Origin of the sequence: Sphaerisporangium sp. NPDC051011 (assembly GCF_040653595.1) — a bacterium.
Taxonomy (GTDB): domain Bacteria; phylum Actinomycetota; class Actinomycetes; order Streptosporangiales; family Streptosporangiaceae; genus Sphaerisporangium.
Genome location: NZ_JBFAGG010000016.1, coordinates 1 through 55,902, shown reverse-complemented (window position 1 = coordinate 55,902; position 55,902 = coordinate 1). Strand labels below are relative to the sequence as shown.

General features: G+C 70.2%; 54 protein-coding genes, 2 tRNA genes, 1 pseudogene and 1 riboswitch. Of the genes and pseudogenes, 26 read left to right on the top strand and 31 right to left on the bottom strand.

From position 1 onward, the window contains the following. Positions 1–390 precede the first annotated feature (390 nt). The 3 genes from AB0H21_RS31380 to AB0H21_RS31370 all read left to right on the top strand — a co-directional run bounded on the left by AB0H21_RS31380 (position 391) and on the right by AB0H21_RS31370 (position 4,395). Entirely contained in the window at positions 391–1,689 is a 1,299-nt protein-coding gene (locus AB0H21_RS31380) for an XRE family transcriptional regulator (RefSeq protein WP_358523846.1), read from the top strand. Further along, positions 1,686–2,183 carry a GNAT family N-acetyltransferase gene (locus AB0H21_RS31375; RefSeq protein ID WP_358523843.1) on the top strand — a complete coding sequence of 166 codons (498 nt, stop codon included), beginning with the start codon at positions 1,686–1,688 and terminating at the stop codon, positions 2,181–2,183. Before AB0H21_RS31380 ends, AB0H21_RS31375 begins: the two co-directional genes overlap by 4 nt. Positions 2,184–2,361: 178 nt before the next feature. Further along, a complete protein-coding gene (locus AB0H21_RS31370) occupies positions 2,362–4,395 on the top strand; it encodes a tetratricopeptide repeat protein (protein WP_358523841.1) in 2,034 nt (677 codons plus the stop codon). 22 nt (positions 4,396–4,417) lie between these two features. Here the strand turns inward: AB0H21_RS31370 and AB0H21_RS31365 are convergent, their stop codons facing one another. The 3 genes from AB0H21_RS31365 to AB0H21_RS31355 all read right to left on the bottom strand — a co-directional run bounded on the left by AB0H21_RS31365 (position 4,418) and on the right by AB0H21_RS31355 (position 5,706). Then, positions 4,418–4,945 (bottom strand): NUDIX domain-containing protein, encoded by a 528-nt coding sequence (locus AB0H21_RS31365; RefSeq protein ID WP_358523839.1) that lies wholly within the window; start codon positions 4,943–4,945, stop codon positions 4,418–4,420. 42 nt (positions 4,946–4,987) lie between these two features. Next, entirely contained in the window at positions 4,988–5,443 is a 456-nt protein-coding gene (locus AB0H21_RS31360) for a hypothetical protein (protein ID WP_358523836.1), read from the bottom strand. 101 nt (positions 5,444–5,544) lie between these two features. Further along, positions 5,545–5,706: a hypothetical protein gene (locus AB0H21_RS31355; protein ID WP_358523834.1), complete on the bottom strand. Its 162-nt coding sequence runs from the start codon at positions 5,704–5,706 to the stop codon at positions 5,545–5,547. Positions 5,707–5,916: 210 nt separating this feature from the next. Here AB0H21_RS31355 and purU point away from each other — a divergent pair, with 210 nt between their 5' ends. Further along, a complete protein-coding gene (gene purU / locus AB0H21_RS31350; RefSeq protein ID WP_358523831.1) occupies positions 5,917–6,765 on the top strand; it encodes a formyltetrahydrofolate deformylase in 849 nt (282 codons plus the stop codon). Positions 6,766–6,804: 39 nt separating this feature from the next. Here purU and AB0H21_RS31345 read toward each other — a convergent pair whose 3' ends face one another. Further along, positions 6,805–8,877: a prolyl oligopeptidase family serine peptidase gene (locus AB0H21_RS31345; protein ID WP_358523828.1), complete on the bottom strand. Its 2,073-nt coding sequence runs from the start codon at positions 8,875–8,877 to the stop codon at positions 6,805–6,807. A 367-nt stretch (positions 8,878–9,244) separates the two neighbouring features. Between AB0H21_RS31345 and AB0H21_RS31340 the strand changes: the two genes are divergently transcribed. Then, the gene (locus AB0H21_RS31340; protein ID WP_358523825.1) at positions 9,245–9,754 is read left to right on the top strand and encodes an HNH endonuclease; all 510 of its coding nucleotides are present in this window, start codon (positions 9,245–9,247) and stop codon (positions 9,752–9,754) included. Between the two features lie 107 nt (positions 9,755–9,861). Further along, positions 9,862–10,068 (top strand): zinc ribbon domain-containing protein, encoded by a 207-nt coding sequence (locus AB0H21_RS31335; protein WP_358523822.1) that lies wholly within the window; start codon positions 9,862–9,864, stop codon positions 10,066–10,068. 105 nt (positions 10,069–10,173) lie between these two features. Here the strand turns inward: AB0H21_RS31335 and AB0H21_RS31330 are convergent, their stop codons facing one another. From AB0H21_RS31330 to AB0H21_RS31320, 3 genes are all read right to left on the bottom strand, one after another. After that, positions 10,174–10,650: a WYL domain-containing protein gene (locus tag AB0H21_RS31330; RefSeq protein WP_358523820.1), complete on the bottom strand. Its 477-nt coding sequence runs from the start codon at positions 10,648–10,650 to the stop codon at positions 10,174–10,176. Positions 10,651–10,798: 148 nt separating this feature from the next. Next, on the bottom strand, positions 10,799–12,637 hold the full coding sequence (gene ilvD / locus AB0H21_RS31325) for a dihydroxy-acid dehydratase (protein ID WP_358523817.1): 1,839 nt from the start codon (positions 12,635–12,637) through the stop codon (positions 10,799–10,801). Between the two features lie 200 nt (positions 12,638–12,837). Beyond that, positions 12,838–13,605 (bottom strand): nuclease-related domain-containing protein, encoded by a 768-nt coding sequence (locus tag AB0H21_RS31320; protein WP_358523814.1) that lies wholly within the window; start codon positions 13,603–13,605, stop codon positions 12,838–12,840. A 205-nt stretch (positions 13,606–13,810) separates the two neighbouring features. Between AB0H21_RS31320 and AB0H21_RS31315 the strand changes: the two genes are divergently transcribed. Next, complete coding sequence (locus tag AB0H21_RS31315) at positions 13,811–15,229, top strand: amidase (RefSeq protein WP_358523811.1); 1,419 nt, start codon at positions 13,811–13,813, stop codon at positions 15,227–15,229. Between the two features lie 24 nt (positions 15,230–15,253). On the opposite strand, the gene AB0H21_RS31310 is transcribed toward AB0H21_RS31315, so the two are convergent. The 4 genes from AB0H21_RS31310 to pepN all read right to left on the bottom strand — a co-directional run bounded on the left by AB0H21_RS31310 (position 15,254) and on the right by pepN (position 21,519). After that, entirely contained in the window at positions 15,254–16,246 is a 993-nt protein-coding gene (locus AB0H21_RS31310; protein ID WP_358523809.1) for a hypothetical protein, read from the bottom strand. Positions 16,247–16,258: 12 nt separating this feature from the next. After that, the gene (locus tag AB0H21_RS31305; RefSeq protein ID WP_358523807.1) at positions 16,259–18,127 is read right to left on the bottom strand and encodes a hypothetical protein; all 1,869 of its coding nucleotides are present in this window, start codon (positions 18,125–18,127) and stop codon (positions 16,259–16,261) included. Between the two features lie 10 nt (positions 18,128–18,137). Next, positions 18,138–18,689, bottom strand: a complete 552-nt coding sequence (locus tag AB0H21_RS31300) for a LemA family protein (RefSeq protein WP_358523804.1) — start codon at positions 18,687–18,689, stop codon at positions 18,138–18,140. Between the two features lie 262 nt (positions 18,690–18,951). After that, the gene (gene pepN / locus AB0H21_RS31295; protein ID WP_358523802.1) at positions 18,952–21,519 is read right to left on the bottom strand and encodes an aminopeptidase N; all 2,568 of its coding nucleotides are present in this window, start codon (positions 21,517–21,519) and stop codon (positions 18,952–18,954) included. A gap of 354 nt (positions 21,520–21,873) precedes the next feature. On the opposite strand from pepN, the gene AB0H21_RS31290 reads away from it, so the two are divergent. From AB0H21_RS31290 to AB0H21_RS31280, 3 genes are all read left to right on the top strand, one after another. Further along, on the top strand, positions 21,874–22,524 hold the full coding sequence (locus AB0H21_RS31290; protein WP_358523799.1) for a disulfide bond formation protein DsbA: 651 nt from the start codon (positions 21,874–21,876) through the stop codon (positions 22,522–22,524). A 92-nt stretch (positions 22,525–22,616) separates the two neighbouring features. Next, positions 22,617–24,020: an aldehyde dehydrogenase family protein gene (locus AB0H21_RS31285; protein ID WP_358523796.1), complete on the top strand. Its 1,404-nt coding sequence runs from the start codon at positions 22,617–22,619 to the stop codon at positions 24,018–24,020. Beyond that, positions 24,017–24,484, top strand: a complete 468-nt coding sequence (locus AB0H21_RS31280; protein ID WP_358523793.1) for a hypothetical protein — start codon at positions 24,017–24,019, stop codon at positions 24,482–24,484. The genes AB0H21_RS31285 and AB0H21_RS31280 overlap by 4 nt, the downstream gene beginning before the upstream one ends. Positions 24,485–24,491: 7 nt before the next feature. Here AB0H21_RS31280 and def read toward each other — a convergent pair whose 3' ends face one another. Next, positions 24,492–24,980, bottom strand: coding sequence for a peptide deformylase (gene def / locus AB0H21_RS31275; protein ID WP_358523790.1), 489 nt, complete (start codon positions 24,978–24,980; stop codon positions 24,492–24,494). 131 nt (positions 24,981–25,111) lie between these two features. Here def and AB0H21_RS31270 point away from each other — a divergent pair, with 131 nt between their 5' ends. Beyond that, positions 25,112–25,579: a ribose-5-phosphate isomerase gene (locus AB0H21_RS31270; protein ID WP_358523787.1), complete on the top strand. Its 468-nt coding sequence runs from the start codon at positions 25,112–25,114 to the stop codon at positions 25,577–25,579. A gap of 161 nt (positions 25,580–25,740) precedes the next feature. On the opposite strand, the gene AB0H21_RS31265 is transcribed toward AB0H21_RS31270, so the two are convergent. Both AB0H21_RS31265 and AB0H21_RS31260 read right to left on the bottom strand, forming a co-directional pair. Beyond that, on the bottom strand, positions 25,741–25,953 hold the full coding sequence (locus tag AB0H21_RS31265) for a hypothetical protein (RefSeq protein ID WP_358523784.1): 213 nt from the start codon (positions 25,951–25,953) through the stop codon (positions 25,741–25,743). Between the two features lie 123 nt (positions 25,954–26,076). After that, positions 26,077–27,330 (bottom strand): GNAT family N-acetyltransferase, encoded by a 1,254-nt coding sequence (locus AB0H21_RS31260; protein WP_358523781.1) that lies wholly within the window; start codon positions 27,328–27,330, stop codon positions 26,077–26,079. Positions 27,331–27,449: 119 nt separating this feature from the next. Between AB0H21_RS31260 and AB0H21_RS31255 the strand changes: the two genes are divergently transcribed. Beyond that, a complete protein-coding gene (locus AB0H21_RS31255) occupies positions 27,450–28,565 on the top strand; it encodes a PP2C family protein-serine/threonine phosphatase (RefSeq protein WP_358523778.1) in 1,116 nt (371 codons plus the stop codon). An 11-nt stretch (positions 28,566–28,576) separates the two neighbouring features. Here AB0H21_RS31255 and AB0H21_RS31250 read toward each other — a convergent pair whose 3' ends face one another. Continuing rightward, entirely contained in the window at positions 28,577–29,182 is a 606-nt protein-coding gene (locus tag AB0H21_RS31250) for a response regulator transcription factor (RefSeq protein ID WP_358523775.1), read from the bottom strand. 250 nt (positions 29,183–29,432) lie between these two features. Between AB0H21_RS31250 and AB0H21_RS31245 the strand changes: the two genes are divergently transcribed. Continuing rightward, the gene (locus tag AB0H21_RS31245; RefSeq protein ID WP_358523773.1) at positions 29,433–30,737 is read left to right on the top strand and encodes a site-2 protease family protein; all 1,305 of its coding nucleotides are present in this window, start codon (positions 29,433–29,435) and stop codon (positions 30,735–30,737) included. Positions 30,738–30,786: 49 nt separating this feature from the next. Here AB0H21_RS31245 and AB0H21_RS31240 read toward each other — a convergent pair whose 3' ends face one another. The 7 genes from AB0H21_RS31240 to AB0H21_RS31210 form a co-directional block, all read right to left on the bottom strand. Beyond that, positions 30,787–31,728 (bottom strand): hypothetical protein, encoded by a 942-nt coding sequence (locus tag AB0H21_RS31240; RefSeq protein WP_358523770.1) that lies wholly within the window; start codon positions 31,726–31,728, stop codon positions 30,787–30,789. Between the two features lie 49 nt (positions 31,729–31,777). Beyond that, positions 31,778–31,912, bottom strand: a riboswitch (cyclic di-AMP (ydaO/yuaA leader). A 66-nt stretch (positions 31,913–31,978) separates the two neighbouring features. Further along, entirely contained in the window at positions 31,979–33,058 is a 1,080-nt protein-coding gene (gene galT / locus AB0H21_RS31235) for a galactose-1-phosphate uridylyltransferase (RefSeq protein ID WP_358523768.1), read from the bottom strand. After that, entirely contained in the window at positions 33,055–33,855 is an 801-nt protein-coding gene (locus tag AB0H21_RS31230; protein WP_358523765.1) for a DeoR/GlpR family DNA-binding transcription regulator, read from the bottom strand. Before AB0H21_RS31230 ends, galT begins: the two co-directional genes overlap by 4 nt. A 323-nt stretch (positions 33,856–34,178) precedes the next feature. Further along, complete coding sequence (locus AB0H21_RS31225; protein ID WP_358523762.1) at positions 34,179–34,784, bottom strand: TIGR03086 family metal-binding protein; 606 nt, start codon at positions 34,782–34,784, stop codon at positions 34,179–34,181. Between the two features lie 107 nt (positions 34,785–34,891). After that, positions 34,892–36,241, bottom strand: a complete 1,350-nt coding sequence (locus AB0H21_RS31220) for an NAD(P)/FAD-dependent oxidoreductase (protein WP_358523760.1) — start codon at positions 36,239–36,241, stop codon at positions 34,892–34,894. Between the two features lie 89 nt (positions 36,242–36,330). Beyond that, positions 36,331–36,612: a hypothetical protein gene (locus AB0H21_RS31215; protein ID WP_358523757.1), complete on the bottom strand. Its 282-nt coding sequence runs from the start codon at positions 36,610–36,612 to the stop codon at positions 36,331–36,333. A gap of 95 nt (positions 36,613–36,707) precedes the next feature. Then, a tRNA-Gly gene (locus AB0H21_RS31210) sits at positions 36,708–36,778 on the bottom strand. Positions 36,779–36,868: 90 nt separating this feature from the next. On the opposite strand from AB0H21_RS31210, the gene AB0H21_RS31205 reads away from it, so the two are divergent. After that, positions 36,869–36,937 (top strand) — tRNA-Pro (locus AB0H21_RS31205). Positions 36,938–37,125: 188 nt separating this feature from the next. On the opposite strand, the gene AB0H21_RS31200 is transcribed toward AB0H21_RS31205, so the two are convergent. Beyond that, positions 37,126–37,767, bottom strand: a complete 642-nt coding sequence (locus AB0H21_RS31200) for an HNH endonuclease family protein (protein WP_358523754.1) — start codon at positions 37,765–37,767, stop codon at positions 37,126–37,128. A gap of 327 nt (positions 37,768–38,094) precedes the next feature. Then, a complete protein-coding gene (locus AB0H21_RS31195; protein WP_358523752.1) occupies positions 38,095–38,274 on the bottom strand; it encodes a hypothetical protein in 180 nt (59 codons plus the stop codon). Between the two features lie 488 nt (positions 38,275–38,762). On the opposite strand from AB0H21_RS31195, the pseudogene AB0H21_RS31190 reads away from it, so the two are divergent. Continuing rightward, a pseudogene (locus AB0H21_RS31190) lies at positions 38,763–38,972 on the top strand (transposase); the annotation flags it as partial. Positions 38,973–39,080: 108 nt separating this feature from the next. On the opposite strand, the gene AB0H21_RS31185 reads toward AB0H21_RS31190, so the two are convergent. From AB0H21_RS31185 to AB0H21_RS31155, 7 genes are all read right to left on the bottom strand, one after another. Then, on the bottom strand, positions 39,081–39,284 hold the full coding sequence (locus tag AB0H21_RS31185) for a helix-turn-helix domain-containing protein (RefSeq protein WP_358523751.1): 204 nt from the start codon (positions 39,282–39,284) through the stop codon (positions 39,081–39,083). Between the two features lie 215 nt (positions 39,285–39,499). Continuing rightward, positions 39,500–39,955 (bottom strand): helix-turn-helix domain-containing protein, encoded by a 456-nt coding sequence (locus AB0H21_RS31180; protein WP_358523750.1) that lies wholly within the window; start codon positions 39,953–39,955, stop codon positions 39,500–39,502. A 104-nt stretch (positions 39,956–40,059) separates the two neighbouring features. Further along, complete coding sequence (locus AB0H21_RS31175) at positions 40,060–41,088, bottom strand: C40 family peptidase (protein ID WP_358523748.1); 1,029 nt, start codon at positions 41,086–41,088, stop codon at positions 40,060–40,062. A 230-nt stretch (positions 41,089–41,318) separates the two neighbouring features. Then, the gene (locus AB0H21_RS31170) at positions 41,319–41,471 is read right to left on the bottom strand and encodes a hypothetical protein (protein ID WP_358523747.1); all 153 of its coding nucleotides are present in this window, start codon (positions 41,469–41,471) and stop codon (positions 41,319–41,321) included. Further along, the gene (locus AB0H21_RS31165) at positions 41,468–42,037 is read right to left on the bottom strand and encodes a DUF6545 domain-containing protein (RefSeq protein ID WP_358523745.1); all 570 of its coding nucleotides are present in this window, start codon (positions 42,035–42,037) and stop codon (positions 41,468–41,470) included. The genes AB0H21_RS31170 and AB0H21_RS31165 overlap by 4 nt, the downstream gene beginning before the upstream one ends. A 1-nt stretch (position 42,038) precedes the next feature. Next, the gene (locus AB0H21_RS31160; RefSeq protein WP_358523744.1) at positions 42,039–42,557 is read right to left on the bottom strand and encodes a hypothetical protein; all 519 of its coding nucleotides are present in this window, start codon (positions 42,555–42,557) and stop codon (positions 42,039–42,041) included. Positions 42,558–42,717: 160 nt separating this feature from the next. Then, on the bottom strand, positions 42,718–43,149 hold the full coding sequence (locus tag AB0H21_RS31155; RefSeq protein WP_358523742.1) for a helix-turn-helix transcriptional regulator: 432 nt from the start codon (positions 43,147–43,149) through the stop codon (positions 42,718–42,720). Positions 43,150–43,405: 256 nt separating this feature from the next. Between AB0H21_RS31155 and AB0H21_RS31150 the strand changes: the two genes are divergently transcribed. The 11 genes from AB0H21_RS31150 to AB0H21_RS31100 all read left to right on the top strand — a co-directional run. Continuing rightward, positions 43,406–43,729, top strand: coding sequence for a hypothetical protein (locus AB0H21_RS31150; protein WP_358523739.1), 324 nt, complete (start codon positions 43,406–43,408; stop codon positions 43,727–43,729). Positions 43,730–43,748: 19 nt separating this feature from the next. Then, positions 43,749–44,498, top strand: coding sequence for a hypothetical protein (locus AB0H21_RS31145; protein WP_358523736.1), 750 nt, complete (start codon positions 43,749–43,751; stop codon positions 44,496–44,498). A gap of 50 nt (positions 44,499–44,548) precedes the next feature. After that, a complete protein-coding gene (locus AB0H21_RS31140) occupies positions 44,549–46,051 on the top strand; it encodes a conjugal transfer protein TrbL family protein (protein WP_358523733.1) in 1,503 nt (500 codons plus the stop codon). Further along, positions 46,048–47,604 (top strand): SCO6880 family protein, encoded by a 1,557-nt coding sequence (locus AB0H21_RS31135; protein ID WP_358523730.1) that lies wholly within the window; start codon positions 46,048–46,050, stop codon positions 47,602–47,604. The genes AB0H21_RS31140 and AB0H21_RS31135 overlap by 4 nt, the downstream gene beginning before the upstream one ends. A 2-nt stretch (positions 47,605–47,606) precedes the next feature. After that, positions 47,607–49,112 (top strand): type VI secretion protein, encoded by a 1,506-nt coding sequence (locus AB0H21_RS31130; protein WP_358523727.1) that lies wholly within the window; start codon positions 47,607–47,609, stop codon positions 49,110–49,112. A gap of 1 nt (position 49,113) precedes the next feature. Then, positions 49,114–50,973 (top strand): TraM recognition domain-containing protein, encoded by a 1,860-nt coding sequence (locus AB0H21_RS31125; RefSeq protein ID WP_358523725.1) that lies wholly within the window; start codon positions 49,114–49,116, stop codon positions 50,971–50,973. Continuing rightward, complete coding sequence (locus AB0H21_RS31120; RefSeq protein ID WP_358523722.1) at positions 50,957–51,781, top strand: hypothetical protein; 825 nt, start codon at positions 50,957–50,959, stop codon at positions 51,779–51,781. Before AB0H21_RS31125 ends, AB0H21_RS31120 begins: the two co-directional genes overlap by 17 nt. A gap of 113 nt (positions 51,782–51,894) precedes the next feature. After that, a complete protein-coding gene (locus AB0H21_RS31115) occupies positions 51,895–52,920 on the top strand; it encodes a DnaB-like helicase N-terminal domain-containing protein (RefSeq protein WP_358523719.1) in 1,026 nt (341 codons plus the stop codon). A 17-nt stretch (positions 52,921–52,937) separates the two neighbouring features. Then, positions 52,938–53,264: a hypothetical protein gene (locus tag AB0H21_RS31110; RefSeq protein WP_358523716.1), complete on the top strand. Its 327-nt coding sequence runs from the start codon at positions 52,938–52,940 to the stop codon at positions 53,262–53,264. Positions 53,265–53,318: 54 nt separating this feature from the next. Beyond that, positions 53,319–55,019 carry an RNA polymerase sigma factor gene (locus tag AB0H21_RS31105; RefSeq protein ID WP_358523714.1) on the top strand — a complete coding sequence of 567 codons (1,701 nt, stop codon included), beginning with the start codon at positions 53,319–53,321 and terminating at the stop codon, positions 55,017–55,019. Between the two features lie 18 nt (positions 55,020–55,037). Beyond that, the coding region (locus AB0H21_RS31100) for a hypothetical protein (protein ID WP_358523711.1) at positions 55,038–55,902 on the top strand (865 nt) is incomplete at its 3' end.

The window sequence follows — 55,902 nt, the reverse complement described above, 5'->3', positions numbered from 1 at the left end:
ATAACTGGTCCATCATTCTCAATAGACGCAGCGTAACCCGGGCGTGATGCTGCGTCATCGTAGGTGATGAACCGGTCGGCGACGTGGCCAGCATGAGCGGCTGGCCGCAAGGGAGGGGCCGGGATGTCCGGCAGACAGCACAAGGAAACGGAGTTGGCCCGGCGAACCCGGGCGCGAGGCCTGGCGGCCGGGCGTAGTTCCGCCCGAATCGCCGAGGAGATTTATGAAGAGTGCTCCCCTCATTTCGGGACAACTCGAATCAAATCACACCGCCTCGCTCATGGGGTCGCCCTTGCCGACGTGATCGAACAGGTGCGTGCTCTGTTCGAACGCGACGGCAAACCGGTACCCGGCATAGGGGAAACGCTTCTCAGTGCATACGAAAGCGGGTTGAAACGCCCTGGCCCCGAGTACCTCCACTATCTGTGTTCCGTCTACCGGGTCGAGCCGGCCGCCCTCGGCTACGACGGCCCGTGCATCTGTGGCCACGGCCATCGCATGCCCGGCATCGTGCGGGGCGGCCTCAAGGAGGTCAAACCCGAGAGTTCCCCCGAATCGCGCGAGCTGTGGGTCAAGCCGCTCAGCGACTCCACCGCAGACGGGGGTGAGGAGGACGAGAACGTGTTACGTAGGACGCTGCTGGCGATGATCGCGGGCACCGCGGTGCCGCTGAACGACTCCGTGCTCGGCGCGGCCGACAACATCCGCAGGCGCATGGACGAGACCCTGGTGTCGACCACCGTGTCCCCCGCCATGCTCGATCACTGGGAAGAGGCGGCGACCTCTTTCGGCCGGCAGTACATGAACACCCCACCGTTGCAGCAGCTCTGCGACGTGCTCCTTGAGTTCAGCACGGTCCGGCAGGCGATGGAGCGCCACCAGCCGATCGACCTCCAGGAGCGCCTCTGCGCGCTGGCCGCCCGCCTCTCGGGCCTGGCCGGCATCATCATGATCGACCTCGGCGACCAGCGCCTCGCCCGGTCGTTCTTCCGCACCTCGCGCGCCGCCGCGGACGAGACCGGGGACCGCGCGCTGCGGGCCTGGGTCACCGCGCGCGAGGCCCTGGTGCCCCTCTTCTACGGAGATCCACGCGAGGCCCTCAACCTCGCCAAGAAGAGCCGCGACCTCGCCGGGCAGACCCCGTGCGCGGCCAAGGCCATGGCCCCCGTCGTGGAGGCCAGGGCACTGTCGATGCTCGCCAACGCGGGAGGCAAGAAGGAAGTCGTCGACCAGGCCAAGCGTGCGCTGGCCCGCGCCAGGGCCGCGTTCGCCCAGATGAGCCCCGCCCAGCAGGAGGACACCGTCTTCGGCTACACCGAGCGCCAGCTCTACTTCCACCAGGGCGACGCTCTGACCCGGCTCGGGCAGACGGTCGAGGCCGACCTGATCCTGGAGCAGGCGCTGGAGAAGTACGACGGCGACCTGCTCGACCAGACGCTCATCAGATTCGACCAGGCGCAGTGCAGGCTGCTCGAAGGCGACGGCCACGAGGCGCTGCGGCTCGGGAGGGACGCGGTGGGCCGGGTCGGCGACGGCTTCCGGACGGACATCATCGTGCGCCGGGCCGCGGACCTCGCCAAGGCGATCCAGGTCAAATGTGGCGACAACATCGAAGGGCTCCAGGACTTCATCGAGCACCTCGCGACGATGGGCCCGGCGCCCGAGACACCGGCGGAGCCCGCTGTATGACGCTTGTGCTCAGGCGGTATCGCTGGTCGGATCGGGAAGCCGTCTGGGACCTGCACCGCACCTGTCTCGCCCAGGTCGGCATCACCATGGGAGACGGGGTCTACTACGACGATGACATCCCGCGCATCAACGAGGTCTACCTGGCCGACCGGGGCGAGTTCCTGGTCGGCCAGGTGGAGGGCGCCGGCATCGTGGCCATGGGCGGCCTGCGGCGCGTCGACGACGACTGCGCCGAGCTGTGCCGCCTGCGGGTCCGTCCGGACTTCCAGCGGCGCGGGTTCGGCACGCTCGTCATCGACGCGCTGGAGGAGGCCGCGCGGCGGCTCGGCTACAGCAGGCTGCGCGGGGACACGACGCTGCGGCAGGGCGCGGCGCTGGAGCTCTACCGGAAGTACGGCTGGCGGGAAGTCCGCCGGGAGGACAGGGGAGGACTTGTCGTTGTTTACGGTGAGAAGCCGCTGACGCCGCAGCCTTCATCGCAACTTACCCACTAGGCGCATATATATCGTATTTCGGTCCAAGACACTGCCTATACTTGCGGATTTATCGATTTGTCCGATAATTAGGTCTTTGTAGTGAAGACCCGAGGAGAGGGCATCCGATGAAGAAGATCGTCGTCCGCAAACCTGGCATGGTCCATCTCACCGGCAGCGCGAGTGCGATCCACAAGGGGTGACCGGCCGACCTGGCCACCTCTGGATCCACGGGAGGCGCTCGCGCGACCGCCTGATCGTGCTCGACCGGCTCGGCCTTCCATGGTGGCCGATCCCGGTGGTCGACGCCCACCGGCGCCTCCGAGGGCCGTACACCTTCGGGGGAGCGCTGCTCCATGCCTTGGTGCCGGCCGCGCTTGAGCGCGCCCCTGGTGTCGTGGTGGACCACGACATCGAGATCCGAGCGGCGGCACCCGATCTGCGGGACCGGGTGCCCGCCCGCCGTTCCCCTCTCTACACCCGCCTGCCCGACGAGGAGCGCATCCTCGTGCCGGCCCCGCGCCGCACGCTGCGGATCGCGAATGGAATCGCGGAATTCGTCCGCGACTGCGGGGTGAAGGTGCCGGCCATCGTGGCCGAGAACGCCGACGAGGTGGACGAGACCGACCGCGAACTTCTGTGCACCCTGATGCGCCGATTCGACCCTACTCAGTTGACAATTGTGGTGTGTTCGAGTAAAGCGCCACAGGATTGGTTTACCGGGCACGCGATAAAAGCGGATTTATCGGCTATGGAAGATCCCCAGGATCTTGCCGCCCGTTATGTCGCCGCCGACGGCACGCTGGACGACCCCCGGGCGCCCGCCGCCTACCACGCCCTGCCCCCCGCCGAGCGCGCCCGCCTGCACGATCGGCGCGCCGCCGCGCTCGCCGCCACCGGCGAGCGCCGCCACGCCCTCGGCGCCATCCCCTACCACCGCGAGAACGGGAGCGATCCGTCAGGCGCGGGCGTGGAGGCGCTGTGGGCCGCCCTGGACCACTGCCTGGGCGAGGGCTTCCTGGACGCCGCCGCCGACTTCGGGCTGCGAGGCATGGCCCTGGCCGAGCCCGCGGCGGGCCGGTGGTGGAACCTGCTCCAGGGCACGGCGACCGCGCTCGCCGGCACCGGCCGCAGGGACGAGGCGCGCGCCCTGTACGAGCGGGCCCGCCGCGCCAGCCTGGACCCCGAGGTGCACTCGGCGGCGGCCTACGGCGCCGCCATGCTGGATGCCCGCCACCCCGACCCCGCCCGCCGCGACCTCGGCCGCGCCCAGGGCTGGATCAACGAGGCCATCGCGATCTCCACCCTGCTGCCCGACCGCGCCGTCCGCGCCTTCAAGCTGGGCTTCGACCTCAACGGCAAGGCCCTCATCGAAATGCGCGCGGGCCGCGTGGACGCGGCGCTCACGCTGGTCGAGTCCGCCATCAAGCTCGCCGAGACCGATCTACCTCACGGGCGCCATCGTGTCCACCGAATGATCCTGCACGCCAACCGGGCGCAGCTCCTCGGCGTGATGGGGCACCCCGAGGAGGCCCTGGCCGACCTCGACGCCGCAGTGGAGATGGACCCCGACTACCCCGACTACCACCTGGACCGCGGCAACCTGCTCTTCCAGATGGGCCGCGTCGAGGCCGCGCTCGCCGACTACGACGACGCCGTCCGGCTGAGCCCGCCCCTGCCCGAGGCGCACTACAACCGCGCCCAGCTCCTGCTCGCCGAGGGCGACCTCGCCGCGGCCAGGGCCGACCTCGACCGCGTGATCGAACTCGACCCCGGGTACCTCGACGCCTACATCAACCGCGCGGGGCTGCTGGCCCAGCTCGGCCTCGACGGGCCCGCCCGGGCCGACGTGGACGCGGGGCTCGCGCTCGCGCCGCGCAACCCGCACCTGCTGTGCGTCCTCGGTCAGCTCGAAACCGCGGCCGGGAGGTACGCGCGGGCGCGGGAGGCGTTCGACGGCGCCCTCGCGGGGGCGCCCGGCCTCGTCGCGGCCTGGGCCGGGCGGGCGGGCCTGCGGTACGAGACGGGGGACCCGGAGGGCGCGGCGGCGGACCTGACGCGCGCCCTGGAGCCGGGGGAGGACGCGGCGCTCTACTTCAACCGGGCCGTCGCGCTCGCGGACCTCGGCCGGCGGGACGCGGCCCTGGCCGACCTGCGCCGGGCGCACGAGCTCGACCCGGACGACCAGGACGTCCTCACCGCCCTTCGCGAGGCCGCGCCCAGCGGCGGCTGACGTCCCCCGCCGGGTGGCGTCCTCAGCGCCCTTCGTGAGGGCTCGCGCGGCGGCCGAGGTCGTCCAGCAGGGCGACGACCTCGGTGAGGGCCGGGGGCTCGACCGGATCGGGGAGGGCGGCGATCTCGGCCGGGGTGAACCAGCCGTGCCCGAGCAAGGTGTCCTGCTCCTCGCTGGTCAGCGTGGCGGGCGCCACCTGCGGGGACCCGCCGAAGCGGGCGAGGTAGAACGGCTCCACCTTGACGTAGTGGACGCCGAGCCAGTGGTAGTCGCGCTCGACCGGCACCGACACGTCGATCACCGCGTCGCCGGGCAGGCCGGTCTCCTCGGCGAGCTCCCGGCGCGCCGCCTCCAGCGGCGTCTCTCCCGGATCGATGCCACCCCCGGGCGGCTCCCAGAACACCCTGCCGGCGACGGTGTCCCGCCAGCGCAGCAGCAACACGCGCCCGTCCCCGTCCACGCACACCACCCGCGCGGCCGGCCGGTCACTGGGCTCGTCTGGCTCACTGAACTCAGCGGACTCACTGGACTCAGCGGACTCAGCGGACATGGTGAAGATTCAAGCAGATCGAGAAGATCATCGGCGGCCGGTCTACGCGCCCGGCCGTTCGGGACTGCCCGGCGTCTCGGGCGGCTCGGAGGGCCCGCCGGGCTCCGCGACGATGTCCGGCCAGGTATTGGCGTTGACGATCTCCCAGAACTCGTCCGGGGTCGTCTCCTTGGCACGCTGGGAGTGGGCTTCCAGCTCGGCGGCGATGGCGCGCTGTTCCTCGTAGGCGTCCTTCATCGCGTCGAGCCACCGCACCGGGTCTATTCCGGCGGCCTGGGCGGATCTGAGCGCCATGTCGGCGTACTGCTCCGGCGTCGCGTTGAACGTCCAGCCGGTGCGGGCGAGCAGTTGCTCGTCGGTCAGCTCGCCGCGCCGCCACGCGATCGTCTCGGCGAGATGTTCGGCGACGAAGACGGCGTTGACGTAGCCGGGAAGCATCGCCGCCAGCGCGACGGCCGCCCTCTTCTCACCCGGTGACAAGGTGTCCCACTTCAGCACCCGCCGGCTCCTCTCCGCTCCCTCGGGCGCCACTGTAACTCTCGTCCGGGCGCGCCGCGACGACCACTCCGGCCCGTCGTTCAAGGGCTTCCTCGCGAGGCTCACTCGGTCACGACCAGATCGGCCAGGTCGAGGTGCTGGGACAGCTCGGCCACGTCCGTGTAGTAGGCGACGTAGTCCTGGCCTCTGCGCACGCGCAGCCAGGGCTGGTTGCCGAGGACCAGGGCCTCGACCTCGAATCCTCTGCTGTCGACCCATTTCACGCATTAGAGGCTACGAAGCCCCAGGTCAACAGGGGGCAACAGATGCTGTGGATTTGTGCCTCAGTACCGTTGAGCGAGTGCAATGCGCCTTTTGCCGACCTCTGCCGGGGTCGTCCGCCCGGCGTGGCCCCCGCGTTCCGCAGTGGACGGCACCCGGGTCCCCGCCGGGCGGTAATCTGCCTCAGGCGCAGAGGAAAGGGTGAGACGCCGGTGGGCTCCGAATATGTACTGACCTTGTCCTGTCCGGACAAGCCGGGCGTGGTGGCGGCGGTCTCCGGGCTGCTGGCCGCGCGCCAGTGCAACATCACCGAGAGCCAGCAGTTCGGCGACCCGGTGGCCGGGCGCTTCTTCATGCGCGTGCAGTTCACCTCCTCGCTGCCCGAGGACGAGCTGCGCACGGCCTTCGCCGCGCTCGTCCCCGAGATCGCCATGGAGTTCCGCCTGCACGACCTCGGGGTCAAGCCCCGCGTGCTGGTGATGGTCAGCAAGCTCGGCCACTGCCTGAACGACCTGCTGTACCGCACGCGGTCGGGCCTGCTGGACATCGAGATCGTCGCCGTCGTCTCCAACCACCCCGACATGCGGCCGCTCACCCAGTCGTACGGCATCGACTACCACCACCTGCCGGTGGCACCGGAGACCAAGCCGCGCCAGGAGGCCGAGGTCCTCACGCTGGTCGACCACTACCGCGCCGACCTGGTCGTGCTGGCCCGCTACATGCAGGTGCTCTCGGCTGACCTGTGCGCCAAGCTCAGCGGCAGGGTGATCAACATCCACCACTCGTTCCTGCCGTCGTTCAAGGGCGCCAAGCCCTACCACCAGGCGTACTCGCGCGGGGTGAAGCTGATCGGCGCGACCGCGCACTACGTGACCGCGGACCTCGACGAGGGGCCGATCATCGAGCAGGAGGTCGCGCGGGTGGACCACACCCACTCGCCCGACGACCTCGCCGCGATGGGCCGGGACGTCGAGCGGCTCGCGCTCGCCCGGGCCGTCCGCTGGCACGCGGAACAGCGCGTGCTGCTGGACGGCCACAAGACGATCGTCTTCCCCCGCTGAGGGCGCTTGAGGGCGCCTAGGGGCGCCTGAGAGCGCCGCTCAGGCGGTGAGGCCGGTGTGCTGGGCCAGGAACGCGAGCTGGTCCGCCAGCAGCTCCACCGAGCGGCTCACCGCCCGCGCCCCGTGCCCGACCTCGGCCTCGTTGCGCAGCAGGATGGGCGGCCCGTCCGGCGCCTGGGCGTGCTGGAGTGCGGCGCACATCTTCCAGGCGTGCAGTGGGTGCACCCGGGTGTCGGAGCCGAAGACCATGAACAGCGTCGCCGGATACCGCACGCCCTCGCGGACGTGGTGGTAGGGCGAGTAGCCCCACAGCCAGGAGAACTCCTCGGGGACGTCCGCCGAGCCGTACTCGACGTTCCAGGTGGCGCCGAGGCCGAACTTCTCGTACCTGACCATGTCGAGCAGCGGCGCCGAGCAGGCCACCGCCGCGTACAGCTCGGGACGCTGGGTGAGGGCCGCGCCGACCAGCAGGCCGCCGTTGGAGCCGCCGGAGATCGCGAGCTGCCCCGGGGTGGTCACGCCCGTGGCGATCAGGTGCTCGGCCGCGGCGTGCAGGTCGTCGAAGACGTTCTGCTTGTGGGCGAGCATGCCGGCGCGGTGCCATTCCTCGCCCTGCTCGCCGCCGCCGCGCAGCTGTGCCACCGCGTAGACGCCCCCGGCCTCGACCCAGGCCAGGGTCGTGGCGGAGAAGCCCGGCGTCATCGGCAGGCCGAACCCGCCGTAGCCGTACAGGATGGTCGGGCGGGGGCCGGAGCCGGGCCGGGACACCACGATCATGTGGACCTCGGCGCCGTCGGCGGAGCGGTAGACGACCTGCTCGGTGGTGACCTCGGGAACCTCCACGGCGCCCGGAGAGGCCGCCCACAGCGTGGTCTCGCCGGTGCGGGCGTCGTAGCGCTGGATGCTCGGCGGGCTGGTGTGGTCGGTGTAGCCGAACCACGCCTCGTACCCGCCTTCGGGGCGCTCGGTGATGCCGCCGATCGAGCCCAGCCCGGGGGTCGGCACGTCGCCGATCTTCTCGCCGGTGGCCAGATCGTGCACGGAGATCTCGCTGATCGCGTGGCGCGTCCAGCCGACCAGCATGACCGGGCGCTCCAGGTCGTCGAGGATCGCGAAGTCGCTCAGCACCGCCTCGGGGTCCTCGGGGACGAGGTCGCGCCAGTTCTCGTGCTGCGGCCGGTCGGGCGAGGTCACGCACAGGCGGCCGCGGGGCGCGTCGCGGTCGCTGAAGACGTACAGCCGGCCGTCGCGGCCGAACAGGAGGCTGGTCTGCGCGTCCACGTTCTCCTGGACCGTCACGAACGCGGGCGTCTCCAGGGAGGACGCCGAGAGGTCGGCCACCCACAGGTCGTTGCGCGGAGCCGTGCCACGTGAGGCGGAGACGGTCAGCCAGCGGCCGTCCCTCGACACCGAGACGCCGTAGTAGTTGGTCTTCTCCAGGCCGTCGCCGAAGATCAGGACGTCCTGCTCGGTGGGCGTGCCGAGGCGGTGGAGGTAGACGCGGCGGTGGAACTGGCGCTCCGCCTCGGGGAGATCCTCCGGGGGCAGCCGCCGGACGTAGTAGAACGCCTCGCCGCCGGGGATCCAGGCGATCGGGGAGTAGCGGCAGCGGTCGATCGGCCCGTCCAGCCGCTCGCCGGTCGCGACGTCGATGACGTGCAGACGGGACTCCTCGTCGCCGCCCACCGAGATCTGGTACGCGAGCCGCCGCCCCTCCTTGTCCGGCTGCCAGGAGTCGATCGTGGTCAGGCCGGAGGGGTCCATCGCCATCGGGTCGAGCAGGATGTGCTCGACCTCGTCGGGGCCGACGGTGTAGAGCACGGCGTGCTCCTGGCCGGGCGTGCGGCGCATGAAGAAGCGCCGGTCGCCGCGCCACGCGGGGGCGCCGACCGTGCCCGAGCGCACGAGCTCGGTGATGCGGTCGCGGAAGGTGTCACGCCGGGGAGACGTGGCCGCCGCCTTGGCGAACAGATCACCCTGCGCGTCGAGCCACTCTTTGGCGGCGGGGCTCCCGGCGTCCTCCAGCCAGCGGTACGGGTCGGGCACCGGTGTGCCGTGGTAGTCGTCGACCACGGAGTCCCGGTGTGCGTTCGGGTACGGCACTCGCGTCATGTAGCGAGCTTATGGCACCCCCCTTACCGGTGGTGAGACATGGTTTTCCCAATCTCCGCACCGGTGGCCGATCCGGTGGATCGTCGCCGATCCAGAGTGATCTTTACCCAATAGGTTTGCTTACCAGGGCTAACCGGACATAAAACGGAAGGCGGGGTCTTGGAGACACGACCGTTAATTGGGGTGGCGGGAGAGTCGACCGAAAGGCCACACTTGCTGAAGGGCGGCGCCGTGGAACCCATCCGCTGGGCCGTCCGGCGGAGGTCCACGTGACGGAATCATCCGGGGCCCAAGACGACGGGCCGCAAGACGGGGTGCGCCGCGGCGCATCCCTTTCGACGACCTACATGGCACGAAGGGCCGGCTGATGCGCCAGGTCCTGCTGCTGAATGCCACCTTCGAGCCGCTGACCACCCTCAACCTGCACCGGGCCGTCATCCTGGTGATCAGGGAGAAGGCGGACGTCGTCCATCGTGACGGCCGGGGCGCCGTGCTGCGCTCCGCGTCGAAGACGGTCGACGTCCCCTCGGTCATCCGGTTGAGGAGATATGTCCGCATTCCCTACCGCTCGCGCATCCCGCTCACCCGGGCCGCGCTCATGCGCAGGGACGACTACCGGTGCGCCTACTGCGGCCTGCGCGCGGAGACCATCGACCACGTGCAGCCCCGCTCGCGGGGCGGTCTCCACACGTGGGAGAACTGCGTCGCCTCGTGCATGCAGTGCAACCACCGCAAGGCCGACCGCCTGCTGGAAGAGATCGGCTGGACGCTGCGCGTCGCGCCGGTCGTGCCGAGAGGCGTCCACTGGCGGCTCATCGGGGCCCAGCTCGACGGCGACCCGCAATGGGCGCCGTACCTCGAGGAGACGGCGGCCTGACGCGTGTCCCGCGGGGCCGGACCGCCATCCAGGCGCCGGCCCCGGGGGCCGATCGCGCAGTGTGTGTTCAGCGGGTGCCGCCGGCCTGTTCGTCGTACTCTGAGGGCATGCCGCGTTACGACTACCGCTGCCGCGCCTGCGGATCGACCTTCGAGCTCTCGCGCCCCATGTCCGCCGCGAGCGACACCGCCGTCTGCCCCGAGGGGCACGACGACACGGTGAAGCTGCTGTCGACGGTCGCCGTCACGGGCGGCGCCCAGGCCCCCCGCTCCGCCGGAGGTGGCGGGTGCTGCGGCGGAGGCTGCTGCGGCTGACGCCCGTCGCCTCTGAAGTCCGCCCACCGCGGTCCACGGAACGCCCCCGTCCGGGCAGCGAAGGACCCGGCCGCCGAGGTGCGCGGCCGGGCCGAGGGTGACCGGTCAGGCGGCCTTTCTCCGCTGGAATGGCAGGTAGCGCTCGGCGCGGTGGGGACGCGCGGGCACCAGCGTCGGCTCCACCGCGACGATGCGGTCGAACCGGAACGCCCGGATGCCCGCCGCCGAGCGGCACCAGCCCACGAGATACCAGTGGTCGCGGTGGACCAGGCAGGTGACCGGCTCGACGTCACGCGAGGTGACGCGGCCGCCGGCGTCGCGATAGTGCAGCCGTACGACCTGGCGGCCGGTCACCGCGCCGGCGATCGTGCGGGCGCGCCTCGCCAGGTCGGGAGGCAGGGGAGTGGTCAACGTGTCCAGCGTCTCGGCGATCACCTCGTCGTCGAGGTCGAGCTGTTCGAAAACCGAGCGCAGGCCCCGGCGGGCGGTCACCGCTTGGGGACCTTCACCCAGATGGGCCAAAGACAAGGCGAGGGCGGCGATTTCGGCGGTCGTCAGAAGGGGCGTGGTGACGTTTGCCATACCGCAAGACTACCGCCGGGCACCGACATTTTTCGAACACCCGATCCCGGAAACGCCATCTCGGAGGCGACTCTTCGTGACCTGCGGGTGACGATCACCTAACCCCCGGGAGGGTGCGGCCGCGAGGGCCGCACCCGGCGTCCGCAGATCAGCGGGAGAGCTGGGACAGGTCGCGCGAGGCGCCCGTGGAGGCCGAGGTCGTGAGCGCGGCGTAGGCCTGCAGGGCCGCGCTGACCGGGCGGGTGCGCTCGCGCGGGCGGTAGCCGCCGAGTTCGGCCGGCACGCGCTCGCGGCGCGCCGCCAGCTCGGCCTCGGAGACCTTCAGCTCGATGCTCCGCCCGGGGATGTCGATCTCGATCAGGTCGCCGTCCTCGACCAGGGCGATGACGCCGCCCTCGGCCGCCTCGGGCGAGGCGTGGCCGATGGATAGGCCGGACGTCCCGCCGGAGAACCGCCCGTCGGTGACGAGCGCGCACGCCTTGCCGAGCCCCTTGCCCTTCAGGAAGCTCGTCGGGTAGAGCATCTCCTGCATGCCGGGACCGCCCTTCGGCCCCTCGTAGCGGATCACCACGACATCGCCGGCGGACACCCGGTTGCCGAGGATGCCGTCGACCGCGTCCTCCTGCGACTCGAACACCACCGCCGGGCCGCTGAACTTCCAGATCGACTCGTCGACGCCCGCCGTCTTGACGATGGCGCCGTCGGGCGCGAGGTTGCCGTACAGGACCGCCAGGCCGCCGTCACGGGTATAGGCGTGGCCGAGGTCGCGGATGCAGCCCTCGGCGCGGTCCAGGTCCAGCGAGTCCCACCGGGCGCTCTGCGAGTAGGCCTTGACCGTCCGGACGTTGCCCGGCGCGGCGTGCCACAGCTCCAGCGCCTCGTCGGTCACGGTGGGCGACTGCGGGTCCCAGGCGGAGAGGTACTCGGTCAGGGAGGACGCGTGGATGCTGTGCGCGTCGCGGTGCAGCAGCCCCGCGCGGTCCAGCTCGCCCAGGATGCCCGGGACGCCGCCCGCCCGGTGGACGTCCTCGACGTGGTACTTCGCCGTGGCGGGCGCGACCTTGCACAGGCACGGCACCCGCAGGGAGAGCTCGTTGATCTCCTTCAGGCCGAAGTCGACGCCCGCCTCGCGGGCCGCGGCCAGCAGGTGGAGGATCGTGTTCGTCGAGCCGCCCATCGCGACGTCCAGCGCCATGGCGTTCTCGAAGGCGTCGCGGGTGGCGATGCTGCGCGGCAGCACCGACGCGTCGTCCTGCTCGTAGTAACGGCGGGTGATCTCGACGACCTGGCGCCCGGCCTTCTCGAACAGGGCCCTGCGGGCCGTATGGGTGGCGAGCGTGGTGCCGTTGCCCGGCAGGGCCAGGCCGATCGCCTCGGCGAGGCAGTTCATCGAGTTGGCGGTGAACATGCCGCTGCAGGACCCGCAGGTCGGGCAGGCGTTCTCCTCCATCTCCAGCAGGTCGGCGTCCGAGACGCTGTCGTCCGCGGCGGCGATCATGGGGTCGATCAGGTCGAGCTTGCGGCCCGGGGTCTTGCCGGCCTCCATGGGGCCGCCGGAGACGAAGACCGTCGGGATGTTGAGCCGGAACGCGGCCAGCAGCATGCCCGGGGTGATCTTGTCGCAGTTGGAGACGCAGACCAGCGCGTCGGCGCAGTGGGCGTTGACCATGTACTCGACCGCGTCGGCGATCAGCTCGCGGGAGGGCAGGGAGTAGAGCATGCCCCCGTGGCCCATGGCGATGCCGTCGTCGACGGCGATGGTGTTGAACTCGCGGGGGACGGCTCCGGCCTCGCGCACGCCCTGCGCGACCACGTCGGCCACCTCGCGCAGGTGGACGTGGCCGGGGACGAACTGGGTGAAGCTGTTGGCCACCGCGACGATCGGCTTGCCGAGGTCGCCGCCGGCTACGCCCGTGGCCCGGAGGAGGGCGCGGGCCCCCGCCATGTTCCTGCCATGAGTGACCGTACGAGACCTGAGGGCCGGCATGACCGTTCTCCCATCCGACGACTACTACCGCTGAGCCTTCACGCGGAAGGCTTCACGCTGAGTCTTCAAATGGTACGGCCAACGCCCGCCTGACGAGACCCGCGGTCCACGGGCTGGACACCGTGGCGGCGGAAATCCTTCGGGGCTCCCGGGGGCAGTGGTGGTACAGGTGACGGGAACCCCGAAGGCATTTGGGACGGTCAGCTCTCGGGATAGCGCGCCGGAAGGACCTGCTCGGCCGCGGCGTAGATGGCCTCGACCTCGTCCTCGGTGAGGGAACGTTCCCGGTTGGTGATCCACTTGCGCACGCGCGAGCCGTCGAAGACGTCCACCTCGCGGATGTTGAGGATCTTCCACGGGATGGCCGGGCCGTAGATCGCCAGGGACGGAACCACGGTGATCTCGCGCCCCAGCGCCTTGCCGATCAGCTCGCTCGCCTGGGACGCCTCCCAGCGGGCCTCGTCGAGGCGCGGTTTCTGGTTGAACGGGCCGTGGAACAGCTTGCGGTGGGACTGGACCCGGACCGGAAGCCGTTTGTCCCAATTCTCGGAGTCGACCGCGTAAACCCCGGTGGGCCCGACGACCAGATGGTCGACCTGGGCGTCGCTGTCGGGGAAGCCGCGGGCGTGCAGCGTGAGGTAGCCGTTGCGCTCGAGCTTCTTCAGCTGCGCCTCGGTGCGGCGCTCGGCCGCCGAGGCGCGCCGCCAGGGCCCGATCGTCGAGGTCGTGCGCGCGCGGTACACGGTGTCGGCGATCGCGGCGATGATCGCGGCGACCAGGCCGAGGCGCCAGCTCCACATGGGGATGCCCACGAGGAACGCCGCGCCGACGGCGATGAGGGCGCGCACCCGCAGATGCCGGTATTTGGGCTGCTGAAGCAGCGCCATGAGAGAGACGCGCTCGACGGGCGCGTAAGTCGCCTCGGGAGCCTGGGGCCGTGATTTCGGCTCCGAGGGGCGGTCACTCACCCAAATAGGTGATGTATTGTGACCGTCGTCAGGTTCTAGACCGGAATCCACGTAACTCACGGTAGTTGACGCTCAAGGGTGTGCCTAGTGTTGTCTAGTTCACATTTTTGTGGCCGCACGTTCCCGCATCGTAGGGCGAAAAGCCGGGTATCTAACCCTTTTCTCTCTAGATAACTCGTGGTCATAGGCCCTACTGTGCGAAAGCGTGGCGCACATACATGATCTCACAGCCCTGGAGCTGGCCGCGGCCGTACGCTCCAGAGAGCTGTCGCCGGTAGAGATCACCAAGCACTATCTGGAGCGTGTCGAGCGACTCGACCCCGAGGTCGGCGCCTTCGTCACGCCGGTCCCCGAGCGCGCGCTGGAGCAGGCGCGGGAGGCCGAGGAACTGGTGATGCGCGGCGGGGACCTCCCGCCGCTGCTCGGCGTCCCCGTCCCGATCAAGGACCTCAACCTCGTCAAGGACGTTCCCACCCTGTTCGGTTCCGCGACCTACGAGGGGTTCGTCGCGCCAGTGAGCGACAGCGTGGTCGACCGCCTGCGCGACGCCGGCACGATCATGCTGGGCAAGACCGCCACGCCGGAGTTCGGCCTTCCCTGCTACACCGAGACCGACGTCTCGCCCCCGTCCCGCACGCCGTGGGACCTGACCAGGTCGGCCGGCGGTTCGAGCGGCGGCGCCGCGGCGGCTGTCGCGGCCGGGCTCGCCCCCGCCGCGCACGGCAGCGACGGTGCCGGGTCGATCCGCATCCCCGCCTCGGTGTGCGGCCTGTTCGGCCTGAAGCCCACGCGGGGGCGCATCTCGTTCGCGCCGATCGTCCCGGACCTGGCCGGCCTGTCCACCAACGGCCCGATCACCCGCACGGTCGCCGACGCCGCCGCGCTGCTGGAGGCCATGGCGCACAACCAGCCCGGCGACCTGTACCACGCCCCGCCGTCCCCGGTCGGCTTCACCGAGGCGGTCACGCGCGAGCCGGGCCGGCTCAGGATCGGCCGGTACGCCACGGCCGTCGTGCCCGGCACCGAGGTCCACCCCGACGTCCTCGCCGCCTACGAGAGCGCCTCACGGCTGCTGGCCTCGCTCGGCCACGAGATCGTCGACATGCCCGCGCCGTTCGACGCCTCCATCGTGGGCGAGTTCGAGAAGCTGTGGTTCTGCTTCGCCTGCATGCACCCGGTGGATCCCTCGCTCGAACCGAAGCTGCGGCCCCTGACGCGGTGGCTGCGCGAGCGCGGGTTCGCCACCAGCGCCCCGGCCTTCCTGCAGGCGCAGGCGGCCCTGCAGACCGCCACCCGGTTCGCGTTCCTCGTCATGAACGAGTTCGACGCGGTGCTCACCCCCACCCTCACCCGGCCTCCCGTGCCGGTGGGCTGGTTCGAGGACGTCGAGGACCCGCAGGAGACGTTCGACCGCATGGAGCGCTTCGCGCCGTTCGCGGCGACGTACAACGTGAGCGGCCAGCCCGCCGTCAACCTGCCCCTGCACTGGACGGACGCCGGGTTGCCCATCGGTGTCATGCTGGCGGGACGCTTCGGGGACGAGGCCACGCTGATCTCGCTGTCGGCGCAGGTCGAGGCGGCTGTCGGCGGGTTCTGGGGGGAGCGGCGCCCCACCGTCTGGTGAGGCGGCCCGCTCCCGTCGCCCGGCTCACGCGTGGCGGCTGTGCGTCACGGGCGTCCTCAGCAGCCTGACCAACTCGCCCGCGACGTCCGCGAGCAGCGTCGCGGGCCGGATCGGCGTACCGGCCACCGCGCCGAACAGGCTCGGCAGTCCCGGCAGCGGGAAGCCGTCGTCCCGGGTCGCGCGGTGGCCCACGCCGTTCTTGTCCAGGTGGGCGCGGCTGCGCGCCCAGGCGTCCAGCACCTCCTCCGGCGAGGGCACCCCGAAGCCGTGGCCGACGGGCGCGGCGTGGCGCAGGCGCACCAGCGGGGTGTCGGCGAACGTCATCGCCACCTTGCACCGCAGGGCGAGGCTCTCGCGCTCGCCCTCGGGCACCCAGTCCATCGCCGTGCACGGATTGCGGCACCGGGCCACACAGGTCGCGAACGCCCCCGCGAGCTGGCTGTGCTGGCGGTCGAAGTACGCCCGCCAGCCCTCTGGCGGCTCGTGGGCGACCCGCAGCGTGCGCTCGGCGGCCGACTTCTCGGACTTGGTGTGGTCGCAGTCGCGGTCGCCGATCACGCCGAACCGGCTGCCCTCGGCGCGCAGCCCCTCCGGCCAGCGCGCCGGGTCGCCGGAGTGGCCGAGCACCGGCTCGAACGCCAGCAGCGGCAGGTACTCCCCGGCGATGTGCAGCGCGGCCATCATCGAGCTCAGCTCACGCCGCTCCCAGCGGATCCTGATGACCTCCAGCAGCAGCCCGTAGGCGGGCCTGAGCGAGGCGAGGGCCCCGCGCGGCTGTTCGCGGGGCGTCTGCGGCATGTGGCAGTCGCGGGCCCGCCGCCGCAGGTCCCCGCGCACGGCCTTGTGGTCGACCTCGGCGGCGAAATCCTCGGCGTCCAGCGTCAGCAGGCGCTGTCCGAACTCACACAGCGCGGGGATCAGCACGGCCTCGGGCACCACCTGCGGGGCCAGGGCGCCGAGGTCGGCGAACGCGTACCTGCGGGCCAGCTCGGTGAGAAGATCGAGGGGCGATTTCACCAAGACACCCTCTCACGCGACGGGTGACCTCCCCTCGGAGCGTTCTACCGCGATCCGGGCCAGGCCCACGAGCGCGTCGGGATGCGGCGGCCCCGCGGGGGAGTGCACGTGGATCGCGAAGGCGCCCCGCGCGGTCCGCGCCGAGACCACGCCGGGGTACAGCATGGCGGCTCGCCCCAGCCCGGGGACCGGCGTTCCGTTGGCCCGGCTGAGCAGGCCGCCGAGCACCATCAGGTAGCCGCCGCTCGTGCCCTCGGCGGTGTGGACGTCGACGGTGACGGGCGTGGGCCCGGTCGCCTCGTAGCGCCGCGAGCGCGCCCGCAGCCAGGACGGCAGGGGCAGCTCGCCGTCGGGGAACGCGCCGCCGGACCCGAAGTCCACGCCGAGCGCCAGCCGTAGGTCGGCGGGGGTGAGCAGTGAGGACGGGCCTCCCGGCGCGTCGTCGCCCGCCTCCTGGGCCGGCTCGGCGCGGGAGCGGCCGAACACGGGGATCTCGCCGACGTTCTCAGGGGCCTCCAGCAGGTGCTCGCCGGTGTCGTCGTATGAGGCGGGCTCACGGTGCCGCGACCTGCCGACGACCTCGACCGACTCGACCCAGCCGAGCCTGCGGTAGACGCGGGCCTTCACGAGGTCGCCCTCGGTGAGCGGCTGATACACGTCGGCCGTGAGGCCGTACGCCCGTACGTCCCGCGCGCGGCCGTCGTCCAGCGCGATCCAGTAGGTGTAGCGCGGGCTGTCGTCGTCACCGGTCTTGAAGGCGCGCAGCCGGACGATCTGCCCCTCCACCTCGGCCTTGCCCGCGATGTCGGCGAGCGCCAGGACGATCGGCGTGCCGCCCACGAGGGCCGCGCCAAGGAGGGCCACCGGCACGGGCAGCGACCCCGGCCAGCCGATCAGGGCCTGGGCGGCGATGCCGATGAACCACAGCCAGAACCCGGTGAAGAACGCGGCGGCCAGGCCGCGCAGCACGGCCTGTCCCGGCGGGCGTCCCCGGAGGGTCCGCCGGGGATAGGTCACGTTGACGACGTGCCACATGCCGCCGTAGTCGGACCAGGCCCGCCGGTCGTCGGCGGGACGGCCGACAGGCAGGCTGTTCACCGCGCGCCCCGCGAGCCCCAGGGCGGCGGCGTACGCCAGGTGCCGCCCCCAGATGGTGACGGCCGCGGCGGGCTGCTCGGCGAACCCGCGGCCCGCGGCCAGGTGCTCGCGCACGCCCATCCAATACCCGGCCACCCGGGCGCCCTCGGCCGTCCCGCGCTCGCCGTTCAGCCGGTCCATCAGCATGCTCAGCAGGCCCATCGACACGATCGCCGCGCCGAGGCCGGCGCCGAAGCCGTCCTTCTCTGCGGTCGCGGCCACGGCGGCGCCGAACAGGATCGCGGGCACCGCCGCGGCGGCGGTGAGCACCACCACCTGGGACCGGTTCCAGCGCAGGCGCGACAGCCCCCGCTCGCGCGCCTCCGCGATGACCTTCTTGCGGAAGCTCTTCCACCACCGGCCGAGGTTGCGCGCGCCCTCGGCCAGCGCCCCGGTCGCCACCACGCCGTCGGTGGCCAGCGACCGCACGTGGTCGTGCACCAGCTTCTCGTACGGCCGCAGCGGGGTCTTCGGCTCGCGCAGCCGGACGAGGGACAGCTCCGGGCCGACCTCCTCGATCTCGACCGCGCCCCGGGCCGCGAGGTCGAGCAGCGTCGCCGCGACGGCCTCGTCGCAGAGCCGCCAGTTGCCGGTGATCAGGTCGACCAGGGCGGGGGACTCCTCGCGGAGCTCGCTCGTGGGCGGCCCCGGCGTGACGTCCGGGGAACGGGTGGCGAGGGCGAACATCGCCAGCAGCAGCAGCCAGAGCCCGGCGGCCACCGCCGCCGCGAGGAAGTAGACCATGGCCGCGGGGTTAGAAGCGGACCTGGACCGGGCCGCGCTCCTCGCCCGGGGCCTGGAAGTACTCGCGGGCCTGGAAGCCCGTCATGCCCGCCACCACGTTCGCCGGGACCGTCTGGATGCCGTTGTTGTAGGCGAGGACGGCGTCGTTGTAGTACTGCCGGGCGTAGGCGATGCGGTTCTCGCTGGTCGCGAGCTCCTCCTGGAGGGCCGCGAAGTTCGCGTTGGCCTTCAGGTCGGGGTAGGCCTCGGAGACCGCGAACAGGTTCTTCAGCGCTCCGGTGAGCATGTTCTCGGCGGAGGCCTGGTCACGCGGGCCCTGGGCCATGAGCGCCTGGTGCCGGGCGGCCACCACGGCCTCCAGCGTCCCGCGCTCGTGGGCGGCGTATCCCTTGACGGTCTCGACGAGGTTGGGGATCAGATCGTGACGACGCTTGAGCTGGACGTCGATCTGCGCCCAGGCGTTGTCCACCGCGCCGCGCTTCCTGACGAGGCCGTTGTAGGTCGAGACGAGGAGGAGGACGAGAAGGACGGCGAGGACTGCGACGACGGCTAGAGCGATCAAGGGGGGCCTCCCGGACGTGCGATTACAGCGCGCACAGTAGACCCGCGGTGGTCCGCTGTAAACGGCCGCTGTCGCGCTCAGGCTCCCATGTCACACCCGTTTGGTTGCAGCCCGCTTACAGGGCGCTGAAGTGCGCGGGGCGCGAGGCCGACCGGCCCGCCCGACGCTCAACCGGACTTGAGCGTCGGGTGGGCCTGGCTCGGAGAGGGACGCGTCCTGCGAGCGCCGTCCCGCACGTGGGCGGGACGGGCTCCGTGGAGGGTCAGCCGGCTGCGGCGTCCTTGGCGCGGGCGCGCAGGGCCCGGCTGATACTGTCGGCGCCCTCCAGCAGGAGACGGCGCAGCGCGTGCGGCGGCTCCTCGGCGGAGATGTAGTCCTGCGTGCGGGCGACCGTGGCGGGGTCGATCAGCAGCACGGGGTAGCACCCGATCGCGAAGCGCGACGCGGTGTCGAACGTCCACTCCTTGTAGATGCGGCCGACCTCGTCGAAGAACGGCTCGCCGTACGGCTGGAGCAGGTCGACGTGGTGCGGGTCCATGAATCCGACGATCGTCGAGCGCAGCACCGCGCCGCTCAGTGTGCCGCCGGTGATGGACGCCCAGGCCTCGGCCTTGGCCTCGGCGGTCGGGATCGCCGCCTGGCACAGGGCGGCCGAGCGCTCGCCTGTGGCCGTCGGGTCGCGCCGCAGCTCCTCGGCGATGTCCTCGGCGGAGTGGACTCCGCCGGAGACCAGGGCGTGGATCAGCGTCCAGCGCAGGTCGGCGTCGACGGTGAGCCCCTCCGGGACGTCGGTGCCGTCGAGGATCGCCTTGACGTAGGCCAGGTCGCCGGGCGAGGTGGCGCCGGTGGTGAACGCGTTGACGTAGGAGAGCTGGTGGTCGGATCCGGGCTCGGCCGAGGCGATCAGGCCGCGCAGCGCCGCCGACAGCTCGGCCATGCCGGTCTCGCGCCAGGCCGGGTCGGCGTACTGCTGGGCGGCGAGGCGCGCCTGGCGCAGGACGGTCTGCAGCACCGTGATGTCGGTGATCGAGTGGACTCCGGAGGTGACCAGCCGGACGTAGTCGCGCGTCGCCATCTCGGCGTCGCGCGTCATGTCCCAGGCCGCCGACCAGCACAGGGCGCGGGGCAGGGACTCGGAGAAGGCCGCGATGCCGCCGTCGACCAGCGTGCGCAGCGACCGATCGTCCAGGCGGATCTTGGCGTACGTCAGGTCGTCGTCGTTGATCAGGACGAGGTCGGGCTGCGCCTCGCCGATGAGCTCCTTCACAGGAGTGCGGGCGCCGACCACGTCGAGCTCGACCCGCTTGACGCGCACCAGGGCGTCGCCGTCTCGGGAGTACAGACCGATGGCGACGCGGTGGGAACGCAGCGTCGGGTAGTCGGCCGGGGCCTCCTGGAGCACCTCGAAGTTGAGGAACCTGCCCTCGGGGTCGACCGTGAAGGACGGGCGCAGCGTGTTGACCCAGGCGGTCTCCAGCCATTCCTTGGACCAGGAGGACAGGTCGCGGCCCGAGGTGCGCTCCAGGGCGGACAGCAGGTCCTTCAGCTCGGTGTTGCCCCAGGCGTGCTCGCCGAAGTAGTCGCGCACGCCCGCCAGGAAGTTGTCCAGCCCGACATAGGCGACGAGCTGCTTGAGCACCGCGGCGCCCTTGGCGTAGGTGATGCCGTCGAAGTTGACCTCGACGGCCTGCATGTCGGGGATGTCCGCGGCGATGGGGTGGGTGGAGGGGAGCTGGTCCTGACGGTAGGCCCACGACTTCTCGACGTTGGCGAACGTCGTCCAGGACCCCTGGCCCCAGCGGGTGGCCTCGGCCTGGCACAGCACCGACATGTAGGTGGCGAAGGACTCGTTCAGCCACAGGTCGTCCCACCAGCGCATGGTGACCAGGTCGCCGAACCACATGTGCGCCATCTCGTGCAGGATCGTCTCGGCGCGGCGCTCCACCATCGCGTCGGTGACGCGGGAGCGGAAGATGTAGTCCTCCAGGAAGGTGACCGCGCCGGCGTTCTCCATCGCGCCCGCGTTGAACTCGGGGACGAAGATCTGGTCGTACTTGCCGAAGGCGTAGCGCAGGCCGAAGACGCGGTGGAAGAAGTCGAAGCCCTGCTTGGTGACCTCGAGCACGTTGTCGGCGTCGAGGTGCTCGGCGAGGGAGGCGCGGCAGTAGACACCGAGCGGGATGCCGTCGTGCTCGGCGCGGACCACGGAGTAGGGCCCGGCGATCAGCGCGGTGATGTAGGTGGACATCACCGGGGTGGACGGGAAGTGCCAGCGCTTGGCGGTCCGCAGCGTGCCGTGGCGGCCGCGGTGCTCCTCGAGGTCCTCGACGGAGTCGGGGGCGGCGTTGGAGATGACCTCCCAGTCGGCCGGGGCGAGCACGGCGAGCTCGAACGTCGCCTTCAGGTCGGGCTGGTCGAAGCAGGCGTACATGCGGTGGGCGTCGGCCGTCTCGAACTGCGAGTGCAGGTACACCTTCTGGTCGACGGGGTCGACGAAGCGGTGGAGGCCCTCGCCGGTGCGCATGTAGGTGCAGTCGGCGTCGACGCGCAGCTCGTTCTCGGCCGCGAGCGCGGGCAGGGGCAGACGGCCGGTCTCGGCGTCGTACGTGGCGACGTCGAGGTCGGCGCCGTTGAGGACGGCCGAGCGGAGCTTGGCGCCTGCCAGTTCGATGAAGGAGGCCGCGCCGGGGTCGGTGCAGGAGAAGCGGACCGATGTGATGCTTTCGAACCGTTCGTCACCTTCGGTGAGGTCGAGTTCGACCGAGTAGGACTCGACCTTCAGCAGTCGGGCTCGCTCCCGGGCTTCGTCACGGGTCAGGTTGCCTGCCACATCCGCTCCTCATCACAATCTCCCCCGCCCCTTCGCGAGAGGAATGCATGAATCCTGCCACGTCGGTCGCCGGAATGCCGCACCGGAAGCGCTCCTTCCCCCGCCGGTGAAGGGGCTTACGCTCGCCGCGAAGCGCCGGGCAAGAGGGGCCGCGCGAACGGCCGAAGTTGGAAAAGTCAGGATTTAGTGAAGGACTTCGGACCCTGCACGCCAAGACCGTGACGGCGGTTACGCATGGTGACGACGGCGCCGGTGATGATCGGCTTCAATTCCCTACCGGATTCGGGGGAATATAAGCCGGGGCGGCGGAGGTTGTGGCTGCGAGCTACTGGAATCACGAGCAGGAAGACGGCCATGACTGAACGAACCCCGGTGGACTTCTGGTTCGACCCCATCTGCCCATGGGCCTGGATGACGTCTCGCTGGCTCCACGAAGTCGCCGCCGTGCGGCCGGTCGAGCCGCGGTGGCACATCATGAGCCTCGCCGTGCTGAACGAGGACAAGGACATCTCCGAGGAATACCGCCTGATCCTCAAGCACGCCATCAAGCCCGTCCGCGTCCTGCAGGCCGCCGCCGAGAAGTACGGCGAGGACGTCCTCGGCACGCTCTACACCGAGCTCGGCACCCGCATCCACAACCAGGGCCGCCTCAAGAGCGTCGACATGGGCGACGACGCGGGTGCGGCCTCCGCCGTCTTCCGCGAGGTCGTCGCCGAGGCGCTGGAGGCCGCGGGCCTCGACCCGAGCCTCGTCGACGCCGCCGACGTCACCGACCACGACGAGGCCATCCGCCGGTCGCACGCGAAGGGCATCGACCTCGTCGGCGAGGAGGTCGGCACGCCGGTCATCGCCGTCGGCGACGTGGCCTTCTTCGGCCCGGTCGTCTCCCCGGCCCCGAAGGGAGAGGACGCGGCCAAGCTCTGGGACGGCGTGCTCCTGGTCGCCCGCACCGACGGCTTCTTCGAGCTGAAGCGCTCGCGCACCCGCTCTCCGATCTTCGACTGATCACGGAACGCGTACGGGGCGCCGCCGAGGGTTGCGGCGCCCTGTGAGCCGTGGTCGGATCGGGCTGTGAACCCGTGCGAGGGGTGAGGGGTATGCGGCAGCTCTACGTGCAAGGAACCTGGGCCGACTCCGCGTCGGGCGAGGCGGTCGAGGTGATCGACCCGGCGACCGAGAAGGTCATCGGCCGCGTGCCCGCGGGGTCGGCGGCGGACGTCGACCGCGCCGTGGCCGCCGCGCGCGAGGCCTTCCCCGCGTGGGCCGCCACCACGCCCGCCGAGCGCGGCAAGCTGCTGAGATCGGCGGCCGACCTGCTCAAGGCCCGCGCCGAGGAGGTCGCCAGGACGATCGCCACCGACATGGGCGCGCCCTACGGCCTCGCGCTCAAGGTGCAGACGCTCATGCCCGCCGGGGTGCTGGCCGACCACGCCCGCCTGGCCGAAGAGCTCTCCGAGGCCGGGACGCGCGTCGGCAACTCACTGGTCCTGCGCGAGCCCGCCGGCGTCGTCGGGGCCATCACGCCGTGGAACTACCCACTGCACCAGGTCGTCTGCAAGGTCGCCCCCGCCCTCGCGGCCGGATGCACCGTCGTGCTCAAGCCGAGCGAGGTGGCCCCCCTGGCCGCGTACGCGCTCGCCAAGATCTTCCACGAGGCGGGCCTGCCCGCCGGGGTGTTCAACATGGTCAGCGGCCGGGGCCCGGTCGTCGGCGAGGCGATCGCCGCCCACCCGGACGTCGACATGGTCTCCTTCACCGGCTCCACCCGCGCGGGCAGGCGCGTCGCCACCCTGGCGTCGGAGACGGTCAAGCGGGTGGCGCTGGAGCTCGGGGGCAAGTCGGCCAACATCATCCTGCCGGGCGCCGACCTCGGCGCGGCCGTCAAGGCGGGCGTCGCCAACGCCTTCGTGAACTCGGGCCAGACCTGCTCGGCGTGGACGCGCATGCTCGTCCACCGCGACTCCTACGACGAGGCCGTCGAGCGCGCCGTGGACGCAGCGTCCGGCTACACCGTCGGCGACCCCTTCGACCCGGCGACCCGCCTCGGCCCCCTGGTGTCGGCCGCCCAGCGCGACCGCGTGGCCCGGTACATCACCCGGGGACAGGAGGAAGGCGCCCGGCTCGTCGCCGGCGGCGGCCTCCCCCCGGGGCCGGGCTACTTCGTCGAGCCGACCGTCTTCGCCGGGGTCGAGCCCGGCATGGCGATCGAGCAGGAGGAGATCTTCGGCCCGGTGCTGTCGATCGTCCCCTACGCCACGCAGGACGAGGCCGTCGAGATCGCCAACGGTACGCCGTACGGCCTGGCGGGCGCGGTGTGGGCACGCACGCAGGACGAGGCGGTGGCCGTGGCCCGGCGGCTGCGCACCGGCCAGGTGGCGATCAACGGCGGCCGGTTCAACCCCGCGGCGCCGTTCGGCGGCTACAAGCAGTCCGGCATCGGCCGCGAGCTCGGCGAGTTCGGGCTGGAGGAGTACTTCGAGCTCAAGTCCCTGCAGTTGTGAGCACGGCGGCGGGGCAGGGCACGGGCACGCGACGGGTCCGGCGGATCGGCGCGTTCGACGTCGCGCTGGCGCTCGGCGGCCTGCTGCTGGTCGTGCTCGCCCTGCAGAACGCCGGCCCCGCGCTGGCGGCCCTGCGCGGCCAGGGCACGCAGGGCACCTTCACCGCACGGCGGCTGGAGTGCGTCGAGCACCCGGGTCACGAGCAGTGCTCCTGGCTCGGCACGTTCCGGTCCGCGGACGGCAGGGTCGTGCGGGACGGGATCGCCTTCTACGGCAGCGAGCGGGGCACGTTCACCCCGGGGGCGGCCTCGCCCGCCTTCGACACCGGCAGGCCCGGCCATGTGTACGGCCCGGGGGGCTCGAACGAGTGGACGGTCGTCGCCGGGCTGCTGCTCGCGGGCCTGGCGCTCGTGCTCAGGCCCGTCGCGCGACTGGTGCGCCCCAGGATTGCGGTGGACGCCTGAGGCGGGGTCAGGGGGTCTGCAGGAGGATCTTGCGCGCGGCGTCCTTGGCCAGGCGGTCGACGTACAGGATGCCTTCGAGGTGGTCGTACTCGTGCTGGAAACAGCGGGCGAGCAGGCCCCGGGCCTTCAGCCGGACCGGCCGCCCGAGCCGGTCGAACCCGCTCACCGAGACGCCGGCCGCGCGGGGCGTGCGCGCGTACAGGGGCTTTCCGGTCTCGCGGCCGGGCACCGACAGGCAGCCCTCCTCGTCCAGGACCTCGCCGGCGTCGTCGACGGTCAGCTCGGGGTTGATCACGTGCCCCTTGCGCCCGGCGGCGTCGTAGACGAACAACCTCCTGGACACGCCGATCTGCGGCGCGGCCAGCCCGACGCCGTCGGCGGCGTACATCGCCTCCATCATCTCGTCGACGAGCCTGCGCAGATCCCTGTCGAACTCCGTGACCGGATCGGCGGGGGTGCGCAGGACGGGGTCACCGATCACGCGGATCTCGCGCATGAAGCTCTCCTGTAAGAGGTCACCTGGCGTAGTGCCTATTACTGTAATGGAATCGGGGCCGGTGGCGCGCCCGCCGCCCGTACGGCGCGGCCTGATGGACCCGCGCCGGACGGGACTGCGACAATAGGGGGGTGCGCGTCTACATCGCCGCCGATCACGCCGGCTACGAACTGAAGAATCACCTGGTCTCGACGCTCAAGGAGCGGGGTCACGAGGCCGTGGACGAAGGTCCCTTCGTCTACGACGCCGAGGACGACTACCCGATTTTCATATTCCGCGCCGCCGAGGCCGTGGCCAACGACCCGGGCAGCTTCGGCGTGGTGATCGGCGGCTCGGGCAACGGCGAGCAGATCGCCGCCAACAAGGTGCGCGGCATCCGCGCGGCCCTCGCCTGGAGCGAGGAGACCGCCGAGCTGGCCCGCCGCCACAACGACGCCAACGTCATCAGCCTGGGCGCGCGCATGCACTCGCACGAGGAGGCCGCGCGCTTCGTCGAGGTCTTCCTGGAGACCCCGTTCTCCGGCGACGAAAGGCACAGGCGCCGCATCGCCCAGATCGAGGCCTACGAGGCCACCGGAGTGATCCCCCCGCTGCCGTAGGGCTGTGCCTATTGCCGCGCCTCCGGCACGGCGGTTCGGGGCGCCCCTTTTGGCGGCGTTCTTCCGCCCTCGCAGGCAAGGGATCGTTCCTCACCCTTGCCCGCGAGGACTCCAGAACACCGCCGCGCCCCGAACATGCCTATTGCCTCGCTCCGGGCGGGTCAGGAGTCGCGGTGGCGGGGGTCGGGTCTGCGCTGAGGCTCGGTGCCGCGCGTCGTCGCCTCGGTCTTCCTCGCCTGAGGGTCGGCCTTGCGGGTGGCCTCGTCGCGCAGGGGGCGCCGGTCTGCGGCGTCCTGCTGCTCGCCGGTCGGGCGCGAGACGTCTCGCGCCCGCATCGCCGTGATCGGGGTGATCTGCAAGCTTTGAAGTGCCATGTCCAGATGGTAGGCCGCCGAACCGCCTAGCGGAGCGGGGCCATAGGCGTGTTCGGGGCCCAAAGGGCGGCCACGCCGAGCCGGAGGCTTGGCCATGAACGCCATGAACGCCATGAACACTGCCTAAAACATAAGCCCTCCCCACGGGTGGGTCTCCCAGGACATGGCCGCCGACAGCGCGCGGATCGCCCCCGGCCGCGTCTCGCGGATGATGCCCGCGGCCTCGTAGGAGCCGAGCGCCCGGCCGCCCAGGTACGCGGCCCCCAGCACGCTGACCGGAAGCTCGATGTCGGCCGGGTCGTTCGTGCGGTGGCAGGTGGCGCCCGAGGCGTCGGCGGACAGCCGCCACCGTCCGGCGTTCCACGGGCAGAAGGTGTCGGTGACATCGATGACGACGTCCACGGGCGCGGAGTAGGCGCGGTAGGGCAGGGCGCGGTCGACGTCCACCACGCGCGCCCACATGTCGTCCAGCCAGCCGGCGTTCAGCAGGCGCGGCTCGGCGAGCAGGTGCATGAGGGGGTCGTCCACCGGCCGGCTCGGGGCGAACACCCGCGCGACCAGGTCACGTTCGAGCACGTGCCGCCACAGCAGCGCGTACGCCGCCGGGTCCAGCCCGAACAGGTCGAACACCCGTAGCTCGCCGTCCGGCAGGTCGTGGTCGGTCACGCCGGCCTTCGCGCGGAACAGGACGTAGCCCCGCGGCCCGGAGTCGTCCTCGGCCACCACGCAGCGCAGCGAGGACCTGCCCCGGCGGGCCTCTTCGTCGTCGGCCAGCACCGCGTCCCACGCCGCCGGGGTGCGCCGGTACAGGCCGGGACGGCTCGGCAGGACGGACTCGAACACCTTCTCCAGGTCGCCGCGCGCCGCGGCGGGACGCGCCACGCGCAGCCGCAGCGAGGGGTCCGACGGCGCGTGGCCGGCGAGCCGCGCGCCGCGTGTCGGGATGCGGAAGAACAGGTTGTCCACGGCCCTGCCGTAGCCGAACCGGCCGTAGATGGCCCCTTCGGAGGCGTACAGCAGCGCCACGGGCTCGCCGCCCTCGTGCAGGCTTTCGAGCTGGGCGCGCATGAGCCCGGACAGGATGCCTCTGCGCCGGTGCGAGGGAATGACACAAACGGCCGATACACCGCATACGGGGCGTGGCCCGCCGGGCAGCGTCATGGTGAGGCTCAGGCCCACCGTGGAACCCACCAGCCGGTCGCCGTCGTAGGCGCCGAGCGTGCGGTCGAACTCCATCAGAGCCTTGAACCGCGCGACCCGCGCGGGGCTGTAGTCCTCGACGAAGGCTTCTTGGTCGATCTCCACCCATTGCGGCCAATCCGACTCGTCCATGGGGCGGATGACCGTCTCTGGCCTGGGCTTTGGTTGGCTGTTCATCCGATTAACGTTAGGGCCGGGCAAACCGGATCGGCCACCTAATATCCCCGTTTAATGATCAAGGTCTTGGTCAAGTCTGCTGCCCAAAGGGCCGGGGGACAGATAGAGTCGAGGCCATCATGAGTTCTCGTCCGGCGCCGCTGATCCCTCCACGGCTCCGCGCGATCTTGGTTCGCGTCCCGTTCCTCGTGCGGATCGTGCGCTTCCTCCGCAGGGGGCCACTGGCGCGCGACCGGAACCTTCTCATCACCCTCAGCGCGCTCACGCTCCTGCTCGGCGCGCTCGCCGCGCGGGTCTCCGCCGAGTGGTTCTCGCCCAGCCTGCTCATCCTGGTCACGCTGGTCGGTGGGCTCCAGCTCCGGCTGCGCAGTCTGGCCGTCCTCATCGGCGCGGTGGGGGTCGCGCTGGCCTACATCGCCGCAGTCCTGGGCTTCCGGTCGGTCGGCCCCGGGCTGCTCGTCACCATCGGCTTCACCACCGTGCTCGCCTTCCTCATGGCCCGTACGCGCGGCAAGCTCGGCGTCCAGGGCCTGCGCGGCGACGCCATGCTGCTGGAACTGCGCGACCGGCTCAAACGGCAGGGCGACCTGCCCGCGCTGCCCAAGGACTGGGGCAGGCGCGTCGTGCTCAAGCAGGCGGGTGGCTCCTCCTTCGGCGGAGACTTCCTGGTCTCCACGCGCCACGGGTCGATCCTGGAGGTCGCGCTGGTCGACGTGTCCGGCAAGGGCGTGGACGCGGGCACGCGCGCCCTCATGCTGTCGGGCACGTTCGGGGGTCTGCTGGGCTCGGTCGAGTCGTTCCTGCCCGCCTGCAACGCCTACCTCCACCGCCAGCCCGAGGGGGAGGGGTTCGTCACGGCCGTCCACCTGCGCCTCGACCTGGCCACCGGGGCCTACGAGATCACCTCGGCCGGCCATCCCCCCGTGGTGAAGTTCGACGCGGGAACGGGCACCTGGCAGGTGTCGGCGGCCAAGGGCGTGGTCCTGGGCGTCGTGCCCGATCTGCACTGCGAGCCCGACAGCGGGGTCCTGCACAAGGGCGACGCGCTCATGCTCTACACCGACGGGCTGATCGAGCAGCCCGGGCGGGACATCGACTCCGGCCTCGACCGGCTGCTCGGAGAGGCCGAGCGCCTGGTGCCCTCGGGCTTCCACGACGGCGCGGGTCCCCTCGTCAACTCGATGTCCGCGGGGCACAACGACGACTGCGCCCTCATCCTCATCTGGCGTCCCTGACCTGCCGGTCTCTACAGCCAGCCCGCCTCGGCGGCGATCCTGACGGCGTCCACGCGGTTGCGCGCCCCGGTCTTGCAGATGATGCGGGATAAGTGGTTTCGGACCGTTCCTACGGATAAATAGAGCTTCGCCGCGATCTCCTTGGAGGCGGCCCCCTGCGCCGCGATGCGCAGCACGTCCATCTCGCGGGGCGTCAGCGGGTTGTCGGCCGAGGTCAGCGCGGCGATGGCGAGGTCGGAGTCGACGGCCTTGCGCCCGGCGGCGACGCGGCGGATGCCGTCCGCGAGGTGCTCGGGGGCGATGTCGATGCTCAGGAATCCCAGCGCGTGGGCCGCGAAGGCGCGCCGGACCTGGCCTGGATTGGGCTGGCCCGACAGCAGCAGCACCCGGCAGCGGGGAGCCTTCTCGTGCAGGCGCGCGGCGGCGGTGAACCCGTCGACGTCCGGAAGGTCCACGTCGATCACCGCGGCGTCCGGGTCGAGTTCAAGCGCGGCCGGCATGATGTATTCGCCGGAGGCGACATCGGCGATCACCATGAGATCCTGCTCCCCGTTCAGCGACGCCACCAGTCCCCGGCGTACCAGCGGGAGATGTTCGGCGACCAGGATGCGTATCAAGGCGCTCCCTTGAGTGGCCCTGGAACAGATCCGGCAAATGCCGCTTCGCCGGTTCATATCCCACGGTGTCTAGATGATTGCTTACCGTCAATGCAGTCTCCCGATTCGGTCCACGCCGCGCAAGTCACTCCTACGGTTGGTCGTCGATGCGGTCTTTCGGGGTACGGCGGGGTCCGCCGGGGAGTTCGGTTAGGCTCGGAGGGGGCAATGTAAACAGCAGGCATCTTCTCCGCAGGTGGGGGTAGCACCTATGAGCTGGCTCATCGTGGCCGGGTTTCTCATCTTCTTCCTCGGGATGGCCTTGTCCATTGCCCTGCACGAGTTCGGGCACCTGGTACCCGCCAAGTTCTTCGGGGTCAGGGTCACGCAGTACATGGTCGGTTTCGGTCCGACGGTCTGGTCGCGGCGCCGCGGTGAAACCGAATACGGCCTGAAGTGGATTCCGTTCGGCGGTTACATCCGCATGATCGGCCCGCTGCCCCCGCGGCCCGACGACGGCGGCAAACTGCGCTCCATGCCCACCGGCCCCTGGCAGGGCCTCATCGAGAGCGCCCGGCAGGCATCCCTGGAGGAGGTCGGCCCCGGCGACGAGGACCGCGTCCTGTACCGCAAGCCGTGGTGGCAGCGCCTCATCATCTTCCTCGGCGGCCCGCTGATGAACTTCGTGCTGGCCTTCGCCCTGTTCTCGGTCGTCTTCATGGGCTTCGGCATCGAGGTCACCAAGCCCACCGTCGCCAAGGTCTCCGAGTGCGTCATGACCCTCGCGCAGGAGACCAAGGGGCAGAAGTGCGACTCGTCCTTCAAGCCCACGCCCGCCGCGCAGGCGGGCCTGCGGACGAACGACACGATCGTCTCCTTCGGCGGCACGCCCGTGCGCACCTGGGAGGACGCCACCCGGCTGATCCGCGCGCACGGCGCCGGCCCCGTCGCCATCGGCATCCACCGCGACGGCAAGCCGATGACGCTCACCACCACCCTCATCGCCCAGGACCGCCCCTCGGCCGCCGATCCGAGGAAGATGGACAAGAACGTCGGCTTCCTCGGCGTCACGCCCGTCATCGTCGTCGAGAAGCAGGGGCCGGGGTACGCCGTCGGCGCGATGTGGAACATGACCGTCCGCACGGCGCAGGCCCTGGCGCAGTTCCCCCAGAAGATCGTCGGCGTGTACCAGGCAGCCTTCGGCGGGGCCGAGCGCGCGATCGACAGCCCGCAGAGCGTCGTCGGTGCGGGCAGGATCGGCGGTGAGATCGCCGCCTCCAAGCTTCCGCTGGAGGGGAAGATCGCTCTGTTCCTCCAGTTGCTCGGCGGCATGAACCTCGCGGTCGGCATGTTCAACCTCGTCCCGCTGCTGCCCCTGGACGGCGGCCAGATCGCGGGCGCGCTGTGGGAGGGTCTCAAGCGCGGGTACGCCCGGGTGCGCCGCCGCGCCATGCCGGGGCACGTCGATATCGCCAAGGCCCTGCCGCTGACGTACGGCGTGGTGGCGGTGCTGTTCGTGGTCTTCGGCCTGCTGATCTACGCCGACATCGTCAACCCGATCCGCCTGACGGGCTGACCCTCACTCGCCGGAGGCGCCGCCCGGCCGGCGGCGCCTCGTCCGGCGTTCAGTACATCGAGATGTGCACGTGGTCGAAGTGGTTGGCCGTGACGCCGCCCCGGTCCTCCATCGCGCGCCAGCCCGGGAAGCCCAGGTTGTAGATGCGCTGCCGGTAGATGACGTACTTCACGCCCAGCTTGCCGCCGTTCTTGATCGCCCAGGCGGCGATCGCGTCGCCCAGCGCCGCCTGCCCGGCGGACGGCATCGCGCCGCCCGAGCTGAGCATGAAGTCGCAGGCCCTCCCCAGCGGATGCTCGCCGGAGTCCTCGGGCCGGTAGCAGCCGACCGGGAAGCTCAGGTCGAAGTGGCTGCGCACCTCCGCCCGCATCAGGCGCATCCGCGGGGTGATGTTGTCGCTCCCGGCGGGCAGTTCGGGGGCCCACGATCCGTTGGCCCGCTTGCCGGGCGCGGTCGGCACGAGCGCGTCCAGCTTGTCCTTGATCTGGCCGATCAGCCGCTCGGCGTCCTTGCGCTGAGCGGTCACCTCGGCCACGTCGCCGCGCAGGCGCACGGTGAGCCGCGCGGCCTCGTCCGAGGCCTTCCTGCGCTCGTCCCGTACCACCGCGAACTTCGCGATCTTGGCGTTCTGCTCGTCCTGGAGCTGGAGCAGCAGGGCGGCGCCGCCGTAGCCGGGGGACATGAGCTGGCCCGCGACGCCGAGGTCGCCCGCCTGGTACTGGAGCTGGGCGAGGTCGCCCACCTGCTCCTGCACCGCCTCCAGGCCCTGCTCGGCCTCCTTGAGGCGTGAGCGCGCCGCCTTCTCGGCCGCCTTGGCCTCGGCCACGGCGACGCGCTTGGCGTTGTACTTCTCGATCAGCCGGTCGACCTGCTTGCCGAGCGATTCCAGTTGTGCCTTGAGCTGCTTCTCCGTCGGTTTGGGGGCGGCGCTCGCGGCCGCCGCCGGGGCGAGCGTGTGCCCGGCCATGGTGAACATGGTGAGAACGGTCATGACGCCTGCGGCCACGGTGGCGTGGCGGCCGGTGGTCGGGGGCAGAGCCCTCTCCTCTCCATCCGCCGACCGGGTTAGCTGACGGGTTCGGGCCGGAGCAGCCCTACCACGACGTGGATTCACCCCAGAACCGTTGGGTCCCCGGTTCCCGGGCGGGGCACCCGGGATTAGGCGTACCGACCGTTACGGCCGGTGTTCGATGGATGTTAGTGGTTGACCGTACCTCGCGGTAGCTTTGTGGTGAATTGTCCTAAAAACCGTCTTGTGTCCGGAGTTGTCGGGCCGCCTCCTCGGGCGGCACGTCGTTCACGAAGGCGCCCATGGCGGACTCCGACCCCGCCAGGTACTTCAGCTTCTGCGGCGCCCTGCGGATGCTGAAAAGCTGCAGGTGCAGGTAGGCGAGGTCGCGCCCCTCGCGCACCGGCGCCTGGTGCCAGGCCGCGACGTACGGCATGGGCACGCCGAACAGGCCGTCCAGCCGCCGCAGCACCCCGGTGTACAACGGGCCGAACGCCGCGCGCTCCTCCACGTTCAGCGACCCCAGGTCGGGGACCCGCCGGTTCAGGTACACGTGCACCTCGAACGGCCAGCGCGCCGCGGCGGGGACGAACGCCGTCCAGTGGTCGTTCGCCGCCACCACGCGGATCTCGGCCTTGCGCTCGGCCGCCAGAACGTCGGCGAACAGGTCGCCGCCCGTACGCTCGCGGTAGCGCGCGGCGGAGGCGAGCATCTGCCGGGTCCGCGGGGTCACGTACGGATACGCGTAGATCTGCCCGTGCGGGTGCGACAGGGTGATGCCGATCTCCGCGCCGCGGTTCTCGAAGCAGAACACCTGCTCCACGCCCGGCAGCGCGGACAGCTCCGCCGTCCGGTCCGCCCAGGCCGTCAGGACCAGATCGACCCGCTCGGGGGAGAGCGCGGCGAACGAGGAATCGTGCTCGGAGGTGAAGCACACCACCTCGCACCGCCCCACGCCGGGCCGCACCTCGCTCAGCCCGCCGGGCTCCTCGTAGGTGCCCTCGTGGTCGCTGAAGGAGGGGAAGCGGTTCTCGAACACGGCGACGTCGTACTCGGGGGAGGGGATCTCGGTCCGCCTGCCGGGCACCGAGGGGCACAGCGGGCACTGGTCGGCGGGAGGAAGGAACGTACGGCCCTGCCGGTGCCCGGCGACGGCGACCCACTCGTCCATGATCGGGTCGTGGCGGAGCTCGGAGGCCCGGGGCCGCGCGGGCAGCTCGCGCGTGTCGGGCGCGCCGCGGTCGGCGTCGTCACGCCGGTCGAAATAGATCAGCTCGCGTCCGTCGGCCAGGTGGGTGACGGTTCGCTTCACTGGGCCGCCACCTGCGCCGCCTCGCCCGGTTCCGCCAGCACCAGCGTGCCTACCTGGTCGGACAGCAGGGGCCTCGCCTCCTCCGGCAGGCCCGTGTCGCTGACCAGCACGTGCGCCTCCTCCAGTTTGGCGATCGTGCTGATGCCGACGGTGCCCCACTTGGTGTGGTCGGCCAGCACGACGAGCTGCTGCGCGGCGGCGACGAGCTCCCGGTTCGTCTCCGCCTCCAGCAGGTTGGGTGTGGTGAAACCCGCCCGCGGGTTCATGCCGTGCACGCCCAGCATCAGGGTGTCGACGTTCAGTTCGCGGATCGCGGCCACCGCGACCGGCCCGACCAGCGCGTCCGATGGCGTGCGCACCCCGCCGGTGAGCACCACGGTCTGGTCCGGACGGCCCGCGCGGTGGAAGACGTCGGCCACCTGCAGGGAATTGGTGATGACGGTCAGCTCGGGGACGTCGACCAGGTGGTGGGCGAGGGTCCAGGTCGTCGTGCCGGCCGACAGCGCGACGGCGGTGCCGGGCCGTACGAGCTCCGCGGCCCGGCGCGCGATGGCCTCCTTCTCGGCCTGCTGGCGCACGGACTTCGCGGCGAACCCGGGCTCCTCGGTCGACCCCGCCCCCGTGGCCGTGGCGCCGCCGTGGACCTTCTCGATAAGCCCTCGTTCCGCCAGGACCTCCAGGTCGCGGCGGATCGTCATGTCGGACACCCCGAGCTCGCGCACCAGATCGGCGACCCGCGCCGCGCCGTTCCTACGTACGCGCTCGAGGATCGCCTGCTGCCGTTGCTGGGCCAGCATCGTCGCTCCTCTTCAACAGATTTCCCCAAATTATCACATATTAGTACCGGTCCAATGTTGGAATGTGATGGCGGAACGCTCACTTCGACGGACCGGCCGCTGTGACGATTCGCGACGTCCCCGGCCCGCGTCTGCGCTCTCTTTGACGTTTGGGCCTTGTGCGGCACCCGGTCACGGGACCAGATTGGAAACAGGAATCGAACAGGAAGGGACGCCAAGATGGCCAGACGTGCGCGCAAGGGCCGGGCCCGCAAGAAGAGGAAGGCCAACCACGGCAAGCGGCCGAACGCGCGCTGACCCTCCCCGGGGCCTCCAAGCCGCGCTCAGGCCCCTTCCGGGGCTCCTTCGTCCTCCAGGCGCCCGCTGCGGCCCCAGGCCGCCAGCAGGCGCGTCTGCGCGTCGGCGTGGTCCGGTGACAGCGGGCGATCTCCTATCACTCCTGCCTGCCGGTAGGACTCCTCGGCCCCGGCGAACCACGCCGTGCATACCTCCACCAGCTCCGGGTCGAGGCGGTCGTCGCCGCCGATCGCCGTCGCGAGGTCCCACGTGTGGATCAGCGTGTCCGCGAAGAGCTCGGTGATGTACTCCTCGCCGGGAATGTCCCCGAAGGGCAGGCGGACCGTGCGGGTCGGCACGTCGTCCGGCTCCATCGCGCGCACCGCGGCCGCCGCGGCGACGTCGAACGCCTTCACCGGGTCGTCCCCGAGCAGGTCGCCGTCCAGCAGATCACCGAGTTCCCCGGCCGACCTGCCCGCGAGCAGCTCCGGCGCCCACAGGCTCTCGCCCACCAGATGCTCGACCAGAGTGCGGACGTTCCAGTCCGCGCACGGCGTGGGGAGACGCCACTGGTCGGCCTTGACCTGGTGCACGTACACGCCGAAGTGGTCGAGAGCCCGGCGGTACGCCTCGCGGATGTCCATCGTCATCATGCCCCTCCCGCGTCCTCGCCCCCGACGTTAACCCGCCGCGCAAGAACTCGTCAGGGGGCCCTGCGCCCGCCTCTCAGCGGGAGGAGCACCGGCGTGTCGTGTCTATTTCACCCGAGACCGGCCAGCGCGTCCTCGACCGCCCGGTGGAACGTCGGATACGCGTAGATCATGCTCCTCAGCCGCTCGACCGGGATCCGCGCGTGCACCGCGAGCGTCAGCAGGCCGAGCACCTCCCCGCCGGACGGTCCCGCGCACGTCGCGCCCGCCAGGACGTTGCCGTCCGCGACGAGCTTCACGAAGCCCTCGGACCGCGCGATCCACCCGCGGGCGGAAAGCGGCGTGACGGCGACGCGCACGTCCAGGCCCTGCTCCCGGGCCTGCCGCTCGGTCAGCCCGACCGCGCCGACCTCCGGATCGGTGAAGGTCACACGCGGCACGGCGTGGTACGCCGCCGTGGGGCCCGGCTTGCCGAGGATGTCGGCCAAGGCGATCTTCGCCTGGTATGTCGCCATGTGGGTGAAGTTGCCTTTACCGGTGACGTCGCCGACCGCCCAGACGCCGTCGGCGGCTCGCATGTGGTCGTCCACTTCGATCGCCCGCGCCGACTCGTCCAGCCCGGCCGCGCCCACGCCGAGCGCCGGGAGGTCGGTGCGGCGCCCCGTGGCGACCAGCAGTCGCTCGGCGCGGTGGCTGCCGCCCTCGGTCATGACCGTGAAGGCCGACCCGTGGTGGTCCACGCGGGTGACCGCGGTGCCGGTGCGGACGGTGACGCCCTCGCCGCCGAACACCTTGGCGATCAGCTCGCCCGCCTCCGGCTCCTCCTGGGGGAGCAGGCTCCCGGCGGCCTCGATGACGGTGACCCGCGCGCCGAAGCGGGCGTACACCTGAGCGAGTTCGGCCCCGACCGCGCCGCCGCCGAGGACGATCAGCGACTCGGGCATCCGCTCGGCCTCGATCGCCTGATGGTTGGTCCAGTACGGGGTGCCGTGCAGCCCGGGGATCGGCGGCACGGCCGCCTGCGAGCCGGTCGCCACGACCACGCCCCGGCGGGCGCGCAGCACGCGGGCGCCGCCCACGAGCACCTCCCGCGGGCCGGTGAGCTTCCCACGGCCGCGCACGAGGGTGCCGCCCTTGCCGATGAACCGGTCGGCGGCGGCCTTGTCGTCCCAGTCGTCGGTCGCCTCCTCGCGGATCCGGCGGGCCACGGGCGCCCAGTCGGGGGAGATGGACGCCTCGCCCGACATGCCCGGGATCCGCCGGCCCTCGGCGAGGAGATCGGCCGCCCGGATCATCATTTTGGACGGGACGCATCCCCAATAGGGGCATTCGCCGCCCACCAGGCCTGCTTCCACCCCGGCGACGGCGAGCCCGGCCTCGGCGAGGCTCCCGGCGACCTCCTCACCACCCGGCCCGAGGCCGAGGACGATGACGTCGAACTCTTCCGTTTCCGCATCCATGGCCATCCTCTGCCCCGACCGATATCCGCCGAACGTCACCTCCATTTAAGGATGTCCGAAAAATCGAAACCCGACGGCGTATGGGGTGGCTACACGCCCGGCACGCGGGGCGGGGCGCTGGAGAGGCCCCGGACGGTCAGATCCACGAGCTGGCGCAGGCGGGTGCGCAGGACGGCCGGGGGTTCCTTCTCCTGGGTGATCCCCGCGAGGGCGTCGACCAGGATGGTGGCGGCGTCGCGCGCGGACAGCGCGTCGCCGAGCAGGTCGAGCTCGCCGGCGGACGCGGCCAGGATGTCCTCCACCACCGCGAGGTGTCTCTCTTTGACGGCGCGCACCACGTCCTCGGCGATCACGCTCGCCTCGGAGAACATCTCCGCGCGGAACTCGGCATCGACGGTTCCGCAAACGGCCCCGCAACGTGAAAGGCCCGGGCGGGACGGCGTCCTACCTGGGCCTTCGGAACGAGAGCGGACGACGGGAATCGAACCCGCGTAGCCAGTTTGGAAGACTGGGGCTCTACCATTGAGCTACGTCCGCGCGAGCCGGTCGCCGTCTGGTCTAGACTTCATCCGGTCGTCAGGACGTAAGCGTACCGGAGATTCCGAGTGCGCGAACGGCCCGGCGTTCCGGGGTGTAGCGCAGCTTGGTAGCGCGCCTGCTTTGGGTGCAAGAGGGCCTGATGTCAAGTTACCCCTTAGACCCCCCTTCCGACCTGCTGATATGAGTGCCGCGCCTGCGGACTTCTAACGGCGTGTTAGACGGCCTGTTGGAACCACGGGCGACCTCCATGAGCCGTGGCGTTTGGTGGAGGGCGGAGTTGCCGGTTGGAGTAGGTGCCTCGCCCGCCAGTTGAACAAGGGCGAGTCGAGCTGCCGGTCACCTGATCAGCAGGTGGCGAGCATCTCGGTCAGCGCGTCCCGCTCCGCGGCCTGGAGGGTGAGCGCGTAGGCGTGCTTCACCGCGATCCACGCCGAGGCGTAGGTGCAGCCGAAGCCGGCCAGGGGTGGTTGCCAGGTGGAGGGGTCCTGGTCGCTCTTGCCCTGGTTGACGTTGTCGGTGACCGCCCACAGCTGGGGCGTGGCCAGGTCGTTGGCGAAGGCACGTCGTTGCGCGGTGGTCCAGGCCCAGGCGCCGGACCGCCACGCTTCGTACAGCGGCACCATGTGGTCGATGTCGATGTCGGACGCGGCCATCCAGGTCGCGCCGTCGTAGGGGCTGTACCAGGTGCCGGAGGTGGCGGCGCAGAAGGCGTTGACGACGACGGCGCTGCCATCGCGCCGTAGCACGGTCTCGCGGGTGTTGCAGGTCCCGGAGATGGTGATCCAGTGCGGGAACAGCGTGCGGTTGTAGCTGTCCTGATGGGTCTCCTCGGCGACGACGAGGGCGTTGAGCTGGGCCGCGGCGGTGGCGGGGTCGGGGATTCCTGGCGGCTCGGCCCTCGCCGGCGCGGCGCCGAGTACGGTGAGCAGTCCAGCAAGTAGCACGGTCGCGAAGGATGCGGACGTGAAAGCGGTGAGTCGGGACACCGGGGCTCCTTCGGCCATCCGTCTCGGCCGGCGTCGGGCTGCCGGTCGGGGGCGAGTTGGACGGTTCGCCTCGACCATGACGGTCCCCAAGTGATCGCGCACCGGCTTTCACAGAAAGTGACGGATCAGTCACTCCACGGCCAGGGCGTGGGTGGGGGCGCCTCATGAGGCACGCCTGGCCCGCTCTCCGCGACGTTGGGCAGGCCGCCTAGCTGGTTTCCAGGCGCGGGGCTCACTAGAATCGCGCTGCCCGGTCGCACATGCACAGCGCCCGCTCCTCCGCGAGGGAGGGGCGGGCGCTTTCTGCGTGTCGGCGGCCGGGTGTGGTCAGTCTGGAAGCGCGTCGAGGATTAGGGGGATGGCGCCGAGCAGTGCGGCTACGGCCAGGACGAGTTTCGCCATGCCGCTGGGGGCGGCGGCGGTGGATCTCCTGATCGCGTAGGCGGCTACCGCGAGGGCGGCGAGGACGATACTCGCTTTCGCGGCTATGAGCAGGGTTGACTCCATTCGGTCTCCTAATATGGATTGCCGGGCTATTGCCGCCTCGTCCGTATTGCTGCGGTTGGTATCGGTCCGCATACGGTCCGCGATCGGCAGTCGCACTCTAACGGAGTGATCGTGAATGCGTATCAGGATCGCCGATCAATCGCATGCGGCCGCCAATGGATCGCCCTGACACCCTGGACAACCAGCGAGGAGACGCTATTGTCGCCCGGGAGCAGGGACCGATTGCCGGGCCTGCGCGTAGGGCGGGGCGCCGACCGGGGTGGTATCCGGGGAGCGCCCCGTCCGCTCATCGCGCAGGCAGAGACACGACCTTCGCCATGTCTGCCAAATTCACGACTCCGGCGAAGTCGTTCATGTCCGCAGACGAGGCTCTCGGCATCACCATGTCCCGCTTACGCCGCTACAAGCTGGACCGGCCGTAGCGGGATCGACCACCCGCTGTTACCGCGTCGATCGCCGTGATCGAAGGCGCCGCAGGCGATGGGATCCGCCGCGATCATGAACGGATCCGCCCGTTCCGGCGAATGCGCAACTGGCGTGTCGGCATCGAAGCCCGCATCAGCCACCTCAAGCGAGGATTCGAGCTCCGCCGCACCCGCCTACGCCGCCTCGAAGGCGCCCAGATCTGGGCCGGAGTCGGAAGCTTCGCCTATAATCTCCATCGGATGATCGTGATCACCCGATGTCCACTCGGCTGAAGCCGACTGGAGAGTGTAAGCCGGATCGGCAAGCATGCCCCCGCCTCACAGGCTGGCCATCAGCCCCCTGCTCAAAGCTTCAATGACCTCTTTTTCGGGAGCAAGTGGCTAGGCGACTGCCTCGGCGAGGTAGCGAGCGAGGTCGGTCTCGCGGAACCGTAGCTGCTTGCCGAGGCGAACGACGGGAAGCCTTCCGGCCTCGACTTGGTCGTACACCCAGCTCTTCTTGACGCCCCAGAGATCGCACAGTTGATCAACGTTGATGAGCCGCAGGCTCACGTAGTCGGCACCTTCGTTGGGGTCTCTGCTCAAGCTGCCCACCTTTCCGATCCCGATACGACCAGCGTGTATCCTCAGCACAAAAATATACTCATGTATATGAGCTGGTCAAGGCAGGTGTGCCTACCTTGTGCTGGATCAGACTCGCCGTGATGCGCCTGTGGTGGAAAGGGCGCGCCTGACAGGGGTGCTGCGCTCCGGATCTGCGCATTCGGTGCGACGAGATCCGCTCCTCAGGCTGTTATCGACTACCCGGCTCGGTGCTTCCCCTGCTCGGTGAGTGCAGGGAGTCCTTCAAGGGTGCGTGCGCGGTCGATCATGTCTTGGATTGTCTTCAAAGTTTCGTCGGAGAGGCCGGCCGCCCGTAGTGCGACCTCTTTGACCGCTTCGTCTCTGAGGGCGAGGTCGACCTTCGTCGCTGGGGCTGTGCCGCCGTCTTCGGCCTCGTCTTCGAAGAAGTACAGGACCGAGACGCCGAAGAAGGCCGCCAGCGCGGCGAGGTGTCGTTTGGTGGGGTTGTCTTTGATGCCCTTGCGGAGTTGCCAGACGTAGGCTTGTGAGATCACCTTTTCGCCGGCGGCGGCGTTGATCGCTTCGGCGACCTCTACGTTGGTGTACGGCTTGCCGCCCTTGGGGTAGACGGTCTGGAACAGGTGCTCAAGCCGGTCGGCGAGCGGGCCGGGTTTGGAAGGCGTGGTGCTCACGGGTCCTTCCCCTCCCTTGGGCGGACGGTCGGTGACGCGCCCCCTGCCGGACTGGTCATAGACTCCAGTACTCGACAATAGGGCGGCGTTTACGTGAGTACATCCTAGCCGGTGATGCGGGCGCCCGCGATGAAGGTCTTGTGCCGGTAGGTTCCTGGTGCCATGGAGTCGAAGCGCAGGTTGGCGCCGGTGAAGGGTGCGTTGAAGAAGCGGTGGTCGCCTGCGTAGATGCCGACGTGGGACGGGGCGCTGCCGGTGCCCGAGGTGCCTGGCCAGAAGACCAGGTCGCCTACCTGGAGCTGATCGTAGGGGACGTGCTTCCAGCGGCGGTCCTGGAACTGGGTGGCGGCGGTCCGGGGGAGCAGGACCTTGCCGCCGGTGGCCTGGTAGACGGCCCAGACGGTCAGGCCTGAGCAGTCGAAGCCCGGTTGGCCGCTTCCGTTGGAGTTCGTGCCTACCGAGGGCCCGTTCTGGTCGCCGCCGCCATACTGGTAGGCCATCCCGGTCCACTTCTGCGCTTGGGCGAGGATCGCCGCGCCGAGGTCGCCGGGTGGGACGACGGTGGGGCAGGCGGTCGCCTTCTCTGCGCAGGCTGCGACGATCTTCGTGGCGAAAGGCTCCCACTGCGCGTAGGCGTCGGGAGTGCCGGACTTCTGGACGGCTTGTGCGGCGTGCGCCAGAGGGATCGTCTGCCAGTTCGGTACCTTGACGAGCGCCGCGTAGAACTTCTTGGAGGCATGGACCGGATCGGTCAGCTGCTCGGGAGTGCCCCATCCTTGGGATGGCCGCTGCTGGAACAGGCCCAGGCTGTCGAGATCGCCTGGGGTTGTGGAGTTGCGGAGCCGGTCTTCCTGCATCGAGGTCGCGATGGCGATGACCGCCGCCCGGGCCGGCAGCTTGAGCTCGGCGGAGACCTGGTAGATGATCTGAGCGTTGCGGGCCTGGCCGTCGTTGAGGATCTCGCCGCGGCCGGTGTCCATGCCAGAGCCGGTGGTGCCGAAGCACGAGGAGTCCACGCCTGACGGGGGAGGACCGGGGGCGGTGCCTGCGGCAGAGCCGAGGGCGATGCCCAGAACGAGCGTGAGGGGCGCGGCGACGGCCGCGACCACGGCACCGACGAGCTTGCCGCTCATAGGCGGACGCGGGAAAGCGAACGGACGCGGGGAAGCGGAACAGGGGTGATCGTGTGCATGTGATCTCCCTTGAACTCGCTGAGATCCGGGTCGGCGCGGGGAGCAACCAGTCTGTTTGCTACAGCAAACGAACCGGTAAGACGGTATTGGGCATCTCGGGCTGACGTCAACTGGGGCAAATGCGATGAGCCTGGTTGAGGCTGCCCTGTTTGCTGGCAGGCTTGCTCAGTTCAATGGAGGAGCTTGTCGGCCCTGGTGTCGGCCGGCTCGCGGGGAGGAGGGCCTGGTCCGCTGCCCAGTAGGGGCGCGGTAGCGGAGTCGAAGATCAGCGTGCACTCGGTTCGCGTGGCGCGCGCGAGGGCGGGCATCTGCGTCTTGGTCATGGATGTCGCATCGCTATTCGGTGGCTGAGCGTGGCACAAGCGGTGGCGACGGCTTCGCAGCGGCGCGCGCCATCGACCAGGCGGAGCCAGCGCACCTCGCCGCGCAAGTCGCTCCCACCGCGTGCCGGCCGTGAAGTCGGTGGTACGTAAGGCCGGCCATGGTGTCGCGCGCCGGCCGCGCAGGTGAGCCAGGCGGCCTCGATCGCGGCGTCGAGTTGCTCTCCTGCCAGGCCATGGCTGACCAGCTCGTCTCGAATCCAGCGATGGTCCTCGTCGGTCACGTAGCCGCGCAGGGCCAGCCGTGCGTCGCGGATCTCGATCGTGCGACGCAGCAGCCGGATGCGGAGATCGGCGAACGAGGTCAGGTCGGTGCGTCGGCTGGGTGGGGCGCCGAGGACGACGTGCGGCGTCGCGTCGGTGAGTTGCTTCCAGAGCGGGCGCAGCGCGTTGAGGTTTCGATAAGCCCAGCAGGCGTCGAGCGCGGCGCTGATGGCCGGAAGCGGCAGGCGCCACAGGGGGACGGTCCACGGGATGGTCCACGGGACGGTGATGAGGAGGATCTTCATTTCAGTCGCGCGGGGTTTGGCTCGGGCGCTGCCAGGCGTTGCTGAGCCGGGTCACCCAGCTACCGGAGTGGGGCGGTGAGACGCTGGCCCGTTCCAGGATCAGGGAGGAGAGGAGCTCGGCTTGAAGTTCGTTGTCGGTGGTGTAGATCCGCCGGCTCAGCCAGTGCCGCACTTTGCCGGGGTCCAGGTCGGGCAGTATCCCGGACAGGCCGAGGGCGTCGGCCACGTCGGAGGAGTGGCCAAGGAGCATGTGAGAGACCTCGTGCAGGATGATCGCGTCTCGATGCAGGGGGCTGGTGTCCTGCTCGTAGTAGATGCGATCGACGTGGTCGAAGCCGACCCACAGGCCGTAGGGGCATGACTCCGCGGTCGGGGTCATCTGGGCCGGTGTGAGGATCATCGGTTTGCCGCGGCGCTCGGACACCGAATCACAGAATGTGGTGATCTCGAAAGGATTCGGAATGGTCAGCTCGCGCAGGAGTTTCTCGCACTGCGCGCGGAAGCGCTTCAGATCGTTCAACCCGAACTCTCCTCGGTCAAACGGGAGTCTGGCAATGGGAGAGTAAAGGAATTTGGAGATCCTTTGGGGGCGGCCTGGGGGCTGCTGGCTGCGGAAACGCCGTGTGGTACGGGGATGTGGGGTCAGGTAAAACTTTACGGCGGGGTCGACAGACGGTGATTCACTGCCTGGGGTCGTCGTCCGGCAGGCCTTCGATCTTCCGGGCCTGCTCGACCATGCCCAAGATCGCTTTGAGGGTTTCGGGGGACAGGCCGGACGCTCGCAGAGCGAGTTCGCGCACGCCGCTGTCGCGGATCGCGGCGATCAGCGCGAGCTGGCTGTCGGTGCGCACGGCCACCTCGTCATCGGCGAAGTAGGTCACGTCGACGCCGAAGAAACGGGCGATGGCACTCAGCCGTTCGTAGCTGGGCCTGGTTTTCTCTCCCGTGCGCAGTTGTGACAGGTAGGCGGCTGAGATGATCGCCTTGCCGGCCTCTTCGTTGATCTGTCTGGCGGCTTCGCGGAGCGTGTACGGCCCGCGACCCTTGGGGTGCACGGTCTTGAACAGGTGGTCGAGTCGCTGCGCCAGCACGCCCGGTTCGCTGTCGATCATGTCAGGTGTAGCCCTCCGTCAGCTCACCAACGCAAGATCCAGCACTGTCCATAGTGTAGTGCTTGCTCCGGCAAAGCGAGTTGACCCTTTGACCGCTTGATTGTTTGCTGTAGTTGACAAGCCTCTTCGTGGGCGCGTATAACCGTTTCCGCGGCGTTCGTACGGAAACGTCGCAGGTCAAACCCCGTCCCCGCGCGATTCAGGCCGCTCGCGTGCCCGGTCGGCGGGCGGGCCCCCTACCCCCAAGGAGCCCGATTTGCCCCTTTCGTTGTCTCTGCATGATGGTGTTCACGCCGCGGTACAAGCGCTGGCGGCTGACATCGACAACCCCGCCCCGCAGGACCCGACCGCGGGCAGCAACGGCGTCAACCTTCTGCTGGCCTACGCCAAGTGGGGCGCCCTGATCGCCTGCGCGGTCGCCGCCGTCGTCTCCGGCGGGCTGATGGCCGTCGGAGCCCTGTCCAACCGGCCCGACCACGCCGACAAGGGCAAACGCGCCCTGGTGTGGAGCCTCGGCGGAGTCGTGGTCACGGCGATCGCCATTCCCATGGTGAACACGGTCTTCGGAGCCGCTTCCTAGCGGCCGGTGCGCAGACGACATGAGCAACACCTTCCTGCAGCGTCGCCGGCCGGCCTTCTACTACCTGCGCATGATCGTGCTTGGACTGGTCACGTTCGTGGCTGTCGGCCTGGTCATCCAAACGGCCCTGATGCCCAGCGACCCCCCGGACTACCGTGTCCCCGCGCCCGGCGCAGGGCCTGGGGATGTGATCGGCATCGACCAGAACGGCAAGCGGATCGGCTTCGGTGAGCACCCGCCGCCGTTGCAGCTTTTGCCGGGAACCCGGATGGTGCATGAGGTCTCGGTCGGTTACCCGCACTCGACGCTCGGTGCGGTCTCCGCCGCGGTGCAGTACTGGGGCCAGATCGCTTCCACGCTCGACCCCGCCCGCGCGGCGCAGATCGGCACCGTCATCGCCGATCCGGCGTGGACGACCGCCGCCGCCGAACTGTCGAAGGGACCGATCAACACCCGCAGGCGCCTGGGCCTGCCCACCAGCGGACCGGCTCCCGACGGCGCGTCGGTGCTGCTCACCCCGATGGCTTATCAGATTCGGCAGATCACGACTGACTCGGTGACCGTCCTGCTGCTGGGCTATCTCCAGACCACGCTGCCGGGCCAGGAGCCGCAAAACCGCATCGGCGTCTTCCCCTTGCGAATGCACTGGGCCGCCGGTGACTGGAAGGTCCCCGCCCCCACGCTCAGCGCGGACTACTCAGGCCTGCAGGCCGCACCCGGCTCCCCGGAGGCGGCCGCCCTGGGGTGGCTGCCGCTGACCTCGCCGTAAGTCAAGCCTCGTGACCACTCACCCCGGGCTGACAGGACAGGAGGTCTCCCATGCCATGCGATCTGCCTGATGTCCTGGGCTGCGCCGGCGACCTCGTCGGCGGGGGCGTCACCAGCATCGCCGGCAGCGCCTTCAACGCGGTCGTCCAGAGCTTTGTGTCGGCGGCGAACACCCTGCTGGAAGGCTTCGGGAAAGCGTTCGTCGCCATCCCGCCGGTCGATTTGACCTCTCCCGGGGTGCGCAGCGTCTACCAGATCTCCCTCAAGGTCGCCGGAGTGATCGCTGTTCTGCTGCTGCTGGGCCAGGTCATCAAGACGGCGATCACGCACGATGGTTCCGCCTTGGCCCAAGGGCTGATCGGCGTCGGGAAGGCTGCGCTGGCGTTCATGTTGACGCTGGTGATCGCGGGGACGTCTCTCAAAGCGGCCGACGAGATCACCAACTACATCGTGGTGCGGAGTTTTGGCAGCACCCGGGCTCTCACCGCCAGGATCACCAGCCTGATTCCGTGGTCCTCGCCGGCCACGGCGGGTGCGCTGATCCTGCTGCTGGCGGTTGTCGGGATTCTGCTCACGCTGGTGCTCTGGTTCGAACTGCTGCTGCGTAACGTGGCCATCGTCGTCTTGGTGGCGACCTCGCCGATCGCGGCAGCCGGGCAGGTCTCGGGGTTCACCACCTCCTGGTGGACCAAGTTCGCGGTGGCCACGGTTCAGCTGATCATCCTCAAACCGGTCATCGCGCTCGTCTTCGCGCTGGGATTCGGGATGACCGGCAAGAGCGAAGACATCCAGTCCATTCTGGCCGGGATGCTCGTGCTGATCCTGGCGGTCTTCGCCTGGCCGGCCATTGCCCGTTTCTTCTCCTTCGCCAGCGTCGCGGTCGGCGGCAGCGCAGGACTTGGAAGCCTTGTCGGTTTTGCCGCCGGACGGGCCGGCGGCGGGGGGCCGGGCGGGGGCGTACCGACCGGTATCGATCCTGATGAGTTCAGCCAGGCGTCCGAGGCCCGGACCATGGCCTCTTTCGGGCAGTCCGGTGGTGGTGCATCAGCGGCCGGGGGCGCCGGGGGGTCTGCGGCGGCCGGGGCCGGTCCCGCGGCGGTTGCCGTCGCGGCACTCCGCGGAGCGCAGAAGGCGATCAACAGCCTCAGCGGTGGCATGGACCAGATGGCGACCCACGCGGGAATGGGCGGGCGACCGGCCGGCTACGCGGCCGGAGTACCGCCTTACGCCGGACAGGGTCGTTACCGGCGCCCGTACGGCGCAGGTACCTCTGCCCCTGGCAGCGGCAGTGCAGGCGGCACGCCCCCCGCTCCGGTGCCTGGCTCCGGCGCGCTGGGGAAGGGGGAAGACCATCAGGGATCATCGCAGGCTGAGCCACCCCTGCCGCAGGCGTCGGCTGCGGAACGGCCGGCTGATACTCCGGCCGAGCAGACCGCACCCCAATCCCCTGCCCTGCCGGATCAGCCTGCTCTGGCAGAGGCCCTTCCAGCGCCGCCGCGGCCGAAGGCGACCCCTGCCGGTGACGGTCATGACCTTGAGGGAGGCGTGGCATGAGTGCCGGTACCGGTGGCGGTACGCCGTCCTCGCGGACGTATTTCGGCTGGCAGGAGGAGAAGGTCGCCTTCATTCTCGGGGTGAGTGGGCAGCGTGCCGCGATGCTCGCGGTCGCTGTGCTTTCCGCCGCCTGGCCGCTGGCCGTCTCCGACATCAGGAAAGGCCTGCTGTGCTGGCCGGTCGCCGGTCTGCTGATCGCCCTGGCGTTCGTCCGGATCGCCGGTCGGACCGTCGATGAGTGGATCCTGGCCGCCGCCTCCTACGGACTACTGCGGTCCCGAGATCAGAACAAGTTCGCCAGTGCCGCGTTCGCTCCGAGGTCCACAAGCCGTCCTGCCGCGCCTGCGCCGATGGACCTGCCCGGCATTTTGGCGCCCGTGACCATCTTGGAGGCCGCCTTCGGTAACGCGGCCACGATCGCGGTGGCGCACAACAGCTACGAGCGGACCTTCACCGCGGTCGCACGGATCGGCTTCCCGGGGATCGGGCTGGTCGACTCCTCGCGCAGAGATCTGCGGGTCGCGGGGTGGGGCGGTTTGCTGTCGGGGTTGTGCACCGAGGGCAACCCGATCGTCCGGGTGCAAGCGCTGCAGCGGCTGGTCCCCGAATCGGGGGCGGCGCTGCGCCGATGGCACGCCGACCACCTCTCAGACCAGGCGCCACCTCTCGCGCGGGAGATCACCGCGATGCTGTTGGCGACCTCGACGTTGGCGACCTCGCAGCGTGAGGCGTTCTTGGCGTTCACCATGGACCACAAGAGGGCAGCGTCGCAGATCAGGGCCGCCGGTGGTGGTACGGCAGGGGCCGCGACCGTGCTGGTCCGTCAGCTCAAGGCGCTTACCTCGGCCATCGGCGGTGCCGATCTGCAGGTGGAAGGCTGGCTCGATCCACGGGATCTGGCCGAGGTGCTGCGGACCGCGTTCGACCCCCACTCGGCTCGTGTCCTGGCCGACCAGCGTGCCGGGGCGATGGCCGCTGCCACAGTGGGCGTCCGCCACAAGGGTGTGCCGGGGGTGGATCCGGCGCTGGCGGGGCCGGCCGCCGCCGAGGCCAAGCCCGGCTCCTACGCCCACGACGGCGCTCACTCGGTCAGCTATGTGGTGCACGACTGGCCGCGAAACCAGGTGTACTCCACCGCGCTGGCGCCCCTGCTGGGGGAGAGCGATCACCGTCGTGCTTTCTCCTTGCACGTCGAGCCCCTCGGCCCGCGCAAGGCGGAACAGGAGGTGATGCGCGAGCGTACGGCCCGCGATGTCGCGATCAGGATGCGGCAGCGTACCGGCCAGATCGTTCCCGAGCACGAGCAGGCCGCCCTTGACCGTGCCCGCTCCCAGGACCGCGAACGTGCGGCCGGTCACGGACTGGTCCGCTTCTCGGCATACGTCACGGTCACCGTCACCGATCCCGCCGACCTGGACGACGCCTGCGCGGCACTGGAAGCCGACGCGGCGGCAGCACGGATCTCCATCCGCCGCATGTGGATGGCCCAGGACGTCGGGTTCGCGCTCGGCGCCCTGCCGCTGGGCATGGGCCTGCCCCGGAAGAGGTTGTGAGTATGGGCCTGCGCAAGAGGAACAGCGCTGCTCTGCCCGCCTTCGACCTGGCCGATGTGCTGGGAACTCCGGCCGCCCCTGTGGCCAAGGCCGGCGGCAACCGGGCCGGGAAGGCCGAGCGCCGTCGCCAGGATGCGCTCGCGCCGCGGCGCGGTCATGCCCACCCCTTCGGGGGACGCGCTCCCCGATTCCCGGCGATCCCTGTCTTCCGCGGGAGCACCGGCCAGGTGCAGGGCCTGTACCCGTGGCTGTACGGGGCGAGCATGCCGCCGGTCGGTGTCTACGTCGGCGTCGACTGCCTGTCCGGCGGCGCGTTCGCCTGCCACCCCATCGAATGGCTGCACCGGGGCCTGATCTCCAACCCGAACATGCTGATCACCGGGGTGCCCGGCGCGGGCAAATCCGCCACGATCAAAGCCCTCATCACCCGGCTCAGCGCGTACGGCGTCAAGACCTTCGTACTCGGCGACATCAAGAACGAGTACGCGCCCCTGGCACGCGCGTTCGGCGTCGCACCGGTCGAACTCGGCCCTGGCCTGGGAACCCGGCTCAACCCGCTGGACGCCGGCCCGCTCGGCGAGAACCTGCCCGCCGACGGCGAGCAGCTGCGCGAGCGGCTGGAGGAGATCCACCGCCGCCGCATCACCCTGCTGTCCTCGCTGCTGGTCATGCGGCTGGGCGGCGACCTCACCCCAACGGAGGAGGCGGCGATCAGCTTGGCGATCAAACACGCCTCCGGGCAGGCCGCCGGCGCGAGCACCCTCAAGGACCCGACCATCCCGCAGGTGTGGCAGCTCCTGCGCGACCCGCTGCCGGAGATGGCCACCGAACTGCGGGTCCGCGGCGATGACGTGGGGGAACTGCGGGAGATGGTCCGGCGGGCGACCGACGCCCTCGGCAACATGGTCCGCGACTCCCTTTCCGGCCTGTTCGACGGACCCACCAGCGTGCAGCTCGACTTCAACGCCCCGATCCAGACCGTCGATCTGTCCCGTATCGACGGCCGCGGGGACGAGACCGTCGCCATGACGCTCGCCTGCGTCTCCTCCTGGGGCCAGGCCGCCATCGACGAACCCGGCGGACCCGTCCGCCTGGTCGTCCGCGACGAGCTGTGGCGCGCCATGCGCGTCCCCGCCATGATCCGCAAAGTCGACTCCGACCTTCGCCTGTCCCGCGCCCAGGGCACCATCCAGGTCCTGGCCACCCACCGGCTCGCGGACTTCGAGGCGGTGGGGCCCGAGGGCTCGCAGGAGGTCACGATCGCCAAGAACCTGATCGCCAGCTGCGACGTGCGCATCTGCCTGCGGCAGGACACCGCCCCGCTGGCGATGACCCGCGATGCGATCGGGCTCACCGACACCGAGTGCGCACACATCGCCTCCTGGTCCGGCGAGCAGATCGGCCGGGCGGTCTGGAAGATCGGCCGCACCGCCAGCCACGTCGTCCAGGTCGTCCTCACTCCCGTGGAGCGCCGGCTCTACTGGACCAACGAGCGCATGGCCGTCTGACATGGCACGAAACGAGACCATCGCCGGCCGCGGCGTGTTCGACGGCCCTGCCGACTACCTGCTGTTCGGTGCGCTCGGATGCATCGTCGTCGCGGTCGTGGGGGTCTGGCTGACCGGGCAGATCGCCGGACTGGTATTCGCCTTCTCCTGGCCCGACACCAGCCTGGGCGACTCCCTATCGATCCTGCAACGGCTTCCCCACCACCTGTCCGACCCCAAGCAAGCCTGGCCGGCCTCGGCACGCGACTCCCTCCCGGGCTGGCCCGGATTCCTGCTCTCGGCCCTGATCACCTTCACCGGCCTGGCGACCGCGGCCGTTGCCGGTATCCGCCGGGTCGCCGGCGGGCGTTCCCAGCGCGGGTTCGCCTCCCGCCGCCACTTGGCCCGGGCGATGTCGGAGAAAGCGGTCCTTATCCGGGGACCGGTCGTCCGCCCGAGCTTGGCAGGCACCGGGTACGCGGTGGAAGAGGTGGGAGTGCGGCTGGGCCGCGCCAGGTCCGGCGGCATGCCGCTGGCCATCAGCTCCGAGTCGTCGGTCCTGGTGATGTCCGCGCCCCGTCAAGGCAAGACCAGCATGGTCATCATCCCGTGGCTGCACCGCTGGCCCGGTCCTGCTCTGGCCACCTCGGTCCGCAAAGACGTCGTCGAGGCGACCGCGCTGCTGCGCGCCGAAGGCGGCCGTCCCGTGCTGGTGATGGCGCCCACCGGGATGATCCGCTGGCCTGACCTGGTGCGCTGGTCACCGACCTCGGGTTGCGAGAACTTCGAAAAGGCCCGCATCCGGGCTGACGTCATGGTCACGGTCGGTAAGACCGGCAGCAACCAGGACTCCGGCAACGCGGCCTACTTCGGTATGACGGCCACGAATCTGCTCGCGGGCTGGCTGCACGCCGCCGCCTTGTCCGGCGGTTCCACCGACGATGTCCTGCGCTGGGCGCTGGATGAGCGCCTCGACCAACCTGTGAAGATCTTGCGCGACCATCCCGCCGCGGCGCCGGGCACCGCCGCGATGCTCGATGCCGCCTACCGGTCTCCTGAGGGCACCCGCTCGAACCTGTGGACCACCGTGCAGACGGCGGTGGCACCGCTGCTGGCCCCCACCGCCCGCGCCACCTTCACCCCGGCGGCGGGGGAGGGCATCGACCTGGAAGTCTTCCTCAAAGTCCGCGGCACGATCTATCTGCTGGTCTCGGAGAAACAGGCGACCGACCTGGCGCCGCTGATCTCGGCGTTCGTCGACGAGCTCACCGAGACCGCCAAGAGGCTCGCCGACGCCTCACCCGGCGGCCGGCTCGACCCACCGCTTGGCCTGATCTGCGACGAGGTCGCCAACGTCGTCCCGCTCCCGCACCTGCCCGCCCTGATGTCGTACGCGGGCGGATCGGGCATCTTCGTCGTCGCCGTGCTCCAGAACATGGCGCAAGCCGAGAACCGGTGGGGCCGCGAAGGCGCGGCCATGCTCTGGGGCGCCTCCACCGTCAAGATCGCCCTCGGTGGTCTGTCCGGTGACGAACTACGTGACCTGTCCGCGCTGGCCGGTGAGCATCGCGAACTCCTCACCACCCACCAGCGTGGCAGCACCGGCCACACCATCCAGTCCACCTTGCACGACCGCAAGACCCTTCCGGCGGAGGCGATCCGGACCCTGTCCGAAGAACACCGCGAGGCGCTGGTCATCCACGCCACCACCCCCGCCGTGCTGGTGCGGATGACCCGCCACTACGAAGGCCCCGACCGCGACGCCTACGCCCGCTCAGTCGCCGCGGCCACCCACATGATCACAAACGCCATCCCGTACACCACCAGCGTCACGACAACCGCCGCGGGCAAGGACGGAACCGAAAATGACCGAGACGCCTAAGCAGCCGGTGAAATCTCAGGCGGCTGTCCTGCTGAAGTCCTCGCTGAACAAGGGCTACCGCGACCAGCACCTCAGCCGTGGCAAGCGTCGTGACCGTCCCACGGCCAAGCCCACCCGGCGCCTGATGGAGTGGCACCGGATGGATCCCGGCGAACGGCAGGCCAACTGGGCGCGGCTGCGGGCCTGGGCGACCTGGCTGCACGACCGTTACGAACTCGGCGTCGAGGAACGCCTGCCGCGCTGCTGGGCCCAGCATCCCGGCCTGATCGAAGAGCTGTGGGCGCTCAAAGCCTGGCGTGAAGAGATCTATGACGCCAAGCAGCCGTCAGGGCAGGCCGCACGCTACTGGCACGCCGAGCTCCGTCAGACCATGCACGCCGCGATCACCTTCTACGCTGCCGGCTGCCGCGCCGGGCACCGCGGAGCCGACGGCCTGGCCGCCGAGGACGCCGCTCTCCAACAGCGCTGGGCCACCGCGGATCCCGCCGCGGGCATCCCTGCCGGCATGCTCCAGGCCGACGATGCCGCACCGGGCCGGTCGGACAGCTACCTGTTCCTGACCGCCGCCACCATGACCACCCACCACGAGCAAGCCGCGGCCGTCCCCCTGGGCACGACGGTCACCGACTTCCTCCACCATGACGGCTCCTGGTGGACCCCCGGCCAAGGCGGCTGGCTCCGGATCATCGATCCCCACCTCGACCGCCGCCTCAACCAGCGATCCGCCGCCCTGGCACTCGCCGATCGCAGCGTCGAGCGCCACAGGGCCTTCAAGGCCACCGGCCGGGCGGCGAAAGGAATCGCCTGATGTCGCCCTTAACCGACCCAGCCACACTCACGCCGCGCTCACAACGACCAAGAGCGCCGCGACCTGGAGCCTCCCTTTTAGGAGGTCACACAACGATAGGAAGCTCCCCGACCATGCCTGATCTCGTCCACCGGACCGAACAAGAGCTCCTCGGCGCGCTGATCTACGATCCGAGTCTCGTCAACGACGTGCCCTACCTTCTTCCCCGGCATTTCCAGCACTCCGATCACCAGGCCATCTTCGCGGCGTTCCTCGACATCTACGCCAACGAACCCGGAATCTGGGGTGCGACGATGGCCGAACGGATCAATCTCCAGATCGGCCAGTCCAGTATCGACCAGACGCGGCTCACCGGCCTTGTTCTGTCCAGCCCCGATCTCGCCTCCGTCGCCGTCTACGGCCGCATGATCCAAGAAGCCGCGCTGCGTCGCGAACTCCTCAGCCACGCCGACCGCCTCACCCAAGCCGCCGGAACCGTCCGTGGCATCGACCCGGAACTGGACCACTTCGCGCTGCTGTCGGACGCCCTGCGCTCCAACGCGGTCCACTTCGACACCAGCCTCACCTATGAACTGGCGGTACAGGCACCGCGCCAGGACCTGCGGACCCTGCGCGAAGAAGCACTACTGGCCGATTTGATCCAGCATCCCGAATACCTACACGAGGTGGCCGCCTGGCTGGATCCCGAGGTGTTCACCAGCCCCGACCGGCGCAGCATCTACGAAGCCATCATCGCCGTCGACCACTACGGCGAGCCGGTGCAGGAACTCACCCTCTCCTGGGAACTCGCCCGCGCTCGATCCGCCGGCCTCACCCTGGCCGGCGAACCCATCGACAGCAGGTTCGACGCCACCCCCGCGGCTCCCGGCTACCTCGCTCGCCTGGCGGTCACCGCAGTCGAGGCAGGCGTCTCCATCGAGCTCGGACGTGACCTGCTGGCCGACCACAGCCGCGCCGAACTCGCCGCCGGAGCCGCCCGGATCACCGTGAACGCCGTGAACGCCGTGACAATCGCCCACCAGCCCGCCGCGCATCGGACCCTCCGCCACGAACGCGGCTTCGCACAGGACCACAGCGCGCCGCTTCTCACACCACCCGATCAAACGCTCGGCCTCGACGGCCCCGAGCTGCGCCAGTAGAAGGAGCCACCCAAACCATGTCGCTCCCCAAGCGCCCCGCAGACCAGCCGTCCACCGCCGAACCGGACACCCAGCCAATGATCATCAGTCACGCGGAGATAAACCGGGCCTTCGACCAGGGCCTAGTGACGCCGCTTGGCCAGACCATCGCCTACGTCGTCCGCTATCAGCACACGTGGTGGATCCATTTCGAGAAGGGATGGATCCGCAGTGACAAGCAGCTCGCCGACATGCTCGACGCCGAAGCCGCACGCATCACCGCTCAGGACACCATCGTGGCCCGCAAGGCCGCGATCCGTGCGGCCACCCGGCCCGACCCGCAAGAACGACTGAACCCGACCTGACGGCAACCTGCGATACGTCATGCCGATCCAAATTCAGGAGCGCTGATCTGTGTGTTGAGAGACGATCCCGCCGTACTGGAGCAGCTGTGCCGCGCGTACGGTGATCATCTCTACGACTATTGTCGTTCCCTGCTGCAAGACGACGATGCCCTGTCGGCCACGGTGGGCGCCCTTCACGGGGCCATGGCCCACACCGGCCGGTTGCAGGACGCCAGGCATCTGCGGGCCTGGCTGTACTCCCTGGCCCGCGCCGAATGCCAGGCCAGGCTCGCCGCCGTCACCCACACCCGCTCATACACCCGGCAGGGACGCGGCGGGGCTCCCGAGCTGGCGGCCGAAGTGCTGGCCTGCCTGGAGTCGCGAGAGCGGGAGATCCTCGATCTCACCGCGCGCCACGGCCTGACGCCCGATGAAGCCGCCCGGGTACTGGACATCCCGGTGGACGCGGTGGAGACGGCAGCACGCCTGGGCAGGCGCAATGCCGAGCAGTGGCTGGCGGCCGTCATGGACGCCAGGCGCGCCACTCCGCGGTGCCCGCTACTGGCCGACCTGGTGACCTCGTGGGTGGAGTCGCCGACGCGGCTGTTGCGCGCCCACATCAGCCGGCACGTGCGCTCCTGCAAGCACTGCCAGGCCACGCCGACCAAGGCATCCATCACCACGCTGCTGTCAGCCATGCCCATCAGGACAAGTCCCGCTCCATTGCAACGGCAACGACTGTCCGCCGGCGCCGGCGCCGGCGCTTCGGTCACCGCCGCGGAGACCCGCACCGAAAGCTGGCACCCCGACGGGTTCCCCGTGCAGCCCGACGCGCTTGAGGACCCCCCGCCCCCCAAGGAACCGTTGTCGGTCGAGGAAGGCTTCACCCCCGAACGGCCCGATGACAAGCAGCCGCCCGCGGATTTCTGGGAACACGACCCGCAGGCCGCCGACCCCGAAAGCCGCATCCGGTGGGGCCGCGTCAGCCTGGTCACCCTGGTATCGGTGGCGTCGGCAGCTGTGATCTGGACGCTGCTGTTCAATCCCGGCAACAGCAGGAAGACGATCAACGTGGAGGCGGCCGGAGGAACGGTCGCGGTCACGGCCGGCGAGCCGCTGCCACCCCTGGCCGCCCCTCCGCCCCCACCCGCGGACGCCCGCAGGCTGGCAGACGTCGGTGCACCCAGCGGCACGGCCACGCCGAAGACCAACCAGCGCCGCGCGAGCAGGCTGAACAGCTCCGCGCCGCTGCCGCCGCCGTCCCACCGATCAACCCCGTCAACCAAGCCGACCGGCGAACCCAAGCACAACGCCTCCCCATCGGCTAATAGCGGCCCGAACGACCCTCCGCCTCCGCCTAGGACATCGCAGCCCCGCTCATCCCCGAGGCAGACCTCGCAGCCGCAGGCCAGCACGCCCCCGCCCCCGCCCCCGCCCCCACCGCCACCGCCATCGTTCTCGGCGTCCACCACCTCGGTGAATCTGGGCACCGGCCGGGGGGGAACGGTGACCGTGCACAGCCAGACCGGATCGATCAGCTGGCAGGCGAGTGGCGCCGAGGTGAGCGCGTCACCCGGCAGCGGAAGCGTCGCAGACGGCCAGAGCTCGACCATCAATTTCTCGCTCCAGGTCGCAGTGGGCCACACCGACGACTGCGGCAAGCCCTTGACCACATATCTGTCGATCTTCTGGTCCGGTGACAACAAGGGAACCAAAGGCTCCGGGACCACCGGCGTCACCATCACCTACACGAAGCCCTGCCCCAAGCCCCTCTAGCAACAAAGAGAGACACCTATGCCCCGACTTCGTAAACGCGAATGGATCATCGCGCTCATCGCGGTGCTGTTCACGTTGACCATCGGCATCCCCACCGGCATGGCCCTGGCGGATCCCGGCCAGAGCACCGGCGTCAACAACCAGTGCGACGACATCCTCGGCACCGGAACCCCCGAGTTCATGTACTGCTCGTGGATGGCCGAGACGCCCAAGGATGCCCTGAACGTCCTCGACTTCTGGTCGTACAACGACGGCCAGCGGCTCAAGGAAGCCGTGCCCTACCCCAGCCCCGTCCTGTTCTGCAAGGACAAGAGCAACAAGGGCCCCGGCATGCAGGGCTGCGCCGACTCCGACCAGGTGCTGTGTAAGTACGACCAGAGCGCCGGGAAGTACCTGTGCAAGGACACCGAGGGCAAGCCGACGAACCCGCCCGCCAAGGCATGTCTGGGCGGTGAGTTCGACTGCACGCGCGGCAACGGTTCCACGACCTCGGGAGAGGCGAACGGCACCCCCGCGCCGACGGCGACCGGCGGCGCGCGGACCGGCGGCGACCCGAGCGCCGGTCCGCTCGCCGCCAGCCAGGCGCCGAACGCCGAGGCCTCGGCGTCACCGGACGGCTCCGGGCAACTCGCCACGCCGGACGCCCAACCCGACACTCAGGCCGACCAGCAGACCGAGCCCCAGAAGCAGCAGGTCAACCGGCAGCGGTCCGAGCCGCAGGGCTGGCAGCAGACCGAGCAGCCCGAGCCGACCACGTCCGCCAAACCGCAGCCGACGACCCCCGACAAGCAGGTGCTGACGCCTCCGGACGACGCGACCGGCCAGGCCGCCGCCGCGGCCGTCAAGCTGGGCATGCGCGTGTGGATCGAGAGCGAGCTGGCCC

Excerpts from the sequence above, each read along its gene's own strand:
- AB0H21_RS31165 (WP_358523745.1), bottom strand. The coding sequence starts at position 42,037 with ATGAAGATCCTCCTCATCACCGTCCCGTGGACCATCCCGTGGACCGTC.
- AB0H21_RS31285 (WP_358523796.1), top strand. The coding sequence starts at position 22,617 with ATGCGGCAGCTCTACGTGCAAGGAACCTGGGCCGACTCCGCGTCGGGC.
- AB0H21_RS31340 (WP_358523825.1), top strand. The coding sequence starts at position 9,245 with ATGCGCCAGGTCCTGCTGCTGAATGCCACCTTCGAGCCGCTGACCACC.
- AB0H21_RS31240 (WP_358523770.1), bottom strand. The coding sequence starts at position 31,728 with ATGACCGTTCTCACCATGTTCACCATGGCCGGGCACACGCTCGCCCCG.
- AB0H21_RS31230 (WP_358523765.1), bottom strand. The coding sequence starts at position 33,855 with ATGCTGGCCCAGCAACGGCAGCAGGCGATCCTCGAGCGCGTACGTAGG.
- AB0H21_RS31145 (WP_358523736.1), top strand. The coding sequence starts at position 43,749 with ATGAGCAACACCTTCCTGCAGCGTCGCCGGCCGGCCTTCTACTACCTG.
- AB0H21_RS31115 (WP_358523719.1), top strand. The coding sequence starts at position 51,895 with ATGCCTGATCTCGTCCACCGGACCGAACAAGAGCTCCTCGGCGCGCTG.
- AB0H21_RS31225 (WP_358523762.1), bottom strand. The coding sequence starts at position 34,784 with ATGATGACGATGGACATCCGCGAGGCGTACCGCCGGGCTCTCGACCAC.
- AB0H21_RS31290 (WP_358523799.1), top strand. The coding sequence starts at position 21,874 with ATGACTGAACGAACCCCGGTGGACTTCTGGTTCGACCCCATCTGCCCA.
- AB0H21_RS31245 (WP_358523773.1), top strand. The coding sequence starts at position 29,433 with ATGAGCTGGCTCATCGTGGCCGGGTTTCTCATCTTCTTCCTCGGGATG.
- AB0H21_RS31170 (WP_358523747.1), bottom strand. The coding sequence starts at position 41,471 with ATGACCAAGACGCAGATGCCCGCCCTCGCGCGCGCCACGCGAACCGAG.
- AB0H21_RS31305 (WP_358523807.1), bottom strand. The coding sequence starts at position 18,127 with ATGGTCTACTTCCTCGCGGCGGCGGTGGCCGCCGGGCTCTGGCTGCTG.
- AB0H21_RS31335 (WP_358523822.1), top strand. The coding sequence starts at position 9,862 with ATGCCGCGTTACGACTACCGCTGCCGCGCCTGCGGATCGACCTTCGAG.
- AB0H21_RS31195 (WP_358523752.1), bottom strand. The coding sequence starts at position 38,274 with ATGGAGTCAACCCTGCTCATAGCCGCGAAAGCGAGTATCGTCCTCGCC.
- AB0H21_RS31130 (WP_358523727.1), top strand. The coding sequence starts at position 47,607 with ATGGGCCTGCGCAAGAGGAACAGCGCTGCTCTGCCCGCCTTCGACCTG.
- AB0H21_RS31110 (WP_358523716.1), top strand. The coding sequence starts at position 52,938 with ATGTCGCTCCCCAAGCGCCCCGCAGACCAGCCGTCCACCGCCGAACCG.
- AB0H21_RS31265 (WP_358523784.1), bottom strand. The coding sequence starts at position 25,953 with ATGGCACTTCAAAGCTTGCAGATCACCCCGATCACGGCGATGCGGGCG.
- AB0H21_RS31255 (WP_358523778.1), top strand. The coding sequence starts at position 27,450 with ATGAGTTCTCGTCCGGCGCCGCTGATCCCTCCACGGCTCCGCGCGATC.
- AB0H21_RS31345 (WP_358523828.1), bottom strand. The coding sequence starts at position 8,877 with ATGACGCGAGTGCCGTACCCGAACGCACACCGGGACTCCGTGGTCGAC.
- AB0H21_RS31330 (WP_358523820.1), bottom strand. The coding sequence starts at position 10,650 with ATGGCAAACGTCACCACGCCCCTTCTGACGACCGCCGAAATCGCCGCC.
- AB0H21_RS31135 (WP_358523730.1), top strand. The coding sequence starts at position 46,048 with ATGAGTGCCGGTACCGGTGGCGGTACGCCGTCCTCGCGGACGTATTTC.
- AB0H21_RS31175 (WP_358523748.1), bottom strand. The coding sequence starts at position 41,088 with ATGAGCGGCAAGCTCGTCGGTGCCGTGGTCGCGGCCGTCGCCGCGCCC.
- AB0H21_RS31140 (WP_358523733.1), top strand. The coding sequence starts at position 44,549 with ATGCCATGCGATCTGCCTGATGTCCTGGGCTGCGCCGGCGACCTCGTC.
- ilvD (WP_358523817.1), bottom strand. The coding sequence starts at position 12,637 with ATGCCGGCCCTCAGGTCTCGTACGGTCACTCATGGCAGGAACATGGCG.
- AB0H21_RS31220 (WP_358523760.1), bottom strand. The coding sequence starts at position 36,241 with ATGGATGCGGAAACGGAAGAGTTCGACGTCATCGTCCTCGGCCTCGGG.
- AB0H21_RS31125 (WP_358523725.1), top strand. The coding sequence starts at position 49,114 with ATGGCACGAAACGAGACCATCGCCGGCCGCGGCGTGTTCGACGGCCCT.
- AB0H21_RS31155 (WP_358523742.1), bottom strand. The coding sequence starts at position 43,149 with ATGATCGACAGCGAACCGGGCGTGCTGGCGCAGCGACTCGACCACCTG.
- AB0H21_RS31260 (WP_358523781.1), bottom strand. The coding sequence starts at position 27,330 with ATGAACAGCCAACCAAAGCCCAGGCCAGAGACGGTCATCCGCCCCATG.
- def (WP_358523790.1), bottom strand. The coding sequence starts at position 24,980 with ATGCGCGAGATCCGCGTGATCGGTGACCCCGTCCTGCGCACCCCCGCC.
- AB0H21_RS31375 (WP_358523843.1), top strand. The coding sequence starts at position 1,686 with ATGACGCTTGTGCTCAGGCGGTATCGCTGGTCGGATCGGGAAGCCGTC.
- AB0H21_RS31215 (WP_358523757.1), bottom strand. The coding sequence starts at position 36,612 with ATGTTCTCCGAGGCGAGCGTGATCGCCGAGGACGTGGTGCGCGCCGTC.
- AB0H21_RS31120 (WP_358523722.1), top strand. The coding sequence starts at position 50,957 with ATGACCGAGACGCCTAAGCAGCCGGTGAAATCTCAGGCGGCTGTCCTG.
- AB0H21_RS31365 (WP_358523839.1), bottom strand. The coding sequence starts at position 4,945 with ATGTCCGCTGAGTCCGCTGAGTCCAGTGAGTCCGCTGAGTTCAGTGAG.